At 62.6% G+C, this 56,579-nt stretch carries 57 protein-coding genes and 1 tRNA gene (1 of these 58 running past the window's edge); 46 read left to right on the top strand and 12 right to left on the bottom strand.

What is annotated here, in order from left to right; translation table 11 throughout:
• The 5 genes from purQ to ABSB13_RS04235 form a co-directional block, all read left to right on the top strand.
• Nucleotides 1-644: the 3' portion of a phosphoribosylformylglycinamidine synthase subunit PurQ gene (gene purQ, locus ABSB13_RS04255; protein WP_428105751.1), read on the top strand. 46 nt of this gene lie to the left of the window's left edge; the window shows 644 of its 690 coding nt (coding positions 47-690); the start codon falls outside the window, past its left edge; it ends in the stop codon at nucleotides 642-644.
• Complete coding sequence (gene purL / locus ABSB13_RS04250; RefSeq protein WP_428105749.1) at nucleotides 641-2,884, top strand: phosphoribosylformylglycinamidine synthase subunit PurL; 2,244 nt, start codon at nucleotides 641-643, stop codon at nucleotides 2,882-2,884. Before purQ ends, purL begins: the two co-directional genes overlap by 4 nt.
• Entirely contained in the window at nucleotides 2,877-4,346 is a 1,470-nt protein-coding gene (gene purF, locus ABSB13_RS04245) for an amidophosphoribosyltransferase (RefSeq protein ID WP_428105747.1), read from the top strand. The genes purL and purF overlap by 8 nt, the downstream gene beginning before the upstream one ends.
• Nucleotides 4,347-4,427: 81 nt before the next feature.
• Complete coding sequence (locus ABSB13_RS04240; RefSeq protein WP_428105746.1) at nucleotides 4,428-5,543, top strand: hypothetical protein; 1,116 nt, start codon at nucleotides 4,428-4,430, stop codon at nucleotides 5,541-5,543.
• A 141-nt stretch (nucleotides 5,544-5,684) separates the two neighbouring features.
• Complete coding sequence (locus ABSB13_RS04235) at nucleotides 5,685-6,995, top strand: DUF1329 domain-containing protein (RefSeq protein ID WP_428105745.1); 1,311 nt, start codon at nucleotides 5,685-5,687, stop codon at nucleotides 6,993-6,995.
• A gap of 16 nt (nucleotides 6,996-7,011) precedes the next feature.
• Here the strand turns inward: ABSB13_RS04235 and ABSB13_RS04230 are convergent, their stop codons facing one another.
• On the bottom strand, nucleotides 7,012-8,280 hold the full coding sequence (locus ABSB13_RS04230; RefSeq protein WP_428105743.1) for a cyclase family protein: 1,269 nt from the start codon (nucleotides 8,278-8,280) through the stop codon (nucleotides 7,012-7,014).
• A 220-nt stretch (nucleotides 8,281-8,500) separates the two neighbouring features.
• On the opposite strand from ABSB13_RS04230, the gene rpsF reads away from it, so the two are divergent.
• From rpsF to ABSB13_RS04200, 6 genes are read left to right on the top strand one after another with little or no spacing between them, the layout of a single operon-like run.
• Entirely contained in the window at nucleotides 8,501-8,992 is a 492-nt protein-coding gene (gene rpsF / locus ABSB13_RS04225; RefSeq protein WP_428105742.1) for a 30S ribosomal protein S6, read from the top strand.
• Complete coding sequence (locus ABSB13_RS04220; protein ID WP_428105741.1) at nucleotides 8,973-9,260, top strand: single-stranded DNA-binding protein; 288 nt, start codon at nucleotides 8,973-8,975, stop codon at nucleotides 9,258-9,260. The genes rpsF and ABSB13_RS04220 overlap by 20 nt, the downstream gene beginning before the upstream one ends.
• A 42-nt stretch (nucleotides 9,261-9,302) precedes the next feature.
• Nucleotides 9,303-9,668: a 30S ribosomal protein S18 gene (gene rpsR / locus ABSB13_RS04215; RefSeq protein WP_428105740.1), complete on the top strand. Its 366-nt coding sequence runs from the start codon at nucleotides 9,303-9,305 to the stop codon at nucleotides 9,666-9,668.
• A 14-nt stretch (nucleotides 9,669-9,682) separates the two neighbouring features.
• Nucleotides 9,683-10,639, top strand: coding sequence for a DUF2232 domain-containing protein (locus tag ABSB13_RS04210; RefSeq protein WP_428105738.1), 957 nt, complete (start codon nucleotides 9,683-9,685; stop codon nucleotides 10,637-10,639).
• Nucleotides 10,640-10,692: 53 nt separating this feature from the next.
• Nucleotides 10,693-11,142: a 50S ribosomal protein L9 gene (gene rplI, locus ABSB13_RS04205; RefSeq protein ID WP_428105759.1), complete on the top strand. Its 450-nt coding sequence runs from the start codon at nucleotides 10,693-10,695 to the stop codon at nucleotides 11,140-11,142.
• Nucleotides 11,143-11,155: 13 nt separating this feature from the next.
• A complete protein-coding gene (locus ABSB13_RS04200) occupies nucleotides 11,156-11,797 on the top strand; it encodes a glutathione S-transferase family protein (protein ID WP_428105736.1) in 642 nt (213 codons plus the stop codon).
• A gap of 130 nt (nucleotides 11,798-11,927) precedes the next feature.
• Here the strand turns inward: ABSB13_RS04200 and ABSB13_RS04195 are convergent, their stop codons facing one another.
• Complete coding sequence (locus tag ABSB13_RS04195; protein ID WP_428105735.1) at nucleotides 11,928-12,227, bottom strand: hypothetical protein; 300 nt, start codon at nucleotides 12,225-12,227, stop codon at nucleotides 11,928-11,930.
• A 383-nt stretch (nucleotides 12,228-12,610) separates the two neighbouring features.
• Between ABSB13_RS04195 and glgC the strand changes: the two genes are divergently transcribed.
• Both glgC and ABSB13_RS04185 read left to right on the top strand, forming a co-directional pair.
• Entirely contained in the window at nucleotides 12,611-13,846 is a 1,236-nt protein-coding gene (glgC, locus tag ABSB13_RS04190; RefSeq protein ID WP_424672162.1) for a glucose-1-phosphate adenylyltransferase, read from the top strand.
• A 24-nt stretch (nucleotides 13,847-13,870) separates the two neighbouring features.
• The gene (locus ABSB13_RS04185; RefSeq protein WP_428105733.1) at nucleotides 13,871-14,941 is read left to right on the top strand and encodes a lysophospholipid acyltransferase family protein; all 1,071 of its coding nucleotides are present in this window, start codon (nucleotides 13,871-13,873) and stop codon (nucleotides 14,939-14,941) included.
• Here the strand turns inward: ABSB13_RS04185 and ABSB13_RS04180 are convergent.
• Nucleotides 14,938-15,825 (bottom strand): CPBP family intramembrane glutamic endopeptidase, encoded by an 888-nt coding sequence (locus ABSB13_RS04180; protein ID WP_428105732.1) that lies wholly within the window; start codon nucleotides 15,823-15,825, stop codon nucleotides 14,938-14,940. The two genes, ABSB13_RS04185 and ABSB13_RS04180, sit on opposite strands and share 4 nt — an antisense overlap.
• Nucleotides 15,826-15,979: 154 nt before the next feature.
• The gene (locus ABSB13_RS04175; protein ID WP_428105730.1) at nucleotides 15,980-16,729 is read right to left on the bottom strand and encodes an SDR family oxidoreductase; all 750 of its coding nucleotides are present in this window, start codon (nucleotides 16,727-16,729) and stop codon (nucleotides 15,980-15,982) included.
• Nucleotides 16,730-16,791: 62 nt separating this feature from the next.
• On the opposite strand from ABSB13_RS04175, the gene ABSB13_RS04170 reads away from it, so the two are divergent.
• Together ABSB13_RS04170 and ABSB13_RS04165 are read left to right on the top strand one after the other, a co-directional pair.
• Nucleotides 16,792-18,147: a phosphomannomutase/phosphoglucomutase gene (locus ABSB13_RS04170; protein WP_428105729.1), complete on the top strand. Its 1,356-nt coding sequence runs from the start codon at nucleotides 16,792-16,794 to the stop codon at nucleotides 18,145-18,147.
• Between the two features lie 4 nt (nucleotides 18,148-18,151).
• Nucleotides 18,152-19,219 (top strand): mannose-1-phosphate guanylyltransferase, encoded by a 1,068-nt coding sequence (locus ABSB13_RS04165; RefSeq protein ID WP_428105728.1) that lies wholly within the window; start codon nucleotides 18,152-18,154, stop codon nucleotides 19,217-19,219.
• Here ABSB13_RS04165 and ABSB13_RS04160 read toward each other — a convergent pair whose 3' ends face one another.
• Nucleotides 19,220-19,687, bottom strand: coding sequence for a hypothetical protein (locus tag ABSB13_RS04160; RefSeq protein WP_428105727.1), 468 nt, complete (start codon nucleotides 19,685-19,687; stop codon nucleotides 19,220-19,222).
• Between the two features lie 125 nt (nucleotides 19,688-19,812).
• On the bottom strand, nucleotides 19,813-20,352 hold the full coding sequence (locus ABSB13_RS04155) for a hypothetical protein (RefSeq protein ID WP_428105725.1): 540 nt from the start codon (nucleotides 20,350-20,352) through the stop codon (nucleotides 19,813-19,815).
• A gap of 83 nt (nucleotides 20,353-20,435) precedes the next feature.
• Here ABSB13_RS04155 and ABSB13_RS04150 point away from each other — a divergent pair, with 83 nt between their 5' ends.
• The 3 genes from ABSB13_RS04150 (at nucleotide 20,436) to ABSB13_RS04140 (ending at nucleotide 25,174) form a co-directional block, all read left to right on the top strand.
• Nucleotides 20,436-20,918, top strand: coding sequence for an adenosine-specific kinase (locus ABSB13_RS04150; protein WP_428105723.1), 483 nt, complete (start codon nucleotides 20,436-20,438; stop codon nucleotides 20,916-20,918).
• Between the two features lie 58 nt (nucleotides 20,919-20,976).
• The gene (locus tag ABSB13_RS04145) at nucleotides 20,977-23,436 is read left to right on the top strand and encodes a PBP1A family penicillin-binding protein (protein WP_428105721.1); all 2,460 of its coding nucleotides are present in this window, start codon (nucleotides 20,977-20,979) and stop codon (nucleotides 23,434-23,436) included.
• A 313-nt stretch (nucleotides 23,437-23,749) separates the two neighbouring features.
• On the top strand, nucleotides 23,750-25,174 hold the full coding sequence (locus ABSB13_RS04140) for a Kelch repeat-containing protein (RefSeq protein ID WP_428105719.1): 1,425 nt from the start codon (nucleotides 23,750-23,752) through the stop codon (nucleotides 25,172-25,174).
• A 16-nt stretch (nucleotides 25,175-25,190) separates the two neighbouring features.
• On the opposite strand, the gene ABSB13_RS04135 is transcribed toward ABSB13_RS04140, so the two are convergent.
• Both ABSB13_RS04135 and ABSB13_RS04130 read right to left on the bottom strand, forming a co-directional pair.
• Complete coding sequence (locus ABSB13_RS04135) at nucleotides 25,191-26,222, bottom strand: molybdopterin-dependent oxidoreductase (protein WP_428105718.1); 1,032 nt, start codon at nucleotides 26,220-26,222, stop codon at nucleotides 25,191-25,193.
• 57 nt (nucleotides 26,223-26,279) lie between these two features.
• Complete coding sequence (locus tag ABSB13_RS04130) at nucleotides 26,280-27,155, bottom strand: tRNA (adenine-N1)-methyltransferase (protein ID WP_428105716.1); 876 nt, start codon at nucleotides 27,153-27,155, stop codon at nucleotides 26,280-26,282.
• Nucleotides 27,156-27,359: 204 nt separating this feature from the next.
• Between ABSB13_RS04130 and ABSB13_RS04125 the strand changes: the two genes are divergently transcribed.
• The 15 genes from ABSB13_RS04125 (at nucleotide 27,360) to ABSB13_RS04055 (ending at nucleotide 38,257) form a co-directional block, all read left to right on the top strand.
• Nucleotides 27,360-27,530: a hypothetical protein gene (locus ABSB13_RS04125; protein ID WP_424672147.1), complete on the top strand. Its 171-nt coding sequence runs from the start codon at nucleotides 27,360-27,362 to the stop codon at nucleotides 27,528-27,530.
• Nucleotides 27,531-27,548: 18 nt separating this feature from the next.
• Nucleotides 27,549-27,974, top strand: a complete 426-nt coding sequence (locus ABSB13_RS04120; RefSeq protein ID WP_428105714.1) for a hypothetical protein — start codon at nucleotides 27,549-27,551, stop codon at nucleotides 27,972-27,974.
• Between the two features lie 41 nt (nucleotides 27,975-28,015).
• A complete protein-coding gene (secF, locus tag ABSB13_RS04115; protein WP_428105713.1) occupies nucleotides 28,016-28,951 on the top strand; it encodes a protein translocase subunit SecF in 936 nt (311 codons plus the stop codon).
• Between the two features lie 123 nt (nucleotides 28,952-29,074).
• Nucleotides 29,075-29,395 carry a hypothetical protein gene (locus ABSB13_RS04110; RefSeq protein ID WP_428105712.1) on the top strand — a complete coding sequence of 107 codons (321 nt, stop codon included), beginning with the start codon at nucleotides 29,075-29,077 and terminating at the stop codon, nucleotides 29,393-29,395.
• Nucleotides 29,396-29,414: 19 nt separating this feature from the next.
• The gene (locus tag ABSB13_RS04105) at nucleotides 29,415-29,900 is read left to right on the top strand and encodes a GNAT family N-acetyltransferase (protein WP_428105710.1); all 486 of its coding nucleotides are present in this window, start codon (nucleotides 29,415-29,417) and stop codon (nucleotides 29,898-29,900) included.
• Nucleotides 29,901-30,126: 226 nt separating this feature from the next.
• A complete protein-coding gene (locus tag ABSB13_RS04100) occupies nucleotides 30,127-31,344 on the top strand; it encodes an IscS subfamily cysteine desulfurase (RefSeq protein WP_428105708.1) in 1,218 nt (405 codons plus the stop codon).
• Nucleotides 31,345-31,383: 39 nt separating this feature from the next.
• Nucleotides 31,384-31,812, top strand: a complete 429-nt coding sequence (gene iscU, locus ABSB13_RS04095; RefSeq protein ID WP_428105707.1) for a Fe-S cluster assembly scaffold IscU — start codon at nucleotides 31,384-31,386, stop codon at nucleotides 31,810-31,812.
• Between the two features lie 6 nt (nucleotides 31,813-31,818).
• Nucleotides 31,819-32,139 carry a HesB/IscA family protein gene (locus tag ABSB13_RS04090; RefSeq protein ID WP_333647985.1) on the top strand — a complete coding sequence of 107 codons (321 nt, stop codon included), beginning with the start codon at nucleotides 31,819-31,821 and terminating at the stop codon, nucleotides 32,137-32,139.
• Between the two features lie 30 nt (nucleotides 32,140-32,169).
• Nucleotides 32,170-32,811: a hypothetical protein gene (locus tag ABSB13_RS04085; RefSeq protein WP_428105706.1), complete on the top strand. Its 642-nt coding sequence runs from the start codon at nucleotides 32,170-32,172 to the stop codon at nucleotides 32,809-32,811.
• A gap of 28 nt (nucleotides 32,812-32,839) precedes the next feature.
• On the top strand, nucleotides 32,840-34,717 hold the full coding sequence (gene hscA, locus ABSB13_RS04080) for a Fe-S protein assembly chaperone HscA (RefSeq protein WP_428105704.1): 1,878 nt from the start codon (nucleotides 32,840-32,842) through the stop codon (nucleotides 34,715-34,717).
• Between the two features lie 43 nt (nucleotides 34,718-34,760).
• Entirely contained in the window at nucleotides 34,761-34,985 is a 225-nt protein-coding gene (gene iscX / locus ABSB13_RS04075; RefSeq protein ID WP_428105702.1) for a Fe-S cluster assembly protein IscX, read from the top strand.
• Between the two features lie 84 nt (nucleotides 34,986-35,069).
• Nucleotides 35,070-35,639: a hypothetical protein gene (locus tag ABSB13_RS04070; RefSeq protein ID WP_428105701.1), complete on the top strand. Its 570-nt coding sequence runs from the start codon at nucleotides 35,070-35,072 to the stop codon at nucleotides 35,637-35,639.
• Nucleotides 35,640-36,095: 456 nt separating this feature from the next.
• Nucleotides 36,096-36,374 (top strand): hypothetical protein, encoded by a 279-nt coding sequence (locus tag ABSB13_RS04065; protein WP_428105700.1) that lies wholly within the window; start codon nucleotides 36,096-36,098, stop codon nucleotides 36,372-36,374.
• 257 nt (nucleotides 36,375-36,631) lie between these two features.
• Nucleotides 36,632-37,183, top strand: a complete 552-nt coding sequence (locus ABSB13_RS04060; RefSeq protein WP_428105699.1) for a hypothetical protein — start codon at nucleotides 36,632-36,634, stop codon at nucleotides 37,181-37,183.
• A 369-nt stretch (nucleotides 37,184-37,552) separates the two neighbouring features.
• Complete coding sequence (locus ABSB13_RS04055) at nucleotides 37,553-38,257, top strand: hypothetical protein (protein WP_428105697.1); 705 nt, start codon at nucleotides 37,553-37,555, stop codon at nucleotides 38,255-38,257.
• A gap of 531 nt (nucleotides 38,258-38,788) precedes the next feature.
• On the opposite strand, the gene ABSB13_RS04050 is transcribed toward ABSB13_RS04055, so the two are convergent.
• The 3 genes from ABSB13_RS04050 to ccrA form a co-directional block, all read right to left on the bottom strand.
• Nucleotides 38,789-39,787, bottom strand: a complete 999-nt coding sequence (locus ABSB13_RS04050) for an LLM class F420-dependent oxidoreductase (RefSeq protein WP_428105695.1) — start codon at nucleotides 39,785-39,787, stop codon at nucleotides 38,789-38,791.
• A 70-nt stretch (nucleotides 39,788-39,857) separates the two neighbouring features.
• A complete protein-coding gene (locus ABSB13_RS04045) occupies nucleotides 39,858-42,725 on the bottom strand; it encodes an FAD-binding and (Fe-S)-binding domain-containing protein (RefSeq protein WP_428105694.1) in 2,868 nt (955 codons plus the stop codon).
• A gap of 61 nt (nucleotides 42,726-42,786) precedes the next feature.
• A complete protein-coding gene (gene ccrA / locus ABSB13_RS04040) occupies nucleotides 42,787-44,040 on the bottom strand; it encodes a crotonyl-CoA carboxylase/reductase (RefSeq protein ID WP_428105693.1) in 1,254 nt (417 codons plus the stop codon).
• A 279-nt stretch (nucleotides 44,041-44,319) separates the two neighbouring features.
• Here ccrA and ABSB13_RS04035 point away from each other — a divergent pair, with 279 nt between their 5' ends.
• The 4 genes from ABSB13_RS04035 to ABSB13_RS04020 all read left to right on the top strand — a co-directional run bounded on the left by ABSB13_RS04035 (nucleotide 44,320) and on the right by ABSB13_RS04020 (nucleotide 47,814).
• A complete protein-coding gene (locus ABSB13_RS04035; protein WP_428105691.1) occupies nucleotides 44,320-44,799 on the top strand; it encodes a MaoC family dehydratase in 480 nt (159 codons plus the stop codon).
• A gap of 286 nt (nucleotides 44,800-45,085) precedes the next feature.
• A complete protein-coding gene (locus tag ABSB13_RS04030; protein WP_428105690.1) occupies nucleotides 45,086-46,252 on the top strand; it encodes an acyl-CoA dehydrogenase family protein in 1,167 nt (388 codons plus the stop codon).
• A 4-nt stretch (nucleotides 46,253-46,256) separates the two neighbouring features.
• The gene (locus ABSB13_RS04025; protein WP_428105688.1) at nucleotides 46,257-46,739 is read left to right on the top strand and encodes a MaoC family dehydratase; all 483 of its coding nucleotides are present in this window, start codon (nucleotides 46,257-46,259) and stop codon (nucleotides 46,737-46,739) included.
• A 37-nt stretch (nucleotides 46,740-46,776) separates the two neighbouring features.
• A complete protein-coding gene (locus ABSB13_RS04020; RefSeq protein WP_428105687.1) occupies nucleotides 46,777-47,814 on the top strand; it encodes an HpcH/HpaI aldolase/citrate lyase family protein in 1,038 nt (345 codons plus the stop codon).
• Between the two features lie 461 nt (nucleotides 47,815-48,275).
• On the opposite strand, the gene ABSB13_RS04015 is transcribed toward ABSB13_RS04020, so the two are convergent.
• Nucleotides 48,276-48,629: a hypothetical protein gene (locus ABSB13_RS04015; RefSeq protein ID WP_428105686.1), complete on the bottom strand. Its 354-nt coding sequence runs from the start codon at nucleotides 48,627-48,629 to the stop codon at nucleotides 48,276-48,278.
• A gap of 100 nt (nucleotides 48,630-48,729) precedes the next feature.
• Here ABSB13_RS04015 and ABSB13_RS04010 point away from each other — a divergent pair.
• The 9 genes from ABSB13_RS04010 to ABSB13_RS03970 all read left to right on the top strand — a co-directional run.
• A tRNA-Asp gene (locus tag ABSB13_RS04010) sits at nucleotides 48,730-48,807 on the top strand.
• A 43-nt stretch (nucleotides 48,808-48,850) separates the two neighbouring features.
• Nucleotides 48,851-49,291 carry a 50S ribosomal protein L13 gene (gene rplM, locus ABSB13_RS04005; protein ID WP_428105757.1) on the top strand — a complete coding sequence of 147 codons (441 nt, stop codon included), beginning with the start codon at nucleotides 48,851-48,853 and terminating at the stop codon, nucleotides 49,289-49,291.
• Nucleotides 49,292-49,328: 37 nt separating this feature from the next.
• Nucleotides 49,329-49,727, top strand: coding sequence for a 30S ribosomal protein S9 (gene rpsI, locus ABSB13_RS04000; RefSeq protein WP_331964960.1), 399 nt, complete (start codon nucleotides 49,329-49,331; stop codon nucleotides 49,725-49,727).
• A gap of 180 nt (nucleotides 49,728-49,907) precedes the next feature.
• The gene (locus tag ABSB13_RS03995) at nucleotides 49,908-50,738 is read left to right on the top strand and encodes a FecR family protein (RefSeq protein ID WP_428105684.1); all 831 of its coding nucleotides are present in this window, start codon (nucleotides 49,908-49,910) and stop codon (nucleotides 50,736-50,738) included.
• 15 nt (nucleotides 50,739-50,753) lie between these two features.
• Nucleotides 50,754-51,524, top strand: a complete 771-nt coding sequence (locus tag ABSB13_RS03990; protein ID WP_428105683.1) for a hypothetical protein — start codon at nucleotides 50,754-50,756, stop codon at nucleotides 51,522-51,524.
• A gap of 124 nt (nucleotides 51,525-51,648) precedes the next feature.
• The gene (locus ABSB13_RS03985) at nucleotides 51,649-52,119 is read left to right on the top strand and encodes a hypothetical protein (protein ID WP_428105682.1); all 471 of its coding nucleotides are present in this window, start codon (nucleotides 51,649-51,651) and stop codon (nucleotides 52,117-52,119) included.
• A gap of 645 nt (nucleotides 52,120-52,764) precedes the next feature.
• Nucleotides 52,765-54,990, top strand: a complete 2,226-nt coding sequence (locus tag ABSB13_RS03980; RefSeq protein ID WP_428105680.1) for a CHASE2 domain-containing protein — start codon at nucleotides 52,765-52,767, stop codon at nucleotides 54,988-54,990.
• Between the two features lie 75 nt (nucleotides 54,991-55,065).
• Nucleotides 55,066-56,121: an N-acetyl-gamma-glutamyl-phosphate reductase gene (gene argC / locus ABSB13_RS03975; protein WP_428105679.1), complete on the top strand. Its 1,056-nt coding sequence runs from the start codon at nucleotides 55,066-55,068 to the stop codon at nucleotides 56,119-56,121.
• Between the two features lie 307 nt (nucleotides 56,122-56,428).
• Nucleotides 56,429-56,579: efflux RND transporter permease subunit (locus ABSB13_RS03970; protein WP_428105755.1), on the top strand; the 151-nt coding region annotated here is incomplete at its 3' end.

The raw sequence follows: 56,579 nt of genomic DNA, 5'->3' as shown, positions 1-56,579 counted from the left end.
ACTCGCTGTATGCGATCGCCGAGGTGATGGGCCAGGACGCGCGAATGCTCTGGCACAAGGACGAATCGCTCGGCGGCGTCGAGTGCGTGCTGCTGCCGGGCGGGTTCAGCTATGGCGATTATCTGCGCACCGGCGCCATCGCGCGCTTCTCGCCGATCATGAAGAGCGTGGCGAAGTTCGCCGCCGATGGCGGGCTGGTGATCGGCATCTGCAACGGTTTTCAGATTCTGTGCGAGGCGCATCTGCTGCCCGGTGCTCTCACGCGCAACCGCTCGCTTTCCTTCATATGCGAGCGCGTGTGGCTGCGCGTCGAGAACGCAAGCACGCCGTTCACGCGCGCGGCGAAGCAGGGCGATCTGCTCCGGCTTCCGATCAAGCACGGCGAGGGACTCTACGTCGCGCCCGAAGATGAAATCCGCCAGATGGAAGAACGCGGGCAGGTGATTTTGCGCTACGTCGATGCGAACGGTCGCGAGAACGACGACGCCAATCCCAACGGCTCGATGCGCGCGATCGCGGGCGTCGCCAATCAACGCTTCAACGTCTTCGGCCTGATGCCGCATCCGGAGCATGCGGTGGAAGCGATGCTCGGCGGCGTGGACGGGCTCAAGATATTTCAGTCGATAGCCGGGAGCGCGCGATGAGCGAGCGTCCCGTTTCTTTACCGGGCGAGCCGAAGGTCGATCTCGAGCAGGCCCGCGCGCACGGACTCGCGCCCGATGAGTACCGCAAGATCGAACAAATCATCGGCCGCACCCCGACTTACACCGAGCTTGGCGTGTTCTCCGTGATGTGGTCGGAGCACTGCTCGTACAAATCGTCGCGCCGTCATCTGAGAAAGCTGCCATCGAAGAGCGAACTCGTGGTGCAGGGGCCGGGCGAGAACGCCGGCGCAATCGACGTCGGCGACGGGTGGGCGGCGGTCTTCAAAATCGAAAGTCACAACCATCCTTCGTTCGTCGAACCGTACCAGGGCGCGGCGACCGGGGTCGGCGGAATCCTGCGCGATATTTTCACGATGGGTGCGCGGCCGGTGGCCAGCATGAACTCGCTCAAGTTCGGCTCCTTCGAGCATCCCCGCACGCGCTACCTGCTCGGCGGCGTGGTCGGCGGAATCGGCGGCTACGGTAACTGCGTGGGCGTGCCGACGGTCGCGGGCGAAGTGATGTTCGACGCGGCGTACAACGCCAACATCCTGGTCAACGCGTTCTGCCTGGGGTTGGTCCGCAAGGGCGAGATGATGAGCGCGAAGGCGCGCGGTCCGGGCAATCCGGTACTTTACGTCGGCTCTGCAACCGGACGCGACGGAATTCACGGAGCGTCGATGGCGTCGGCGGAGTTCGACAAGCAAAGCGAGGCCAAGCGCCCGGCGGTGCAGGTCGGAGATCCGTTCACCGAGAAACTATTGATCGAGGCGTGCCTGGAAGCGGGCAAGACCGGCGCGATCGTCGCGATCCAGGACATGGGCGCGGCGGGTCTCACGTCGTCGTCGAGCGAGATGCCCTCGCATGGCGGACTCGGGATCGAACTCGACCTCGACAAGGTTCCGCTGCGCGAAGCGGGACTGACGCCTTACGAAATTCTGCTCTCCGAATCGCAGGAGCGAATGCTGATCGTCGCGGAGCGCGGGCGCGAGGCGGAGTTGCAGGCGGTCTTCGAGAAATGGGACCTGCACGCGGTGGTGATCGGTCAGCTGACCGACGACCAGCGATGGCGTATCCGATGGCGCGGGCAGGTCGTGGCGGATATTCCAATCGGCGCGCTGGCCGATGACGCGCCGCTGTACGATCGTCCCGCGGCCGCGCCGAAGATTCAGCCGCCGGCCAGACCTTCCGCCGCTGGAAAGCATCCCGAGACGGCCAAAGCGCTTCGAGCGTTGCTCGACAGTCCCAACATCGCGTCGAAGAAGTGGGTCTATCGGCAATACGACTCGATCGTGCAGAGCAATACGGTGCTTGGGCCGGGCAGCGACGCCGCAGTGCTGCGAATCAAGAATTCGCGGCGCGCGATCGCGCTCAAAGTCGATTCGAATCCGCGCGCGTGCGCTCTCGATCCGTATCTCGGCGCAGTCGGGACGGTCTGCGAAGCGGCGCGCAACGTCGCATGCGCGGGGGCGCGCCCGGTCGGGATCACCAATTGCCTGAACTACGGCAATCCGGAGCGGCCCGAGGTGATGTGGCAGTTCATCCGCGGGGTCGAGGGACTGCGCGACGCGTCGCTCGCGTTCGGCGCGCCGGTGGTCAGCGGCAACGTGAGCTTTTACAACGAGACCGAAGGCCATTCGATTCCGCCGACGCCGACGATTGCGGTGCTGGGCGTGATGGCCGACGTCGCGAAGCATGTTACCCAGTTCTTCAAGGATCCCGGCGACGCGATAGTGCTGGTGCGCACGGCAAGGCCGTCGATTGCGGCGAGCGAGTACGCGGCAATCTTCGGAATCGACGGTGGGCGCCTTGGCGCGATCGACCTGGCGCGCGAAGCGGCGTTGATCGAGGGGCTGGTTGAAGGCGCCGAACAGGGGCTGATAAGATCAGCGCACGATGTCGCCGAGGGCGGCCTTGCGGTGGCATTGGCCGAAGCCTGTTTCAATCCGCGGTCGATTCTGGGAGCCGAAGTTGAACTCGGGCGCGCTGGGAACGCCGACGCGTTTTTTTTCGGTGAAGGTGCATCTACCGTCATTCTGTCGATTGCACCGGGCGACGCGGCCCGCGTCGAGAGTTTGTTTGCGGGGCGGGGATTGGAGTTTGCGGTCATCGGCCGCGTAATCGCCGATCCCAGGCTCAGGATTGCCGCGGCGGACAATCTCGGTCTCGATGAGGACGTTGCGGAACTGCGGCAAGTTTACGAAGACGCGATTCCACGGAGGCTCAGAGGCGGTGACTGAAACGCACTCGGTCATAGCAGTCGAAGAATCCAACCTCGACGTCTTTCACGAGGAATGCGGAGTATTCGGCGTGTATCGGCTCCCCGAGGCTGCCAACCTCGCGTACCTCGGCCTCTACGCGCAGCAGCATCGCGGGCAGGAGTCGGCGGGGATCGTGTCGTCCAACGGCAAGTCGCTGATCGCGCATCGCGGGATGGGGCTGGTCGCCGACGTCTTCAGCAACACGATCATCGCGAAGCTCGAAGGCACCAGCGCTATCGGGCATAACCGCTACTCGACGACCGGCTCGACGAGCATCAACAACTGTCAGCCGCTGGTGGTCGAGTATGCGCGCGGCGGACTGGCGCTGGCGCACAACGGCAACCTGGTCAACTTCCATGAACTGCGCGCACGGCTCGAGTCGACCGGATCGATCTTCCAGTCGTCGTCCGACAGCGAGGTGATGATTCATCTGATCGCCGCCTCGCACGCGCCAACGCTGCCGGAGCGGGTCACGGAGGCTCTGGCGCAAGTGCGCGGCGCGTACTCGCTGGTGGTGCTGACGGAAAACTCGATGATCGCGGTGCGCGATCCGCAGGGCTTCCGTCCGCTGGTGCTGGGCAGTCTCAACGGCGCGACGATCGTCGCGTCGGAAACCTGTGCGCTCGACCTGGTGCGCGCCGAATATGTTCGCGAGATCGAGCCCGGCGAGATGATCGTCGTCGACGACAGCGGGCTGCGCTCGCTCAGTCCGTTCGCGCATGCGCCGACCAAGCGATGCATCTTCGAGTACGTGTATTTCTCGCGGCCCGACAGCCAGGTTTACGGCCGCAACGTGTACCAGGTCCGCAAGCAGCAGGGGCGCGCGCTCGCGCGCGAAGCTCCGGCGGTCGCCGACATCGTGGTGCCGGTGCCCGATTCGGGCACCGCCGCCGCGCTTGGTTACGCCGAAGAATCGGGGATACCGTTCGAGATGGGTCTGGTGCGCAGCCATTACGTCGGACGCACGTTTATCGAGCCGCGCGCATCGATTCGGCATTTCGGCGTGAAGATCAAATTCAACCCGGTGGCCGAATTGCTGCGCGGCAAGCGAATCGTGCTGATCGAAGACTCGCTGGTGCGCGGCACCACGCTCAGGAAAGTAATCCCGATGCTGCGCCAGGCGGGCGCACGCGAAGTTCACATGCGCATCGCGGCGCCGCCCACCACCAATTCGTGTTTTTACGGCATCGACACGCCCACGCGCGAGGAGCTGCTGGCGTCTGCGCATTCGGTCGAGGAGATTCGCCGCTATATCACCGCCGACTCGCTCGCCTATCTGAGCTGGGACGGACTCTACTCGTTCAACGGTGGCAGCCGCGAGGGATTTTGCGACGCGTGCTTTACCGGCAATTATCCGGTCGAGATTCCGCGCGACACCGCACCCGCGCAGTTGCATCTGTTTCTCGCAAATGAAGACGGGATGAAGGCCGAGCGCCGCTAGCCGCCGCGCGCTCTTCGACGCGGATGATCTTCGGCCGCGCCGCGGCTATAAGACTCTTGAGCGCGCGATCCGGCTTGAAGCATGGCGGCAAATCCCAAACTAACCGGCGACACTATCAGCGTCGAACGGCCCACCAGCCCCGAACAATTCGATGAGTTCGCGCGCCTTCCATTTCAGGTTTACGGCGCGCGCGACGCATGGTGGCCGCCCGACGTGCACAACGAGATCGACCTGCTGTCACGCCGCAGCCTGCTCTCCGCGTACCTCGAAGTCACGCCCTTTTGCGCGCGTCGCGCGGGCCGGCTCGTCGCACGCGTCAGCGCGGTTATCAATCGCCGCTACATCGAACATTGGAACGAGCAGCTCGGCCAGCTGATTCATTTCGAGGCGCTCGAAGGCGAGGACATCGCCGTCGCCGCGATGCTCGAGCAGGCCGTGGAATCGATCCGCCAACGCGGCATGCGCGCCGTTCGCAGCGGCTTCGCGGCGTTTCTCGATTATCCCTACGCGATCGACAACTACGGCTCGTTGCCGTCGTTTCTGCTGCGCGGAAATCCTCCCGCATACCATCGCTACTTCAAGCAAGCCGGCTTCGTCACCGAAAAAGGGCAGCTCGATTACACCGCGGCGCTCACGCCCGAAATTCTGGCGCGCTATCGCCGGATGGCCGACGCGGCCGGATTGGCCGGCGTTACGATTCAAAGTTGGCGCGAGTTCGGATTTTTGGCCGCGATTGACGCGTGGACTGAGGTGACCAACTCGGCGTTCGATCGCCATTGGGGATGGAATCCAGTGACGCGAGCGGAGGTGCGTCCGATGCTCACGTCGCTGTGGGAAACTCCGGTCGCCGATCTCTCGATGCTTGCGGTGATCGACGGCGAGTGCGTCGGCGCCGTCTTCTCGGTGCCCGATTTCAGCACCGCGCTTGCCCGTGTACGCCGAGGCGCCCGGCTCGAGCCCGAGCGCGGCGGCGGTACGCGAGGCGCGCTGATAAATGTCGGCGTCGTTGCGCGCGCACGCGGACGCGGCGTGGCGCTTGCGATGGCGGCGCGATCGTTCCTGGCGATGGCGCAGCGCAAGATGCGCTTTGCCGGCTACACCCTGGTCCTCGACGACAACTGGGCCTCGCGCCGCACGGCGCTTGGCCTGGGCGCCGACGTCACCGGCAACTTCGTTACCTACCGCCGTGATTTGTAGGGCTGCGAGGGCGCGGGGATTTGGTGACGGCATCGCGATGTTGCTTGACAAGCTTCTCGCAGTGGGCATTTACTCGTTGCTCAACCCCGCAACGCAACCGTGCCGCCAGCTCGCGGTCGAGTTAAAGTGATACTTTAGAATATGAAAAAGCCGAGCGAACTCCGCGTCCCGACCCCGCTGGCAGTTATCGCATTTTTTTTCGCGCTGACGCTCTCAATCACCCCAGCTCATGCCCAGGCTCATGCCGAGGTCAAACCCGGCGACGTTATCACGCCGAAGAATGCGGCGCAGGTCCGGACGCTGGTAAGTCCGGGCACCTACGTCGCAGTCGCCGCGGGCATGCAGATGAACATCGTGGCGCCTAGCCACGTCGATTGGCCGCCGCCTTACCAGGATGCGACCGAAAAGTACTCGGGCCAGGTCCGCCTGGCTGCGAACCATCGCGACCTGCTCGGCTACGTTGCCGGGCAGCCGTTCCCCCTCCTCGATCAGAACGATCCCGACGTCGCGACCAAGATCATGTGGAACCAGTACTTCAGGCCGATCGCGACCGACGACTTCGATTTGCGCTACTTCGAATGCCAGGTGGCGAAGGAAAATCCCGGCGCACAGCAACAGCTGATGCTGATGACCGAGACCGGGCATCTGGCGGGCTATTCCGATATCGGGCGCACCGAAGTCGAGCCGATGCCGGCCGACCCGGATTTCAAGTCGAGCGGCGTCTGGATCCGCGTCGGGGCGTATCCCACCCTCGCGCCTGCCGAAGATCGCGGCAGCGGCGCAATCCGCTATCGCTACTGGGACGGGAACAAGGCCGACGACGCGTGGGCATTCCTGGCAGGATCGCGGCGGGTGCGCCGGGTGAACGAAGTGATGATGAGTTCCTCGCCGGGCCTTTCGACCTGGGACGCCGATCACGCCGGCGGGTTTGGAGCCAAGCCGCAGGAGTACAACTTCAAATTCCTGGGCGATCGCAGCATGCTCGCGTGCGCGCACGCAATTAACTCGCCCGCGCATCCATGCCCCACCGACGGCGGCGCTACGTCATGCCCCGACGATTGGGAGATGCGTCATCTCTACGTAGTCGAAGTCACGCCGCGTCCGGAAAGGATCCAGGGCGTCCTGCAGTCGAAGACGGTCGTGTACGTTGACGGCGAGGGATGGTTCAATCCGTACGTGGACAGCTACGATCAGAAGGGCGAGTTGTGGAAGACGCAGATTTATCTTTTCACCTATCGCGATCGCCCGGTGCCCGACGCCAGGGTTGCGGTCTATCCGTTCAAGCGGCTGTTCAATATCGCGGCCTCGAGCGTTGACGTGCAATCCGGCATCTCGACGACGTGCTACCTGCCCGGACCCGACACGCCCGAGCGCGAATGCTGGTACATCAACATGGGCGCGGTGGACAAGAGCTTCTTCACGACCGAAGCGCTATCCAAAGCCGGCCACTAGCAGGGGTGACCCCTGCCTACTTGATTGCGAGCGCGTTGGGCGGTGAGCCGATACCGCCGGGCACGTTGAGCGGCGCCGACGTGAGGAAGAAATCGTAGCGTCCGTCAGCGGCGCAATCTTCCGCCAGCGCCTCGAGATTCCACATCTCGCCTATCGGCATCCCGAAGAACGCCAGCATGCGGAAATGAAGAAACTCCGTTTCCTCGCCCGCCGGTTTCGGCAACGCCTCGAGCGCCGGCGAATCCGACGCGACCGCCGCCAGATGATTGTCCCACAGCCATCGCGCCGTGCGTTCACTGGCCTCGATTCCCGGCACTACCGTCTCCTTCGCCAGCTCCGCCTTAATCTCCTGGCTCGCCGACAGGTAGAACTTTGTCCATCCGATCCGAATCAGCAGGATGTCGCCGGTGCGCAGCGCGACGCCTTCTTCTTCGAGCGTGGCCTGCACGTCGTCGAGCGGAATCGACTTGTTCCTGGTGAAATCGATCGACTTGCCGACCCGATCGTAATACCGCGCCAGGTCGGCGAGCACTCCGCGCCCGGCGATTCCGCGGCGCGCCAGGTTGTCGATCCCCAGCCGCATCCCGCCGCGCCCGGTCATTTGATTGTCGGGAATTCCGTTGTATGCCCCGAAGATCGGATGCTTCACGTGCGCCAGCGCGTCCCATTGCGACGACGATTGCGGATAGAAGTTGTCGAGGTAGTCGTCGAGCACGAAATCCGCGGTGGCGAAAATCTTGATCGTGTGGGTATGTTTGCCGCGCGTGAACAGCGGCGGGTCGGGGATGTTGATCGGCAGATTCATTGCGAAGACTTTGCCCGAGCGAATCGACGCGGCGGCCGCAATCACGCGCTCCGGCGTCAGCAGGTTGATCGTTCCGACTTCGTCATCGTCGCCGAACACGCCCCACGCCGCGCCGGCCGGCGCGCCCGCCCGTACCGGCAGGTCATCGTAGGCGGGGATCTTCAGCGAATGCGCCACGGCCTTCACCATCGCGCGGGTCGCCTTGGCCGCTACTTCACCGACTTTTCGCACCGCTGCCCGTTGCATACGCCCTGCCGCACTCTCGATATCGACGGTTGCGCGAGTGGCGGCTGTCGCGATCTCGGCAGCGTGACTCCCGATAGGCCTGGCGGATTTCTTCGGGGCCTGCCCTTTCGCAGCCTTCACCGCAAGCGCGCGCTTGGCGCCTTTGGATGCGGCCTTCGTTCCTTTGGCCGCTTTGGGCGCGACTTTGCGGGCTTGCCGCGATGCTTTCTTCATTGTCTTCTTGGACTTGGCCACTGGACGGATCCTCCTGAATTGCTTGAGCGCGACCGCATCTTTTCTTAACAGACCGCCCGCCAATGGCAAGCATAGACTTCCTGCCCATTCCGGCCGCGGTTTACGATGATCGACAAATAACTGCCTGGCAGCCTTGAGAGCGAATCCGCGCGATGGTACTGTACGGGATTGCTCCTTGCTCCAACTTGGGGCTCAAATCCGTAAGGAGGACGTGCAGCGCATGCGGCGCTACGAAACTATTTTTATTCTCCGCCCTGATTCGGGCGACCCCCAAATCAAGGAAGCCATCAAACGCTACGAGGGTATCATCGCCGCCGGCGCCGGCGAGATGATCGAAACCGAAGAGTGGGGATCGCGCGAACTCGCTTACAAGATCAAGGGCGAGCGCCGCGGCTTCTACGTTCGTATGGACTATGTCTCGCCCGGCCCCGTGATGAACGAGGTCGAGCGCAACTTGCGAATCTCCGACGCCGTCCTGCGCTACCTGTCGGTGCTGGTCGACGACAACGCCGATGTGGCCAAGGCGCGCGAGGAACTCGAAGCGCGCAACCGCCGTATGGCCGAGGCCAAGGCTGCCCAGGAAGCGCGCGCAGCCGCCCTGATGGCCTCGCGCGAGGAGCGGGCTGAGGAAGCGCCCGACGCTCCCGAAGAAATAATGGAAGCGGCGGCAGAGGAAATCGCCGGGCCCGAAAGTGACAGGGAACCGGATTGAGCTCGAAGGCCGGCTGCTCAATCAGCCCGAAGTCCGCATCACCCCGGCAGGCACGCCCGTACTGCGCTTCACCGTCGATTGCGGCGCGCCCGGCGAGGAACTGAGACTCGGGATCGTGATGACCGGTGAATCCGCGATGGCGGCAAAACCGCTGCTGGCGCCAGGCCGCCAGGTCAAGGTGATCGGAACAATGAGAACACTGAAGGGCAGCTTGAAGACCGACAGCGGATTTGAAGTCGTAGCTGCGTCGATCGAGCGAAGTGAATAGATACTAAAACTTTCGTCAAGGGAATTTTACCAGGGAATCTAAATGGCTGACGAGGAAAGATCTGAAAGAGGCGGCGAAGGACGCGGACGCTACGGCGCGCCACGCCCCGAGGGCGACCGCGGCGAGGGCCGTGGCGGCGAGGGTCGCGGCGGTGAGGGCCGCGGCGGCGGCGGGATGCGTCGGGGGCGCCCCGGTGGACGGCGTAAGGTATGCCGCTTTTGCGCCGACAAGACGCTCAAGGTCGATTACAAAGACGTGCGCACGCTCGGCAGTTTCATCACCGAGGGCGGCAAGATAGTCCCCAGCCGAACCTCGGGTAATTGCGCCAAGCATCAGCGCCAACTTGCGGTGGCGATCAAGCGTGCGCGCGTGCTCGCGCTGCTGCCATTCACGACGCTCGGAGCCTAGCTCGGCTTAATCCAGTGACGCGCAAGGCTGTTATAGGGATGGTTCGCGCGGCCGCGTTGGCGGGGGCCTTCTTCCTCGCCGGCGGCGCGATACCGATGATCGGCGGGATTCTGATGATGCTCGCGCCTGCACCGATCATCCTCTATGCGGTCGGGCGTCCCAGTCCCAACCTCCGCGCGACTATCGCGGTCCTGCTCGCGACCGCATTCGTAGCGCTCCTGGCGGGATCGGTTGCCGGTCTGGGCTACTTCGTGTCGTTCGGCCTGGGCACCGGCATCGTATGCTACATGCTCGAGCGCGGCTCCTCGTTCGAGATGATCACCGCGGTTGGCGCGGGCGCGATGGTGGCCGCTTCGGTGGTGGCAGCGCTGGTGGTCATGGGCGGTCCCGACGCGCTCATCAAGACCGTTCACGACGAACTTGCGCAAGGGATGGCGCGCGGGCAGGAGTTGTACAAGCTGCTCGGGACTCCATCGACGATTTCGGCCGATACGCAAGCCAGCGTCATTTCGTTTACGATGCGTCTGTTGCCGGCGTTCGCGCTGCTGGTCGGTGCAAGCTCGGTACTGCTCAACCTGCGCGTGTTTTGGCGATGGGCCGGGCCGCAACGGCTGACCTACAGCTTGTTCGGCGATCTTTCGCGATGGTCGGCGAAGGAATGGCTGGTGTGGCTGTTGCTCGCCAGCGGCTTCGGGCTGTTCATTCCGGTCCCGGCGATGCGCGATATCGCGCTCAACGGCTTCATCTGTATTGCGGCGGTGTATTTTTGCCAGGGACTGGCGATCGTCGGATTTTATTTTCAGTCGCTCGCAGTTCCGTCGATCGTACGCGGCATAATTTATTTTGTCGTTTTCGCGCAGCCGTTTGTGGCTGCGCTGGTGTGTATCGCAGGCGTCTTCGATATGTGGATCGACTTCCGGCGGCTCAAGCCCCCCAGCCCGGAAGCGAACAATTTGGGCGATTTCTTCTAAGAGCGGGGCGGAAACACGGCGATCAAGATAACGAGGCGGCAAAGACGATGAACGTGCAAGTCATACTCAACGAGGATCTTCCCAACCTGGGAAGGACCGGCGACGTGGTCAAGGTCCGCGCCGGCTACGCGCGCAACTATCTGTTGCCGCGCAAGCTCGCGGTCGAGGCGGATCAAAAAAATCTCCGCGCCTTCGAGCATCAGAAGCGCACCGCAACCCGCCGGCGCGAGATCAAGCGCACCGACGCGCTCGCGGTCAAGGCCAGGATCGAAGCGCTTGCGATCACGCTCACCGCGCGCGCCGGCGAGGAGGGCAAGCTCTTCGGCTCGGTTACCAACATCGATCTCGAACGCGCGCTGCGCGAGAACGGTCTCGATATCGAGCGGCGCAAAATTCACCTGCCCGAGCCGATCAAGCAGCTCGGAGAATTCACGGTGCCGGTCAAGCTCGATTCCGAGGTTGAAGCCAGCTTGAAGATTACCATCGCGGCGCAAGCCGAATGAGGACTTGCCCGATATGATCAAACTCTACGACTTCCTGTCCTGCCCCTTCGGTCAAAAAGTCCGCATCGTCCTGGCCGAGAAGGCTCTGACCTACGAACTGGTCGCGGTCGATTTGAGCCAGCATGAAAATCGCAAGCCCGACTTCCTGCGGCTTAACCCGTTTGGACGCGTGCCCGTGCTCGTCGATGACGACACCACGATTTACGATTCGACGATCATCAACGAGTATCTCGAGGACGAGTATCCCGAGCCGCCGGTGCTGCCGCCGGTCGGTTCCAGCGCGATGCGCTCGCGGGCGCGGCTGTTCGAGGATTTCGCCGACACTTCGTTCACGCCGCCGGTCGGCCAGCTGATCGCCGAAATCTCCAAGCCCGAGGGCGAACGCGATCAAAATCGCGTTCAGCGGCTCCATCAGTCCGTCGAGCGCGTGCTCGACTACCTCAACCATGAACTGCAGGGCAACAATTTTCTCGCCGGTGAGTTCTCGGTCGCCGACATCGGCTTTGCGCCGCGGATGCTGGTGTTGAACGAAATCGGAATCGACGTGCTCGGCAACAACCGCGGCAACATCGATGCGTGGATCAAGCGCATGATGGAGCGGCCGAGTATCCGCAATCTGCAGGGCGTCGCTGCTGTGCCGGTCGCGGGCGGCTGATCGCTATCCTGGCCGGCCAGGCATCTGAAAAACGCGCGCGCCGTCCGGGTTCCCGGACGGCGCGCGACGTAATGATAGGACAACGGATCTAGTGACAGCCCATCTAGATTAGATGATCCGCGCGTCTAGGTTAATAGCGGGAATCCGCTCCCATTTCGTCCTCGTCGCCACGCGTCGGTCCAACCCCCGTGGGGCGGAACAGTAGTTTGGCGGCGAAAAGCTTATCGCTGATGCGCCCCTGGGATTTCAGTTGCCCGCCGTGCCGCTTGCAATGCGCACATGCCATCGTACCGCTGAGAAGGCTGGCGTTTTGAGGCGTTATTTTGAGATCGAATTTAAAACCGCAGCCGGGATTCTGGCAAATCGTGCGGTAAACTATCCCCGGGCTACCGGTCGTTTTCGATTCATTCCTGCTAACCGCGGTTTGCATTTTCTGTGTCCTCCTCTCATCGCGCTCCATCGCGAGAGGGCTCGCGCATCCGACTACCATAATCGATGTAGCAATTTAGACGTAAGAGCCCATAGAAAGTTTCAAGCAAATGACGTGCCTTGCGGCACAATTGGCGAAAACCTGCAAAATCGAGTAAAATCAAGCTAAATTCGTCGGCTGAGGCTTCTTTTGTATGACCGATTCATGCCACTATCCAAAGATCATTGCGGTATTTGCCACAATTCAGGCATTTTACGCATGAACCAAGCTGCATCTCAGTGCCCAATGGATAGGCTTCCGATGATACCGGGGACAATCTATACTCGGCGGGCTTATTTTGCCGAGGCGAGCCGCGCAATGACGATTCGAGTTCCTTCGCTCAAATGAGAACGCTGGCGTTAGTGATGGCAGGGGGGCAGGGCACCCGGCTTCATCCGCTGACCCGGGACCGCGCGAAACCTGCGGTTCCGTTCGGCGGCAAATACCGCATTATCGACTTCGTTCTCTCCAATTTCATCAATTCAGGCATCTACGCGATCTACGTGCTGGTCCAATGGCGCTCCCAATCGCTGATCGAGCATCTCAAGGACGGATGGCAATTCGGCGGGATGCTGCCCGATCACTTTGTCATTCCGGTTCCGGCCCAGATGCGGATGGGCGAGACCTGGTACCAGGGGACGGCAGATGCGATTTTTCAAAATCTCAATCTCATCGACGACACCAAGCCGGACCTGGTCGCGGTCTTTGGCGCCGACCACATCTACCGGATGGACATCCAGCAGATGATCGAGTTTCACATGGATCGCAAGGCGGCGGTCACGGTCGCGACTCTGCCGGTGGCGGTGGACGAGGCGGATCAGTTCGGCATCGTCCAGGTCGATTCGGGCCTGCGCGTTTCAGGCTTCGTGGAAAAGCCCGACAATCCGCCCCAGATGCCCGGTGCGCCGGGACGCTCGCTGGCCTCGATGGGCAACTACCTGTTCAATCCCCAGGTGCTGCGCGAGGCGCTGATCGAGGATTCGATCAAGGAAAACAGCAATCACGATTTCGGCCGCGACCTCATCCCGGCGTTGATCAATCGAGTACCGGTTTACGCGTACAACTTCATGACCAATCGCATCCGCGGCGACTCCGAGCTCAATCTCAGCTACTGGCGGGACGTGGGAACCCTCGACGCGTACTTCGAGGCCAACATGGACCTGCGTGACGCGCGCCCGCATCTGAACCTGTATAATCCGCTCTGGCCGCTGCGCACCGCGTACTTCGATCAGCCGCCGGCGAAATTCGTCTTCGACGAGAACGGGCGGCGCGGGCTGGCGCTTCATTCGGTGATCTCGGAGGGCTGTATCGTGTCGGGCGGCGCCATTCGCAATTCCGTGCTCGGGCGCTCGGTATTCGTCCATTCGTACAGCCTGGTCGAGGATTCGGTCATCATGGACTACGCGGAAATCGGGCGGCACGTGAAAATTCGCCGTGCGATCATCGACAAGAACGTCTATGTTCCCGAGGGCGAAGAGATAGGATATGACCTCGAGCGCGATCGGCAGCGATTCTTCGTCACCGATTCGGGCCTCGTCGTGATTCCCAAAGGCCCCAAACGCGAACGATCGGTATTATAGAGAGCATCGCACCCGATGGTATCAGTGCATTCTTCAGCAAGTCCCAGGCTCGATCGCCGCGAATCGCCCGATTCAGTGGGCGAGATGTTGAAGCGCGGCGCGGTTCCAGCCGGCGGCGGCATGAACGAACCGGACTTTCCGCTCGGCACTGGAATCCCCAACAGCATGCGCATTCAGCTGGGCCTCAAGGATCGGCTGATCTTCTGGCTGCTGGTTGGCGTGCTGCACACGCTCAGCCTCCTCCCCGACTTCATTCTCTACAAATTGGGAGAGGCAGGCGGCCTGATCGCCCATCGTCTTGACCGCCGTCACACGCGAATCGGAATCCGCAATCTCGAGATCGCGTTTCCCGAAAAGAGCGACGCCGAGCGCCGCCGCATCCTGCGCGCCTCGTACATCAACCTTGGCTGGACCGGCGCCGAATACGTTCGGCTGGGCGGATTCTTCTACCGCCGCCTGGCGCGCCGCGTCACCTACAATCGGCTCGACATCTGGAACAATCTCACGCCGCGGTACCCCGGCAAGGGCGCGCTGATCCTGACTGCGCACTTTGGAGATTTCGAGCTGCTGCCCGCGGGACATGCGCTGCACGGCTTCCAGATCACCGTGGTTCATCACACCCAGCGCTTTGCGGCCGGCGACGCACTGGTAACCTTCATCCGCCAGCGGGTGGGAGTGCGGACCATTCGCAAGCACACCGCGGCGCGCGAGATGCTGCGCTCGCTCAAGCGCGGCGAGATCATCGGCATCCCGCTCGATCAGAACGCCAAGCGCTCCGAGGCCATCTGGGTGCCGTTTTTCGGCGAGCTGGCCGCCACCCCGAGTGGATTCGATCGCCTCGCAATGATGGCGGGTGCGCCGGTGGTGCCCGTGTTTATCGTGCGCCAGCCGGACAGCCGCAGTCACGTGATTGAAATTTTCGAGGAAATCCCGCAGCAGCGGACTGGCGACCGCGAAGCCGATACCCTGGTGAACACCGCCCGCTATCAAAAGGCTATCGAAGAGATGGTCAGAAAGCATCCCGAGCAATGGCTCTGGACGCATCGCCGCTACCGCACCCGCCCCGTAAGCGGCTCCCCCTCGCTGTACGATTAGCCGTCAGGCGCCGTTTGGCGCGCGCCGGTGATTGGGCGCAGCATCGCGAGGATAACAATTGCGATTACCCAGGCGGCGGCGCCGCCGATTAACGGAATCGCGCCACCGCCTGCAATCCACCACGGAAGCGCGCCACGGCCGAGGATTATTTTCGGCCACAGCTTCGCTCCCAGCACGAAGCCGCTGTGCAAGCCGATAGAGAAATACACACTGCCCGTGAGGATATACGCTTCACCGAGAACGATCCCGAGCAGGAATAGGCCGATCAGGGTGGGAATCGCGATCGCGGGATTGGTGAATTGGTCGATACTGTGCGCGAGCGTGATCAAGCCGGCCGCGGGCTCGTAGCCGGTGACGTAGAAGCGCGCCGGAGATCGCACGAGATGCGCGACGGCGTAGATTGCGGCGCTTGCAATCAGCGCGACCCGGTTGCCGAAGTCGCCTTTCATGCCGCCGAGCAGAAACGCGCGGAAGAATCCTTCCTCGATGATCGCGATCGCGATCGCCGAAAGAAAATATTTTGGGATCAGCGCTGCGGCCGCTCCAAGATCGACGATTCCGCTGCCGCCGGCCGCCAGCGCCAGCGCGAATAGAATCGAAATCGCGCAGATCGCCACCACCAGACCGCGAATCGCGCGGACGATGCTCGGCGTTGCGGGATGCCTGAAGGCGCGGCTCAGCAGCGAGCCGAGATTCAAGTCGCGCGCAGCCCAAAGCATCGCGAGCAACAGCGTCGCCATCACGGTCCGATCGAAAATTCGGGGAAACGGGAAGCGCCATCCCGCAGCCGATAATCCGAGAACCGCCAGCGGTGCGAGAACGATCGCGCCGGCGACTCCCGCCGCCAGCACGAGCGCGAATCTCGCCGTGAATGATCGATGCACGCTAACCTAATCCCCTAACCCCTTCCCGCGCGGAAACGGGAACCAGCGCGGAAAGAGGCTGCGCGGCCTCCTTTGCATTAACCTCCCTAACAGGGACCCTACGAGTACTCAGGGCAAACTCCGCACGTCTCTTCTTAATCACTGGGTGCAGGGGTCACCCCTGCCGCTCCGGATCGAGCTGCGGTTCGAGCGTCACTTCGACCGGACATGCGCCCGCCGGAGAGTTCACGATCTGCATCACGGCCTGGGCGACGTCGGCCGTCGAAAGCATCGCCGCGCGGTCGAGCCGCTTGTTGTTCGGAATCAGCGCGGTATCGACCAGGCCCGGAACGATCACCGCGAGCTTGAGCCCGCTTTGGCGCAACTCGCCGAACGCCGCGCGCGTGAACGCGATCAGCGCGGCTTTGGTCGCGGCATAGACGGCCTCGCCGGCGGGAGCCTTGATGGCGGCCGACGATGCGACGTTGACGATCGCGCCGGCGCCTCGCGCGGCCATAGCTGCCGCGGCCATCCGGGTAAGCGCGATCGGCGCGCGCAGATTAACCGCGATCATGCGATCGAGATCGACGGTACGCAGCTTGAGCAGCGGCGTTCGCGGCGGAGCCCATCCGGCGTTGTTCACCAGCACGTCGATATGCCCGTAGCAATCGAGCGCGGCGCTAATCAAATTCTCGGGCGCTTCCTCAGCGGCCAGATCGACCAGGACAATCAACGCGCGCTCCGGCGGCAACCCGGTCTGCGAGCGGGTTTCTTCGAGCTCATCGCGCGAGCGAGCGGCGAGGCATAGCGAGTAGCCGGCGCGCGCGAGTTCGAGCGCAACCGCGCGTCCGATGCCGCGGCCGGCGCCGGTGACAATCGCGACGCGGGCCCGGTCACCCGCCGGCGATTTCCCGGCGGCGGTCATTGGTAACCATCGCGCAAGCAGCTATCTTGCACTGACGTAATAGGTCGCACAGACTGACGATAATGAATTCGCAGGTATTCCGCGAGTACGACATCCGCGGCATCGTCGCAAACGATTTCGACGACGACTTCGTGGTCGATCTCGGGCGCGGTTACGCCACCTTGTTGCATCGCGCGGGGAAAAAAACGATCACGCTCGGCCGCGATTGTCGGCTGTCATCGGATCGGTTGCGCGATCGGCTCGTCGAGGGTCTCCTTTCCGGCTGCATCAACGTGGTTGACATCGGCGTGGTGCCGACGCCGTTGCTTTATTTTTCGGTGCTGAGCTGGAAGATGGACGGCGGCGCGATGATTACCGGCAGTCACAACGCGGCCGAGTACAACGGCTTCAAGCTGGGCGTGGGTGCGACGACGATTTACGGCGCCGAGATTCAGCGGCTGCGCGATATAATCGAGCGCCAGGATTTTGTCACGACCGGCGCCACAGGCACGCTCTCCCACCGCCCGGTGATTCCCGACTACAACGACTTCATCATGTCGCAGTTCAAGCTCACGCCGGGACTCAAGGTCGTCGTGGACGGGGGCAACGGATGCGGCGGCGTGGTCGCGGCTCCGCTGATGAAGCGGCTCGGACTCGATACGATCGAGCTTTACACCGAGATGGACGGGCGCTTCCCCAACCATCATCCCGACCCTACGGTCGAGGAGAACATGCGCGATCTGATCGCGGCGGTGAAAAAAAACAAGGCTGCGATCGGCATCGCGTATGACGGCGACGCCGACCGCGTCGGTGCGGTGGACGAGAACGGAAGGATCGTATGGGGCGACGAGCTGATGGTCGCGTTCTCGCGGGCGTTGCTGCGCGAGCGTCCCGGCGCGACGATTATCGGCGACGTGAAATGCTCCAAGCGGATGTACGACGACATCGCGCGCCACGGCGGCAGGCCGATCATGTGGAAGACGGGCCATTCGCTCATCAAGAGCAAGTTGAAGGAGGAGCACGCGGCGCTGGCGGGCGAGATGAGCGGGCACATGTTTTTCGCCGACCGCTACTTCGGCTTCGATGACGCTATCTACGCCTCGTTCCGCATTCTTGAAATCTTGAGCCGCGAGGGGCGTGGCCTCGGCGCGATTCTCGCCGATCTTCCCCCCAGCCACTTCACGCCCGAGATTCGCGTTGACTGCCCCGACGATCGTAAATTCGAAGTGGTGCGGCAGGCGGCCGATTTTTTCCGCAAGCACTATGAGGTCATCGACATCGACGGCGTGCGCGTGAATTTTGCCGACGGATGGGGCCTGGTGCGCGCGTCGAATACCCAGCCCGCGCTGGTGACGCGCTTCGAAGCTACCAGCGAAAAGCGATTGGCCGAAATTCGCGCGCTGTTCGACGGCAAACTCCGCGAACTCGGCGCTATCTGACGCGATGGCTCCAGCTTCCACGCCGCAGCGCGCCTCGGTGCTGATTATCGCGGGCGGCCGCGGCACGCGCTTTTGGCCTGCGAGCCGCGAGGCAAGGCCCAAGCCGCTTTTTTCGATCGACGGCAAGACCAGCCTGCTCGCGGATACGATCGCGCGTCATGTGCCGCTGATCCCGCGCAAGCGAATTTTCGTGCTGGCGGCAGCGGCGCATCAGGCGCCGTTTCGGCGCGCGCTCCGCGGGCTGATTCCGGCGGATAACCTGATCGTTGAACCCGACGCGCGCGGCACCGCAGTGGCGATCGCTTACGGCGCCGCGATTATCCAGCGCCGGCTGGGCGACGGAATCATCGCTGCGGTCGCGGCGGATCACTACATCGCGACCGCCGCTCAATATCGCCGTACACTCGCCGAAGCAATCGGTCTCGCCGCGTCGAACGAATCGATCGTCGCGGTAGGGATTACTCCGACCCGGCCCGAAACCGGCTACGGCTATCAGAAGATCGGTCCGAAGGCCGGCGCCGGATTCAAGATCGAAAAGTTCGTCGAGAAACCCACGTTCGCAATTGCGCGGCGGATGGTGCGCAGCGGGCGTTACTTGTGGAATGCCTCGATGTTCGTGGCATCGACGCGGACGTTGGCGCGGGAATTCGCCGCGCATTGCCCGGCGCTCGGCAAGGCGGCGCAACGGCTCGCGCTGACTCCGCGGACGAAACTGGCGCGCGCCTACGGGAGGCTGCGGTTCGACTCGTTCGACCGCGTGATAATGGAGAAAAGCTCCAACATGCTCGGCGTGCGCGCGCGATTTTCATGGCATGACGTGGGATCGTGGGACGGGCTGTGGGATGCAATCGGCGAAGCGGGCGGCAACGTGCTTCGCGGCAACGCGATCGCACTGGAATCCGAGCGCGTGCTGGCGTACCCGGATTCGCGCCTGATGGTGTTGTTTGGCGTGCGCGATCTGATCGTCGTCGATACGGGGGATGCGATCCTGGTTGCGCACCGCGCGATGTCGCCGCATGTCCGCCGCGTCACCGAGGAACTCGAGCGCCGCGGGCTGCAGCGCTACTTGTAGTCAGTCCAGCGCGAGCGCGTCGCACTTGAGCGCGAGCTTGCGCAGCTCGCGTTCGCGATCGTCATCCTCGATAGCCAGTTGAAGCAGCTTTCCCGCGACGTCTTCGTCGACTGACTCCCACTTCAATGCATCGATACGCAGCTCGGCCGCAAGCGCGCCGAGTACCTCAAGGTCGCCGCTGAGGCGCGCCCAGTTGTTCGCGCCGTCATGCAGCGCGGCTTCCGGCAGCTTCGCCCATACGTTGTGATCGGCGAGAATCGATTGAATCACCTTGACGTGCGATTTTTCCTTTTCGGCGAGCGCCTCGACTCCGGTCTTGATATTCGGTGAGGTAAGCGCGGCGTGCCGCTTCAGGCGATCGATCAACCCCTGATTGCGGCCGGCGAGCACGGCCAGTTCTTCAAGCAACTCCGCCCGCGCCGAAACCGGCGAAAACAATCTCTGAATGAATCCCATACCAGTAGCCATCTCTCCTACCCGATGCGCGTCGTTGTAAACGGCGTTGTCATGTAGATGCGCTCCGCGCGCCGGCGCATACCGAGAATAGCTATCGGCGTCGAAGCGTCCGCTGTCAAGGGAAGCGGCGGACTCGGTCAAGAATTGAACAGGGCGCGCACCAGCGACGATTCGCGCTTGAAGAATCCCTGCGTGTGGTATGAATCCTCGAGCCGCAGCAGTGCGTAGTCCAGATAGTGCCCGACTTCATGCATCAGCGTTCGCACGAACGTCTTCGGCTTGACGACGTCGTGGCGCTGCGCCGTGCGCATCCAGAGCACGATGTACGGCGGCCGGCGCATCCGCGGGTCGTATGGATAGAATAGCCCGTGCAGCTCGCCGCGCTGATTGCGAGGGCGCACGCCGCGAACCTCGACGCTGACCGGCGCGGTCGCCAGCCCCCGGCATATTTCCGCGGCCAACGCGCGCGCGCAGGTGGTGCATCCCGCGAGGTTGCCGGTCTCGAGCACGCGCATCAGGGCGTCGAGCGAGTTGCGCGCCGCATCGTTGGGGACATAGTCGTAGCGCTTGACGGTGTCGCTCCTCAGCCAGGTGCGCTGCGCGCGCGAGGAGAGCCGGTAAAAAAACGCCGGCAGCCGCGTCTCGGAATTCGTGCGAAGGGTCAGGCCGGTAGCCACCACGCCTCCATTGCCGGATACTCACTTCCGGCGCCGCATCCACGCGATTATCATCACCGCAATAGTCACAAGGGGCAAGCACTATGCAACTGAGTATCGTCGAAATCTCGAAGCCAGCGGACTCCAACGTGATCGTCGGGCAGGCGCACTTCATCAAAACCGTCGAGGACGTTTACGAGGCTCTCGTGCAGGCGGTCCCGGGAATCAAGTTCGGGCTGGCGTTCTGCGAGGCCTCGGGCCCATGCCTGATTCGGCGCACCGGCACCGACCCCGCGCTGGAACAGTCGGCGGTCGAAGCCTCGGCGGCAATCGGGGCAGGGCACGTGTTCGTGGTGATTCTTGGCAACGCATTCCCGGTCAACGTGCTCAATCAGATCAAATCGGTGAGCGAAGTATGCACGGTGTTTTGCGCGACGGCGAATCCGGTGCGCGTGATCGTGGCGGAGGACGGAGGCGGACGCGGCGTGATTGGCGTGATCGACGGCAGTTCGCCCAAGGGCGTCGAGAGCGCCGGCGATCAGGCCGAGCGGCACGCGATGCTGCGACGCTTCGGCTACAAACAATGAGGGTCGATGGATCAGGCGGCGGGACGCGGTTAACCTTGTAGCTGAGGGATTAACAGCGATGGGTGGCGGACGGCGGGCGCCGGTGAAAGCGAATCCGGGCAAAAAGAAACGCCGTGAGTGGCGAATCCGCGGATGGCGCGTGCGAAATCTCGCCGCCGGCGGATTCCTGCTCGTTTTCTTCGCGCTCGGATTCTATCTCGCACAACTCTACAGCGAGATCTCCGCGCTGATCGAGAATCGTCGCGCCGCGCTCAGCTCCGCGATCTTCTCCGCGCCGTTTCCGATCCGCCCCGGCGACGACCTCGAGCGGGCCGGACTGCTGGACCGGCTGGCGCAGTTGAGCTACTCGCAAGTGCCCGCGGCTAATGCTCCGGGGGAGTACACCCGCGCGCCGAATGCGATCGCGATTTACTTGCGATCGTTTCACGACGGCGCGAAGGAGTATCCCGCCGAAATGGTGCGCGTGAGCCTCGACGGCGCGCGTATCGCGGGCGTTGCCGATTCGTTCGGCGTGGCCAAGTCCGACGCGATGCTCGAGCCTGAGGTGATCGGCCGGCTGCTGCCCGGCGCGCCCGCCGAACGCGTCGAGGTCCAACTCGACCAGCTGAAGCCCTACCTGGTCAAAGGACTGCTCGCCAACGAAGACCGCTTCTTCTACTACCATCCGGGAATCGATCCGATCCGTATCGTCGAGGCCGCCGTTTCCGATTTGCGCGCCCGCCGCCTCGTTCAGGGCGCCAGCACGCTCACCCAGCAACTGGCGCGGACCTTCATGGAGCGCCACGAGCGCAGCTTCAGCCGCAAGTTCCGCGAGCTTGCAGTCGCCGCGGTGCTCGAATTCCGGCTCAGCAAGAATGAGATCCTCGAGCGCTACATCAACGACGTGCCGATGGGCGAGTACGAGGGCACCCCGATCGACGGGATGCCGCAGGCGGCGCGATATTTCTTCGCCAAGGACCTGGCCGAGGTGACGCCCGCCGAGGCCGCGACGCTGATCGGAATGATTCAGGCGCCGACGCTGTACGATCCGCGCCGTCATCCCGACGCATGCCGCAAGCGGCGCGACGTGGTGCTCGGCGTGATGAAGCGCGCCGGCGTGATCGACGACGCCACCTACGCGGCCGCCGTTGCCGCGCCGATTCAAATCACCAAGCCGCCGGGACTGCGCCGCGCGCCGTATTTCACCGACTATGTGACCGCGTTCGTGGCCAGGATTCCCGGCTTCAACGGCCATCTCGAGGGACTCAAGGTCTATACGACGCTCGACACTGAACTTCAGAGCGACGCCGTCGACGCGGTCACGGAAAATATCGCGCAGCTCGAAAAGAACCATCGCCGCCTGCGCCGCACGAAGATCGACGGCAAGCTGCAGACCTCGATGGTCGCGCTGGACGCCGACAGCGGCGCGATTCGCGCGATGGTTGGCGGGCGCGACTACTCTGAGAGCCAGTTTAATCGCACCGCCAACGCCGAGCGCCAGCCCGGGTCGGCATTCAAGCCGATCGTGTATCTGGCCGCGCTCGATCCCGACCGCGCGCCGTTCTCGCCGCCGCTGACGCTGGCGTCCACGCTGCCCGACGAGCCGATGACGTTCAACGGATGGACGCCCGCGAACTACGAGCGCACCTATCAACCGCAGGTGACTGTTGCGCAGGCGCTGTTCGAATCGCTCAACGTGCCGACGGCGTACGTCGGCAGCCGGCTTGGCGCCGCGACGATCGTTCGCACCGCGCACGAAATGGGCATCCACGAGGATCTTCCCGCGGTGCTGCCGATTTCGATCGGCGCCGACGAGACTACGCTGCTCGAACTCACCTCCGCGTACCAGGTGTTTGCGAGCGAGGGCCTGCAGTCGCCACCGTACGCCGTCGAGTCGGTGGTCGATGCCAAGGGCCATCTGATCTACCAGCACGCGGACGTGGAGAATCGCGTGATTCGTCCCGCCGTCGCGTATTTGATCACAGGCGCTCTCAAAGCCGTACTGCGCTATGGAACCGGCGCGAGCGCGGGCCGGATGGGGCTGGATTTTCCGGCGGCGGGCAAGACCGGCACAACGCAGGATTACAAGGACGCGTACTTCATCGGTTACACGCCGGCGATAGTTTGCGGCGTTTGGGTCGGCTTCGACGAACCCGAGAGCCTGGGATTGACGGGAGCGCAGGCCGCGCTGCCGGCGTGGGTTCAGTTCATGCAGGATGCGGCGCCGGCGGATCCGGAAGATTTCCCCGAGCCGTCGGGAATTACGATGGCTACGATCGATCCCGAATCCGGCGGTCTTGCGACCTCGGCTTGCCCGCGTCAAGTCTCGCTGCCGTTTCTGATCGGCACCGAGCCGACGCAGATGTGCCCTCTGCACGGCGGAATGTTTGCGAGCGCGCCTGGGTCTGCGCCAGCGTCGGCGACGATGCCACCGGCGCCGGGATTCGCGCCGCCCGCGCCGGTCGCGTCGGCGAGTCCATCTTCATCGGATGTTTTTGGCGCGGTGGGAAAGTTCTTCAGGGGAATTTTCTCGCATTGATTTGCCCGCCCGCACCGCGTGGGGAAGGGGAAATCAGTTTATTTAGTGCGGAACCCACCGTGGGTTCCGCACCTCCTTGGGCAGGGGTGACCCCTGCACCCAATGTTAAGGCCGCGCTCCGTTGTCGCGCGCGGACCCTGCCACCGGCTTAATACTGCGCTGCCGCCGCCATCGGCAGGCGGCCAGGATCCGGATGAATCCTGATTTGAAACTATTTTGCCTAAGATTCGTCTAACTGGCGCGCATCTATGCCCATTTGATGCCCGCGAATGCGGCAACTTCGAGTGGGTGAATCCCGAGTTCTCAGAGTCGAGTGCGTTTGCAAAAGCATCTGCATACCAGCCCCCGATGGGCGCGAAGTGCGCTCGCAGCGCTCAGTCTGGTCGGACTGATCGGCCTGGTCGCGGCGAGCGGGTGCATCAACGGCGAGAGTATCGAATCGCCGTCCCACGACGGAGCCGTGGCAGACGATTCAGGCGCGGGCGGCGCGGCCTCAAGCGCCCATCACGCCGCAATTCACAACCTCAAGGCCGCGATTCCCGTGGCGGGCGACGTGCTGATCGCGGGCGGTGCGGACGCGTCGAATCGAAGCCTCGCGACTGCGGAGTTCTTCGATCCGTCGGCGGGGCAGTTCGTCGTGACCGGCGGCGCGGCGTCGAGTCGCGCGGGCGCATCGGCGGTGGCGCTATCGGCGACCCAGGTGATGCTCGACGGCGGCTTCAGCGGGGTCGCCGCGATCAAGAATTTTTCGCTCAATCTCGAAGGCAGCGTGCTCAGCGGCGCGGAGATTTTCGACGAGGCGACCGGCGCGTTCTCGCCGGCCGGCAGGATGGCCGCGGCGCGGATGGGCTTTACCGCGACGACATTGACCAACGGCAACGTCCTGGTCGTCGGAGGCCAGGACAATCTGGGCAACGTGCTCGATACCGCCGAGCTGTACGATCCTGCCGGCGGCAAGTTCATCGCGGTCAACAACCCGATGAGCGATAGGCGGATGTTTCACACCGCGACGCTGTTGCTCAGCGGCAAAGTGCTGGTGGTGGGAGGCGCGACCAATCTATCCGGCGACACGACCAGCTCCGCCGACATTTACGATCCCGCGTCGAACTCGTTTACCCCGGCGACCTTCCCGATGGACCATCAGCGCGCGGCGCATACCGCGACGCTGTTTACCAGCGGCCCGCTGGCCGGCAAGGTCCTGATAGCGGGCGGAGTCGGCGGCTCGAGCTTTTATTTCAAGGACAGCAGCGCCGAGATCTACGATCCCGCCACGCAGGAATTCCTGTTGCTCTCGAGCTTCATGAACGAGCCGCGCTCGCTCCACACGGCCACGCTGCTCGACGACGGGAGCGTGCTGCTCGCGGGAGGATTCAACGGCTCGGTGGCAGTCTCGGGCGGCGTGCTGTCGGGAGCGTCGGGACTGATCAGCAATTCGGCCGAGACGTTCGATCCGAACACCGGGGATTTCACTTGCGTCGGTGGATTCAACACCGAAACGACCCGCTGCAATCAATCGATGAGCGTTGCGCGCGCGGGGCATACCGCAACCTTGCTCGCGACCGGGCCGACCCCGCATCGCGTGCTGATCGCCGGCGGGATAGGGGCCGCCGATCCGGCTGCTCACGGCGCGGCGCTCAGCAGCGCGGAGCTGTTCAATCCCGCGGCGGGCGGCAGCTTTAGCGCGACCGGCGCGATGTCCACGGCGCGCGCACTTCACACCGCTACGTTACTCCGCTAGTTTTCGCGGATCGTTTTCAGACGCTGGTCACTTGGAGCGCGAGCCGCGCCTGCCCGCTCATGCCGCTGCCTGTCTGCGGATCGGCCGGGGGCTGAGCGACGCCGCCGCCGTCGGTCGCGCGCACGCGAATCATGAAATCGCCGGCGGCCTGGGGCGCGAAGCGATACTTCCACACCGTCCACACGTACGGTGAGCTGTTCTCGACCAGTTGCGCGTTGTGCCACGTGACGCCGTCGTCCGGCGACAGCTCAACGCGCTTGATGCCCGACGGTCCCGCCAACGCCCATCCATAGATATCCACGGGAGCCGTCACTTTGGCCTTTCGATCGAAGATCGACATCAGCCCCCCTTCGACGCGCGGCGAGAAAAAGCCCGAGTTGACCTTGCGCCAGCAGATATCGCTCCATCCGCGAACCTCCCAGTAGCCGGGGATTTCGTGGTCGGCGAATTCGATCTCGGTGATCCACTTCGGCTGTTTCATCCCGTACTTTCCCGGGATGAAAATTCTGAGCGGATAGCCGTGCCTGGCGGGCAGCGGCTCGCCATTCATGAGGTACGGCAGAAAATTTTCCTCGCGCATCAGTTCGTCGACGGGCAGCACCGTGTGATAGCCGTCCGCCCCGCGCATCGCGACGAACCTCGCTCCCCGCTTGACGCGCGCGCGCTCCAGGAGCGGACGCAGTCGCACGCCGGTCCAGTTGGCGTTGCTGATCGCGGTGCCGTCGGGCGGGTTCGAGATGCATTCGAGCGTCAGCATCTCCTCTATCTTCGGCAGCTTGCGAAGATCCGCGTAGGAAAATTGCAGCGGATTTTCCACCAGGCCCTTGATGCTGAACCGCCACGAATTGAGGTCCACCGCCGGCGTCCCGGCGGACGACGTCACGTAAAAATTCGAGTTCGGCGTCGGCCCGCCGAATTTCGATGCCGGCGCGGCCGCGCGCGCGATTCGCCTGCCCAGCGGGATGCCTGCCAGCGCGATCGCGGCGCCTGACGCGATCAGGAATTTCCTGCGGCCCAGTGGCGACCGCGGTTTCGAGCGGTCATCCATCGCTTACTTCAACTGCGCCCGGATTGGGCGAGTTCCCAAATCGCTTCAGTGGACGAGTCAGTCGAGCGGCTCGTCAGCATCGACGCCGTCGGATTCGCCTTCGCCCGAGTCGGCGGCGGGAATCGGTTCTTGCTGATGCTCGTGCGGATTCGAGGAGGCGGCGACCAGCTTGCGCGACACGATGATAAACGCGGAATGCGCGATCATCCTGAAGTGCGGCCGCACGCTCATCCCCTTTACCTGCCAATGACGCAGCAGCGTCTCGAAGCTTTCGATCTCGCCAAAATCGCTCCGCGCCTGAATCGCCTCGACCGTGTCCTTGAGCTGGATCGCGGTCGGCACGTAGCAGACCAGCACGGCGCCGGGCCGCAGCGCCGACGCCGCGACCCCAAGCGCGCGCCCCGGCTCCGCCAGATCGAGGAACATCCGATCGACGCCGGTTTCATCGAAGCCCGCGTAGAGATCGCGCACCTTGATCGTCCAGTTGGGCGCGTCGCCGAAAAATGCGGCGACGTTTTTGCGTGCGGCGTCGGCGAAATCCTCACGCAGTTCGTAGGAGATCACGCGCCCCGCCGGCCCCACCGCTCTGAGCAGCGCAATCGTCAGCGCACCCGCGCCCGTGCCGCCTTCTATAACCGTCGCGCCCGGAAACACGTCGCCCCAAATCAGCAGCGGCCCGGTGTCCTTGGGATAAATCACCTGCGACGCGCGCGGCAGATGCGGGATCAGGTCGGCGTAGGTCGGCCGCAACACCAGGAATGCCTCGCCGGTCGAGAACTTGACGCGCGATCCTTCCTCGACGCCGAACAAATCGTCGGCGCGCAGCTCGCCGCGGATGAGCAGCTTCTTGCCCGCCCGCAGCATCTTTAGGTAGCGGCGCCCCTTGCGATCGATAAATATTACGGCGTCGTTTTCTTGCAGGTGCGAGTCCAAGATGATTCACGCTTGCACGGCTGGCGCGCGCGGGCAACTATCCGGGCGCGCCGGGCTATTGACTACACGGCGTCGCGACCTTACCTTTGAGGATGCACCTGGCCAGATGGAAGCGTCCAATGGCCGGGTCGTTTTGCGTAAACGTTGATCTGATTTCCAAGTTCAAATCGGGGCCGTTAATCCAAGTCGAGAGCATTTCACGTCATGGCAGAGAAAAAGGCAAAGACCGCTGAGAAAAACGCCGGCCTCCAGCAGAAACACATCTGTCCCGGGTGCGGCGCCGAGAGCAAGGTGACCAAGTTCGCCGGCTTCGGCCGCAAGGGCTTCTACCTGGTCTGCGAAAAGAACTGCGGCTACGTCGGACGCACGCGCTAAGCGGCAGGGAGATTCGCGATGGGCAGAGCGCGCAAGAGCAAGACTTCCAAGCGCGACAAGTACGCCTCCTTCGGCGACATGGCGGACGAGGCGGACGAAGATGCCGACCTTCCCAAGGACGAAGCCGGCCGGCGAAAAATCAAGCGCCAGTATGGCGAGCTGCTCGGCATCCGGATCGAGAAACTGCGCGGAAGAATTCTCAACCGCGAACGAATCAACAAGACCATCGAGGGCATCTACTTCATCTGCGCCGCATGCCTGAAAGTGTGCCACTCGCTCGACGACGGGTTCAGCGAAGATCCCGCCAATCTGAACAACCTGTGCGGCGCATGCGCCAAGGCCCAGGCTGCCGCCACCAGCGCAGCCGCCGCGGCGGCCAAGGAAAGCGGCGGACCGTCGCGCCGGCCAACCCGATCGACGCGCAAGCGCGCGGCCGCGAGCTGAGCGTACTTGTGCGCGTGACCACGAAAAGATAAACAGGGCCGATGTCATTACAGCTCATCCGTCCCGACATCAATCTCGATTTCGTCGGGAAGCGTTTTTTCTTCATCGCGCTTTCAACCGTGATTAACATCGCGGCGATCGTGCTGCTCTTCACCCGCGGGCTCAACTACGGCGTCGATTTTGCCGGCGGCAGCGTCGCGCAAATCGAGTTCTCCGCCCGCACCAACGGCGATGCGATTCGCAAGGCGCTCGCGCCACTGGATCTTGGCGAAGTCACCGTCCAGGATTTCGGCAAGGCCGGCCAGTCTTTTCTCGCGCGCTTCCAGGCGATCAAGAACATCGGCAGCATCGGACCCCGGCTCGAGACCGCGCTCGACAAAGCCTACGGCCCGGGCATCGCGAAGGTAGTGCGAGTGGAGAGCGTCGGCGCCAAAGTCGGCAGCGATTTGCGCCGCAAGGGCTTTGCCGCGGTTATCATCGCGACCATGTTCATGGGCGTGTACATCGCGATCCAGTTCCGCCACGTGAGCTGGAGTTTCGGCGCGGGCGCTGTGATTGCGCTCATCCACGACGTGCTGGTCGTGATGTGCGCGCTGGTGATCTCCCAGTACCAGTTCGATTTGACCACGCTCGCCGCGGTGCTGACCGTTATTGGTTACTCGGTCCACGACACCATCATCGTCTCGGACCGCATCCGCGAGGATTCAACCAAGCGCCGGCGCGAGCCGATCGCCTCGATCATGAATCGCGCGATCAACGAGACTCTTTCGCGCACCATCCTGACTTCGGGCACCGCAATCACCGTGCTGATCTCGCTGCTCGCGTTCGGCGGCCCGATCCTGCGCCCGTCGGCGTTCACCCTGCTGATCGGCTTCATCACCGGCACTTATTCCTCGATCTATATCGCCGGCCCGGTGGTGCTGTTCTGGGAGGGCGGTTCCGGCCGCACTCGGACCGCCTCCTCGCGCGCGGCCTGATCATTTTCTTGTGTCATTCTGAGCGAAGGTTGCCGTGATTGAGCCGAAGCCCTGAGTGCTGCCGAAGGGGAAGAATCTCGACGGGCGCTTTTGCGGTCGGCGTCTATTTGGACGGCGTTCAGCTTGCCAACAACCTTGAAAACCGGCCGCGGCATCTACGCGATCGCGAGCGCCGCGCCGATCGCGCGCGCCGCCGGCTCGGTCGTGTTGACGCTCGGCCTCGAGCGTGGCGACGGAATCGAGAAGTTCGCGCTCAGATGCCGCATCGCGGCCGGCTTGATCGGCAACGTGGACTCGGACTCTCCTGAAAAATTGATCGAGCAGCTCGCGCCGTGGCTCGAGCGCGAATTCGAGCAAACGCGCGAGGCCGCGCTGAAGTCGATTCGCACCGAGCGCCACTTGCTCGAGATTTCGTTCGACGAAACAATTCGCGGCCCCTTCTGACTCACGGAGGAACCCTGCGATGGCTGTTCAGATTCGCCGCGCCACCCAGTCCGATATCCCGGAGCTTTCGCGGCTGATCGCCGCGCTGGCGGCGTGGGAGGAAGCGCTCGATCCGCGCGCGCGCTTCGATTGGGACGGAATTCGCGATGCGCCCAACTGGCTGAAACTGGTGCTCAATCGCGAGTATCACGCGATTTGGGTCGCAAGCACCGACGCGCGCCTCGTCGGCCATCTGTGGGTTCGCCTCAAGCGCCAGAGCGACGGCGACATTCCTCAATCCATCGGCTATATCAGCCAGGCTTTTATGGAAGAGAGCTTTCGAGCAAACGGCCTAATGAAGCCGATGCTGGAACAAGCCTACCAATGGTTCCGCGATGCCGGTATCACGGTCGTCACGTTGAGCGTATTGCATCGCAACTGGATCGGCGCGACCGCATGGCATCGCCTGGGCTTCAGCGATTGGCGTGAGGAGCGGCGGATGGAGCTGAAACCGCGCCCGAAATAGCTCGATCGCCATTGTTTTTGACCGCTCGGTAAGGCTCATATTACCCTTGACAAACGGGCGCATTCGCCTTACTAGGCTAAGCAGGTCCAGTATTCTGTTGGGCGACCGACGGGGGATGGATTCCGTTTGACTACGGCCGCAAAAGGCCTATACTATACCTAACAGGTCCACTATTAAGGATTGGAGCGTTTCTGACGGAACGAACCGAAAGAGACCGAGAGAGAAGATGCTGAAGAAGCCCGTTTACATGGACAATCATGCGACCACGCGCGTCGATTCTCGCGTGCTCGATGCGATGCTTCCGTATTTCACCGAGAAGTTCGGCAACGCCGCCAGCCGCAACCATAGCTTCGGCTGGGAGGCCGAAGAGGCCGTCAGTCACTCGCGCAACCAGATCGCGGCGCTGATCGGCGCCAAGCCCAAGGAAATCATTTTTACCAGCGGCGCCACCGAATCCGACAACCTGGCGATCAAGGGCGTCGTCGAGTTTTACAAGGACAAGGGCAACCACATCATCAGCTGCGTCACCGAGCACAAGGCCGTGCTCGACAGTTGCCGCGCGCTGGAGAGGGCGGGCAGGGCCACGGTCACGTACCTGCCGGTTGACAAGTACGGGATGGTCGATCCCGACGCGGTGCGCCGCGCGATCACCGACAAGACCGTGCTGATCACGATCATGTGGGCCAACAACGAGATCGGCACGATTCATCCGATCGCGGAGATCGGCAGGATCGCCAAGGAAAAGGGCATCATCTTTCATAGCGATGCGGTTCAGGCGATTGGCAAGGTGCCGGTCGATTTCGAAAAGGCGGGCGTCGATCTCGCGTCGATAACCGCGCACAAGATTTATGGGCCCAAGGGAATCGGCGCGATCTATGTTCGCTCCAAGGGACCGCGCGTGCGGCTGACTCCGATGATGGACGGTGGCGGCCATGAGCGCGGGATGCGCTCGGGGACGCTCAACGTGCCGGGAATCGTCGGCCTGGGCGCGGCGTGCGAAATCGCGGGAATGGAAATGTCCGAGGAAGCGCGGCGCCTGATTCAGTTGCGCAGTCAGCTGCAGGCGGGGCTGTTCGAGCGCCTCGACGAAATTTATCTCAACGGTCATCCCACCGAGCGTCTCCCCGGCAATCTGAACGTGAGCTTCGCCTACGTCGAAGGCGAGTCGCTGCTGATGGGTATCAACGATATCGCGGTCAGCTCGGGCTCCGCGTGCACGTCGGCGACGCTCGAGCCGTCGTACGTGATCCGCGCGCTCGGCATCGACGACGAACTGGCCCACAGTTCGATTCGTTTCGGGCTGGGCCGCTTCAACACGCTGGAAGAAGTCGACTACGTGACGGACCGGGTCAGCAAGGAAGTGAAGCGGCTGCGCGAAATGTCGCCGCTGTACGAGATGGCGAAGGAAGGAATCGATCTCAAGTCGGTCAATTGGAAGTCATAACACAACGTCATATCGACGCGCCGCTTCAGGGAAAAAATCATGGCTTATTCGGATAAGGTTATCGAGCACTACAACAATCCGCGCAACGTCGGCAGCTTCGCCAAGGACGAGCCCAACGTCGGCACCGGCGTCGTCGGCGCGCCGGAATGCGGCGACGTGATGAAGCTGCAGTTGAAGATCGGCGACGACGGCGTGATCGAGGATGCGCGCTTCAAGACCTTCGGATGCGGCAGCGCGATCGCAAGTTCGAGCTACGTCACCGAACTCGTCAAGGGCAAGCATATCGACGAGGCGATAACCATCAAGAACACCGTCATCGTCAAGGAACTCAACCTGCCGCCGGTCAAGATTCACTGCTCCGTGCTCGCCGAGGACGCGATCAAGGCCGCGATCGCCGATTGGCGCAAGCGCAAGGGCGACCATCCCGCTTCAACCGAGGAGCAGCCGCCCAAGTCGAAGGAGGCGTAGTCTTACGTGGTGATTTCGCTTTCCGAGGGCGCCGTCCAGAAGATCAAGCAACTCGTCGCCGACAAGGGCGAAGGCGCCGGCTTGCGCGTGAAGGTCGTTGGCGGCGGATGCTCGGGCTTGCAATACCGGATGGAAATCGACGCCGCCAAAGAACGCGACAAGGTCTTCGAGCGCGACGGCGCGCGTCTCATCGTGGACAAGAAAAGTTTTCTCTATCTCAACGGCTCCGAGCTCGACTACGGCGAAGAACTGATGTCGTCGGGCTTCAAGGTCGTCAATCCAAACGCCAAGCGCAGTTGCGGATGTGGAGAATCGTTCGTCGTATGAACGAGTGGACGTGGGGACTGCTGTCTCAAGATGATCGAATGCCCTTCATGCGGACGGCCGCAACAGCCGCTGCTGATTTGCCCTGATTGCGGGTCGCCGCTGGCGGCACCGCTCGATTGTTTCGCCGCGCTGGGGATGCCCCGCACGCTGACGATCGATCTCGGCGCGCTCGAGCGCCGCTACCACGCGCTGAGCCGCAAGCTTCATCCCGACCGCTTCGCCTCCAGCGCCGCCCGGGTGCGCGACGCGAGTCTGCGCGCCACCGCGACTCTCACCCGCAGCTACCGCACGATCCGCGATCCCGTCGCCCGCGGTCTTTACTGGCTCGAACTAATCGGTGAAAAGCTCTCCGAGAACAACAAGCGCGTTCCGCCCGAGCTCGCCGAGCTGGTCTTCGAGGTGCAGGAGCAACTCGCCGGGATGCACGATGCGCCCGCTGACTCGGACGCCGCGCGCGAGCTCGCAGCCCAGGTCGCCCAGCGCCGCGCCCAGCTTCAAGCCACGATGGATGCCAGCCTGGCGGAGCTCGAGCGAAATTTCCTGAAATGGGATCAGCGCTCGGATGAAAAGATGCTTACATTTGAACTGAAGGCGATTCTTTCGAGCATCGCCTACCTGCGCACCCTGATTCGCGACGTCGATCGCGCGCTCGAGAACTCAAAGGCTGCCTGACCAACCAACCTGGCAAAGTTAAGTTAAGATGTCCCGAATTTTTGGCATAGACCTCGGCACCACCAACAGCCTGATTGCCGCCATGGAAGACGGCGCGCCCCGCGTTATCGCGATCGGCGGCAACCAGCGGGCCCTGCTGCCGAGCGTCGTTGCGATTGCGCCCGACGGCGCCATCACCGTCGGCGAACGAGCCATCGAGATGGAGCCGCATCTGACCGTCGAGCGCGACGGCCGCGTCAGCGCGGTCGGTTTTGCCGGCGGCGAGTACGGCGCTGTCATTCGATCCGTCAAGCGCTACATGGGATTGGGCGGCGACGAGATCGCGCCCGAAGATCGCGCGCGCTATACGTTTGCCGATCTGAGCGGCCCGGTGGTGCGCTTTCAAATTGGCAAGCGCGTCTTCACTCCCTCGCAAATCTCCGCCGAGATTCTGCGCGCCCTCAAGGACGGCGCCGAACGCGCTCTGCGTGCCGCCGGCAAGGACGAAAAAGTCGAGCGCGTCGTCATCACCGTTCCCGCTTATTTCAACGACGGCCAGCGCCAGGCCACCAAGGATGCCGGCCGTCTCGCCGGCCTCGAGGTCGTGCGCCTGGTCAACGAGCCCACCGCCGCGTCGCTCGCCTACGGCTTGAACACCCGCGCGGCCGGCAATGTCGCCGTGTTCGATTTCGGCGGCGGCACTTTCGACATCTCGATTCTCAGCATCAAGGAGGGAATCTTCGAGGTGCTGGCGACCAACGGCGATACCCATCTCGGTGGCGACGACATCGACCGCGTCATCGTCGAATGGCTGCTCGCTGAAATCCCCGACGCCCTCAAGCTCGATCGCCACGTCTGGAACAGCGCTCGCATGGCCGCCGAGAACGCCAAGCAACGCCTCACCGACGTTGCCGAGACTCCCGTCGTCGTCGATCTCCCCGGCCACTCGATTCGCAAGCATTTGACCCGCGGTGCCCTCGAGCGCATGGCCGAGCCTTTCCTCGCCCGCACGCTCAAGCGATGCGAGCTGGCCGTTGCCGACGCCAAGCTCACCCCCGCCGACATCGACGCTGTCGTTCTGGTCGGCGGCTCGACCCGGATGCCGCTGGTCCGCCAGCGGGTCGCCGCGATGTTCCATAGGGAACCCCTGTGCTCGATTGACCCCGACCAGATCGTCGCTCTGGGAGCCGCTGTGCAGGCTTCTGTGCTAATGGGCATGCAGGGCGACATGCTCCTGCTCGACGTCGTCCCCCTCTCGCTGGGTATCGAAACGATGGGTGGCGTGATGGAACGTCTTATACATCGTAATACCACTATTCCGACCAGCGTAGCTGAAGGCTTTACCACCGCTGTGGATAATCAAACCCATGTTGATATCCATGTTTTGCAAGGAGAGCGCGAGCTTGCTAAGGATTGCCGTAGCTTGGCGCGCTTCAAGCTGGGGCCGATTCAGTCCCAGCCGGCGGGGGTCCCGCGCATCGAGGTCACTTTCCTCATCGATGCAAACGGGATACTTAATGTCAATGCGCGCGATGAGCGCACGGGCCGCGAGCATTCAGTCGACGTCAAGCCGAGCTATGGACTGACGGATGACGAGATCGAGCGAATGCTCGAAGAGGCTGTTGATCTCGGGGAGCAGGATCTCGAGGAGCGCCTGCTGATTTCGTACCGCAACGACGCCGAGCAAATCCTGGGCGCGCTGCGTAAGCAGCTCGGCGAATTCGGGGCCCTGGTCGACAATCGGGAGCGTGCCCGCATGGACGAGGTGGTGGAGCGGCTGGAGGCGGCCCGAATCGGAACCGATCGCGAGCTAATCGCAAAACTCGTCGAGGAGTTGAACGAGGTTACCACTCCGTTCGCGGAGCGCATTATGGACGCCGCTATCAAGCTGGCGCTCGAGAAGAAATCAGTGGAGGACCTTTCCTAGCAGGGTAACTTGCAACCGAGGCCCGGCGAAGGACGTATTCAAGATGGGGTTTAAGTGGGATCAGGCCGAGGAAATTGCCGAAGTGCTCGCGGAGAATCATCCGGGATTGGACCCGCTCGCCGCGCGCTTCACTGATCTGCGTCAATGGATTATCGACCTCGACGAATTCGATGACAATCGCGACGGCTCTACCGAGGCGAAATTGGAAGCCATCCAGATGGCATGGCACGAAATATTTAAGGAACAGAACGAGGACGACTCTGAATAGGCGCAGGCGTGGCTGCGTCATAACTATGAGGAGGGTGGGGCGGTGGATACACGCATGACATTGAAAGCGGGTAACGGAGAAAAGATGCAGGAAAAGGAAACACTGGACGAAAGATTGCCGGGGCTGTTCGAGCCCGACACCCTTTTGCCCGTTCAATACTTCGAGGCGATGCGCAAGAAGCATCTGCTCGAGGGTGAAAAGCGGCTCATCCTGAGCGTGCTCGAGGACGCGATCGAATGCTTCATGAAATGCATCGACGCCTCCACCAGCAAAGGCCAGCGATTGTTCCGCGATGCTGACGAATGGATCGCGCACGAAGACAAGCGCTGGGTCTTTTCCTTCGACAACGTCTGCGACATGCTCGACATCAATGCCGAGTACATGCGGATGGGTCTGCGCAAGTGGAAGGACAAGCGCCTCGACGCGATCGCGCGCCGGCGCGCCACGCTCGCCCTCGAGGCCGAGCGCGCTGCCGCCGAGGCTGCGATACAGCCTGCGGCGGCCCCAGTCGCGTCCCCGGCAGCGCCCGCGCCGGCGGTCGCAATTCAAAAGCCCACCAAAGTGGCAGCCAAGCGCGCACGCGTCAAGCGGCGCCCCGAGCGTGTGCGGATAGCCAAGCGCTCGGCCGGCAAACTGCGCAAAGCGCGCGCATAACACAGCTTAGAAGAGACGACGGCCGCGGCCGCGGCCGTCGTCTTCCTTATTTGTGTCATTCTAGAGCGGAGTCTGCGTAGCGAAGAATCCCGGATCCGGGTTCCTTCGCTACGCTCAGGATGACTCAAAAAAAGTTCTAACAGGCCGGCAGGGGTGACCCCTGCACCCAGTATTAAGGCCGCCTGCCGTTGGCGGGCGCGGACCCTGCCTACTGCTTAATACTGCGCTGCCGCCGCGACGGCCAGGGCTCACCCCTGCGGTGCAGGCGTCATCTCTAGCCGTTGGCTCAGCCCTTTTATCGCGTAGTCGCGAAAAGATGCGCTGCGCAGATTTTCGCGTCCTCTCACTGGGTGCAGGGGTCACCCCTGCCGCCCACCGCGCAGGTGATTGCCCCTGCCTTGCCAATCGCGGCCGTACCTCGTAGCCTCTCACCGCAACCGCCGGTCCTGCTCTGCGATGCCGCTGCGAACGAAAATCGAATGCCCCAGTTGCGAGGCTGACGTAGTCGTCAAGCGGGGCGGCGTATGCCCCAAATGCGGCGCGTCCATCACCGAGCATGTCGCCCGGGTCCGCGCGCGCGAGCGGCGCATCGAGCAGGTCGTCGCCGTCATCGGCACCGTGCTCGTCGTGGGCCTGGTCGTCGTCACCAGCGGCGCGACCCTGCTCGAAGGAATCGCGGTGTACGCGGTCGTCGGCGCCGCCGTGTTCTACCTCGCGCGGCGCACCTTCGTCTGATTTTTCGTTTTTTCGTTTTCCACTTTTTGACTGGCTCGGGTCTGAACGTTTGTTTATTTTCCCGGCCGCTCGAACCTGAAGATGCGTTAAGCTATTCTCTCCGTTGACGTTTTGCGTTCCTTTATTCAGAATTGGTGCAACCCGAATTTGCCCATGGCGTACTTATAGCTGTGAAGATCAAGTGCGATACGGGAAGTTTTCCGAAACGAATCGATGGCATCGTTAATGCTCCCTCAGTGAGGTAGAGGTAACCGACAATGAAATCCAAACGAAGTCTGATGGTTGTGCTGGCTGGTCTGGCGATCCTTGCGGCGCCGATTACGGCGGCTGCGTTTGACAACGACAACCACGCCCCGAACGATTCGCGTCCGGCGCATGCGGCACATTCTGAAAATATGCCGGCGCACAATGGCCGTCCGGCTGACGTGAATGGCCATGAGTTCCACAACAACGCGGTGCCGGCTAATCGTGACTGGCACGACAATCACAACGAAGCGGCCCACGGCTATGGCGAACCCGGCTACCGTGGCCGTGGCTGGGGCGAACCCGGCTACCGTGGCCCCGGCTACGGCCCCGGCTACCGCGGCCCCGGCTACGGCCCCGGCTATGCGGAAGGCTATTGGACTCGTGGTTATCCTGTAGGGTCCCCCTATTATGGCGCGCCGATTTACACCATGGTGTCATCGAGGTGCAGGGCAGCGCAGAGCGTCGTGAACAACTATTATCGCGACCGGAACACCGGCCATCCCGCGGCCGCCGCTGATTTGCTCGCACGGAATCAATGGGCGTTCCATAGCGGATGCCGCTGATTGAGCGATTCGTCCGGCAACTGTGCATCTGATTCGGTCCTGACGACCAGCGCGCCCCGTCCCCTCCCGGCGGGGCGCGCCTTCGTCTGATTCTTCACTTTTCACTTTTCACTTTTAACTTTTCCACTGTTTCACGGGCTCGCGTCTGAACGTTTGTTTATTTCCCGGCGGCTCGAACCTGAACATGCGTTAAGCTGTTCTCTCCGTTGACGTTTTGCGTTTTTTATTTTCGAAATAGTGCAACCCTAATTTGCCGGCGGCGTACTTATAGCTGTGAAGACCAGGTGCGATACGGGAAATTTTCCGAAACGAATCGATGGCATCCTTGGCATCCTTAATGCTCCCTCAATCAGGTAGAGGTAACCGGCAATGAAATCCAAACGAAGTCTGATGGCTGTGATGGCTGGTCTCGCGATCCTTGCGGCGCCGATTACGGCGGCTGCCTTTGACAACCACGGCCATCACGATTCGCATGCGGCGGCGCATGCGTCACGTTCTTCAAATGCGCCGGCGCGCTCCTTCGCTCCAGCGCACAACAACGTGGCCCCGGCTGTGACTCGCCGTGAGTTCCGCGACAACGCGGTGGCTGCCAATCGTGACTGGCGCGCAAACCGCGCCTGGGCCGACGCTAACGCTTATCGCAACTATGGCCGCAACTACGGCAACCGCGGCTACTATGCGGCTCCTGGTTATGCTGCAGGGCCCGGATATTATGGCGCGCCGGGTTACGCGGGCGGATCTTCGGGGTGCGGACAAGCGCAGAGCGTCGTGAACAACTATTATCGCGACCGGAACACCGGCCATCCGGCGGCCGCCGCTGAGCTGCTGGCGCGGAATCAATGGGCGTTCCATAGCGGCTGTGCAGGCGCGGCGCCTTACGCCGGCGGGATGTTCCGTGGACTCGGTGGATACGGTGGAGCGCCCGCATACAACAACAACGGCGGCTACAACCGCGCCTACAACGGCGGATACAACGGCGGCGGATACAACGGCGGCGGATACAACGGCGGATACGGCCAGCCTTACGGCTCAGGCTCGGGGCTCGCGCCGCTGCTTCAGCAATTCATCCGGTAACTGTGCATCTGAATCGATTCTGACGACCAGCGCGCCCCGTCGCCTCCCGGCGGGGCGCGATTTTTTTCGCAGTGTCCATCAAACCGGGGCAAGTCCAGCCCGTGTCATTCTGAGCGAAACTTGCTGTGATTGAGCCGAAGCCCTGAGTGCCGCCGAAGGGGAAGAATCCCGGTTCCTTCCTTTTCTGTCATTCTAGAGCGGAGTCTGCGAAGCGAAGAATCCCGGATCCGGGTTCCTTCGCTACGCTCAGGATGACTCAAAAAAAGTCCTAACAGGCCGGCAGGGGTGACCCCTGCACCCAGTATTAAGGCCGCCCGCCGTTGGCGGGCGCGGACCCTGCCTACGGCTTAATACTGCGCTGCCGTCGCCACGGCCAGGGCTCAGCCCTGCCCATCGTGTAGTCGCGAAAAGATGCGTTGCGCAGATTTTCGCGTCTTCTCACTGGGTGCAGGGGTCAGCCCCTGCCGCCCACCGCGCAGGTGATTCTTCCTTCATGCCGCGCGCCTATGACGCAGGTGCTTTCCGCCGGCCCTAGACCGACGCCAGACGCTCCATCGCATGCAGTATCCGTGCGCGGCGCTCTTCCGGCGTCTTCGCGAACGACGCAAATTGCAGCGCCGTTGTCGTGATTCCCGCCCGCGCGTAGTCATCCAGCCGCCGCCGGCATTTCTCCGCCGTGCCGAACACGAAAATCTTCTCGACCATCTCGTCGGAAACCGCCTCCAGCGCTTTGCCCCGATCGCCGGCGTTCCACGCATCGATCGCAATCGTCGCTTCCTTGTCGTAGCCGATCTCGCGAAAGAACTTGTTGTACTGCGGCACCGTCACGTAGGCCGTCAGCGACCGCCGGAACAGGTTTCGCACGACGTCTTCGTCCTCATCCACCGCGGCGATTATTCTGCACACCACGTCCAGCCGCGCGGGATCTTTGCCCGCCGCGCGCATCCCCTCGCGCGTGTTTTCCAGCATCGGCCCGACCGTCTCGGGCGTGATGAAGTTGACGATCACGCCGTCGCCCAGCTCGCCCGCCAGCCGCAGCATCTTGGCGCCCTGCGCCCCGATATAGATTTTCGGCGGATTCGTAATCGGCAGATCGAGCCGGAAACCGTTTATCTTGACCATCTTGCCCGCCATCGTGACCTTCTCGCCGCGAAAAATTGCGCGCAACGCTTCCACCGTCTCGCGCATCATCGTAACCGGCTTGCGAAACGGCACGCCCATCCACTGCTCGACGATATTCGGCGTCGAGATTCCCAGCCCCAGGATAAAGCGGCCGCCCGCCAGCTCGTTGACTGTAACCGCCGACATCGCGATCAGCGGTGCCGGCCGCGTGAACACCGGGATGATCGCGCATCCCAAGCGAATCTGATGGCTTAGCATCGCCGCCGCCGCAATCGGCGCAAACCCGTCGCTCGAAAACGATTCATACGACCACGCGTCGGTGTAGCCGCATCGATCCGCGGTGCGCACCAGCTCGGGGAAATGCGCACCTCGAAACGGATCGAACGGAATGGTGATTCCCAGCCTCATCTTTCTGAACTCCTTAATCGCGCCAGACTATCGCAGCCGCCGGCATTTCGCCTACCGGCGCTTTCCCCTCTCATCCGCCGGCCGCCAGGTTCAGCACCTCCGCCAGATGCATCGGGCGCCGCGACGGACAGAAATGCCGAATCTGCGAGCGGCACGAGAACCCGTCGGCCACGATGATCGCCTCGGGTGGCGCCTTGTCGATCGCCGGAATCAAAACTCGCGCGCCGATCGCTTTCGATACCTCGAAATGCTCGCGGTCGTAGCCGAACGCTCCCGCCATCCCGCAACATCCCGCGTCGAGCACCTCTAGATGCGCGCCGGCCGCGCGTGACAGCAGCGCGACCTCGTCGCCGATTCCCGCGATGGCCTTCTGATGGCAATGCCCCTGCACGATTGTGCGCCTGCGCAGCTCCGGCGGCGCGAAATTATCCCCCTCGCGGACGAGCAGCTCGTCGAGCAGCAATGAATTCGCCGCCAGCGCGACGGCCCGCGCGTCGTCGGGGAACAACGACGGCAACTCGTCGCGAAAAGTCAGGATACAACTCGGCTCCAGCCCGACGATCGGAATACCCACCGCGACGAATGGATCGAGCGCTTCCATCACCTCTCTGAGGCGCGCCTTCGCCTGCTCCAGCATCCCCTGATCGTAGAGCGGGCGGCCGCAGCATAGCTGATGGCGCGGAACGATCACGCGAAATCCGGCCCGCTCCAGGACTTCCACCGCGGCGATCGCGACGTGCGGCTCGAAAAAGTTGTTGAAGGTGTCGGGAAACAGCACGACTTCGCGCCCGCCTGCTCTGGGAGCCGTCCTACGCTCGAACCATGAGCGGAAGGTCCGCCGCGCAAAACGCGGCAATTCACGCTCCGGATGAATCGCGAGCGCTTTTTTCATGACGCCGCCCACCATCGGCGCGTGCGCAAGGGCGTTGGCGATCGACGGCGCGTACGACGCAAGCCGCGCGACCTGGTTCAGCTTGCCGAGCAACGCCGACGCAAGCGGACGCCGGTGGCTCCGATAATAGTTGAAGAAAAATTCCGCGCGGTATGCCGCCATATCCACCGACGACGGACACTCGCTCTTGCATCCTTTGCACGACAGGCACAAATCCAGCGCGTCGCGCAGCGCCGGATCGGAGAAACCCTCGGGCAACAGCTCGGTGGTCAAAGCCTCGAACAGGATCCGCGCGCGTCCGCGCGTCGAATGGATTTCCTCGCGCGTCGCCATGTACGACGGGCACATCGTGCCCGCCTCGGTCTTCCGGCATTTCCCGATCCCGACGCATCTGAGCGCCGCGCCCGCCAGCCCGCCTTCGGCTCTGAAGTTGAAGTGCGTGGCGATTTCGCGCGGCTGATAGTTCGCACCCAGCTTCAGGTGCGAGTCGAGCGGATGCGGATCGACGATCACGCCCGGATTCATCATCGAATCGGGATCGAAGATTCGCTTGAAATCGCGGAACGCGTCGATCAGCTCGGGCCGAAACATCATCGGCAGCAACTCGGAGCGCGCCAGCCCGTCACCGTGCTCGCCCGAGAGCGAACCGCCCAGGCTCGCAACCAGTTCGCCGAGCGCGATCATCGTTGCACGGAACGTCGCGATTCCGGGCGCGCTGGCGAAATCGAAATTGACGCGCGCGTGAACGCATCCTTCGCCGAAATGTCCGTAGTAGGTTGCCACCCTGAGGCTGTGGCGGGTGAGGATGCGGTCGAAGCCGCGCAGAAACGCGCCGAGCCTGGCGGGAGGCACGGCAGAGTCTTCGGCGCCCGGCCAAGTGCGCGGGCGGCCCGGGATGAACGCGCTCGAGCCAAGCCCCGACTCGCGAATCTGCCAGACCGCGGCCTGCTCCCGCGCGTCGGCAAGGTAAGCGGCGCCGGTGCATTCGCGCACCCCGCGCGCTTGGGCGATCACGCGATCCGCGCGCTCGCGCGCTTCGTCCCGCGACGCGCCGCCCAGCTCGACGAGCAGAAAAGCGCGCCCGGCGGGCAGAAATCGCACGCCCGGCATCGCCTTGATGCGCGCGAACTCGGGAAGATTCTCATCGAAGCCTTCCAGCGCTTCGGGGCGATGCTCGAGCAGCCACGGCGTTTGATCCGCCGCGGTGAATACGTCGTCGAAGCCGAGCACGACCAGCCCAAGTTCGTTCGGGCGCGGCACGGCTCGTACCGTCGCGCGGATGACTGCGGCGAGCGTGCCCTCCGAGCCAACGATTGCGCGGGCAAGGTTGAAGCTCCGCTCCGGCATCAGCTCGTCGAGGTTGTAGCCCGAGACGCGGCGCGGAAGCTTGGGGAAATGAGTGCGCACGGAATCGGCGGATTGGTCGCGAAGCTCGCGGATGCGCGAGTAAAGCTCGCCTTCGCGGCCGCCGCGCGCGATTGCCGCGCCAATTTCCGCGTCGGTAATCGAACCTGTCAACGAGAGTTGCGTTCCGTCGTAGAGGACGACTTCCAGCGCCTCGACGTTATCGACGGTTTTGCCGTATGCTGCCGAATGCGCGCCGCATGAGTTGTTGCCAATCATCCCGCCGATGGTGCATCGATCTTTCGTCGATGGATCGGGCGCGAAGAACAGGCCGTGCGGCGCCAGCGCGGCGTTGAGATGGCTCTGGATCACGCCGGGTTCGACCCGTGCTACGCGCGCGCCGGGCTCAATGGCGATGACTCGATTCATGTACTTGGAGAAATCGAGCACGAGCGCGGCGTTGCACGCCTGGCCGGCGAGGCTGGTGCCGCCGCCGCGCGCGAGAATCGGCATCGAGTTTTCGCGTGCGATCGAAAGCGCCGCAATCACGTCGCCTTCGTGGCGCACAATCACCACGCCCACCGGCACCTGGCGATAGTTCGATGCGTCGGTCGCGTAGGCGGCGCGAGTGCCGGCGTCGAAGCGGACTTCGCCTTCGACCTGGCGGGCGAGTTCGAGCTTTAGCGAATCGAGCGAAACCATCGTCGTGGCCCGATTGTAGTCGAGGATCGGACGCGCGGAATAGCGCTCCGGTGAGTTTGCGTCAGTGCGGGAGATCTTTCAGGCCGGCGCTCGGTGCGCCGACCAGCGCCACCATCTTGCCCTCGGGCGCGCGATTTTCATGCATCGCCTGGTGGCATTCCGGAATCTCTTCGAAGCGGAAGGTCTTGGCGACGCACGGATCGATCTTGCCGTCGAGCACGAGCTGATTGAAGGCGTAGGCCTGCTCGTCGTTGGCGAAATGCGAGCCCTGCACGCGCTTCTGGCGCATCCACAAGTAGCGCAGGTCAATCACGGCGTTGTAGCCGGTGGTGCCGGCGCAGATCACGACCATTCCGCCGGTGTCGCAGACGAACACGGAAGTTGAAATGGTGTCTTCGCCGGGATGCTCGAATACGATGCGCGGATTTTTGCGCTCGCCGACGATGTCCCAGATGGCTTTGCCAAACCCGCGGCATTCCGCGGCCCACTTGTTGTACGCCGCGGTATCCTTCCAGTGCGGCATCATGCCCCAATGCAGGTGTTTTTTCCGATTGATGCAGCCCCTGGCGCCGAGCCTGACGCAGAAATCAATTTTGCGATCGTCGCTGACGATGCCGACCGGAATTCCGCCTTCGGCCTTGACGATCTGAATCGCCATGCATCCCAGGCCGCCCGACGCGCCCCAAATGAGGACCACGTCGCCGCGGCGCACGACGTGCGGCGGCCATCCCATCAGCATCCGGTACGCGGTTGCGCCCACCAGGGTCGGCCCAGCGGCTTCTTCCCAGGTGAGATGCGTGGCCTTGGGCATGCACTGATGCGCCTGCACGCGGGCGAACTGTGCGAAGCTTCCCCAGTTGGTTTCGTAACCCCAAATCTTGAACGACGGGTCGTACATCGGATCGTCGCCGTTGCGCGCCGCGGGCGAGTCGCGATCCCAGACGCCGCAATGCATCACGACGCGGTCGCCGACCTTGACGTTGTGCACGTCGTGGCCGACGGCATAGACGATTCCCGAGGCGTCGCTGCCGCCGATATGAAAATCCGAATGATCGTACTTGGCTTTCTGACGCGCGGCGATGACGTTCAGCGGCGAGCCCAGCGCAGCCCACACATTGTTGAAGTTCACACCCGCCGCCATCACGTAAACCAGCACTTCGTCGGCGCGGATTTCCGGCACGGCGATCTTCTCGACCTTGAATGCGTGCCTGGGGTCGCCGAATCGCTCCGCGCGGATTACCTGCGCGTACATCTGTTTGGGCACGTGCCCGATGGGGGGCACCTCGCCGATCTCGTAAATTTCCTTACGGCTCATTTCAATTTTTCGTTGTTTACCACCGGGGCGCTACCGCGCGACGGGCGGCGGCACCGGCCGGCTTGCCAAGTCCTGATTCGAGGTTTCGTTCAAAAACGGGCGCCGGAATTAGCTACCGGTTTCCCTCAGATAAGACAATACTTATCCTTCACGGGTTAGGGAACGGAGCGATCGCGCCGGAGGTTGGTTGACGCACAACCATTAATTCCATAAAAAACTGACTCGGCTTCAGAACATTTCGCGATTCAACGATCACAGGAAGAAGGCATCCTGACTCACATGGCAGTGCGCAGAATCGAGCGTGGTCACTACTTCGAGGACTTCGAGGTCGGCCATCTTTTCAAGCATCATTGGGGACGCACGATCACCGAGGGCGACAACAGTTTCTTCTCGAGCGTCACGATGAACTTCAACCCGAGCTACTTCAATCGCGAGTACGCGCAGAGCCTGGGCTACAAGAACGTGGTCGTAAATCACATGCTGGTGATGAACGTGGTGTTCGGGCTTTCGGTCGAGGACCTGAGCGAGCGCGCGATAGCCCATCTCGGCTACGAGAAAATGAAGTGGCACGAGACGGTCTATCCCGGCGACACGATTACCTCCGAGTCGATCGTGCTCTCCAAGCGCGACACTTCGCGGCCCGATCGCGGCGTGGTCAAGTTCCGGACCACCGGCTACAACCAACGCGGCGAAAAGGTGCTCGAGTACGAGCGGCCGGTGCTGATTCGCAAACGCCTTTTCGGGGGCCGCGACGCTTGAGATGCTTTTTCAGGGGCCGCGACGCTTGAGATGGATGAGCCGGGGTGCTCGGCCACGTGACGCGTTTCAGGATGCTTGAGATGTTACCTGGGTACTCGGTGACGTGATGCTTTTGCCATTTGCGGGACACGATGCCTTTTCAGGGGCCGCGACGCTTGAGATGGATGAGCCGGGGTGCTCGGCCACGTGACGCGTTTTCAGGATGCTTGAGATGTATGAGCCAGGGTACTCGGTGACGTGACGCTTTTGCTATTTGCGGGACACGACACCAGGAGCAAAGCACAAGATGCCTCTGATCACGCCTGAGCATGAATTTATCCGGCGCTCGGTCCGCGAGTTCGTCGAGGCCGAGATCAAGCCCATCGCCAACGACCTCGATCGTCAGAACAAGGAAATCCCCGAGCACATCCTCAAGCAGATGGCCGAGCTGGGCTACTTCGGGGTGATCTTTCCCGCCGAAGAAGGCGGCATGGGGCTGGATTACATCTCGATGGCGATCGTCACCGAGGAGTTGTCGCGCGGATGGCTCAGCGTGGGCTCGGTGATGACGCGCAACATCATCACCGGCACTCTGATCAGCGCCCACGGCACGCCCGAGCAGAAAAAGAAATTCCTGCCGGCGATCGCGCGCGGCGAGCTTATGACCGCGGCCGCATTCACCGAACCCGATTCGGGCAGCGACACGGCGTCGTTCAAAACGCGGGCGGTCAAACAGGGCGACGGCTATCTGATCAATGGCGCGAAGATGTGGTGCACGTTCGCCAATCGCGCGCAGATGCTGACCGTGATGACGCGCACCGACCCCGACATGTCGAAGCGGCACAAGGGACTGTCGCTGATCCTGTTCGAGAAGCAGCCGGGCGACGACTTCATGCCGCCGACATTGACCGGCTCGCCGATTCCCACCGTCGGCTACCACGGGATGCGCAGTTACTCGCTGCAGTTCGAGGACGCATACGCACCCGCCGCGAATCTGATCGGCGGGCAGGAAGGGCGCGGATTCTACCAATTGATGGCGAGTTACGAGGCGGCGCGAATCCAGACTGCGGCGCGCGGCGTCGGCGTGGCGCAGGCGGCGTTCGAATGCGCGGTCAAGTATGCGAAGGACCGCAAGCAGTTCGGCCAGCCGATCGGCGACTTCCAGGTGATCAGGCATAAGCTGGCGCACATGGCGGTCGAGATCGAAGCCGCGCGGCAGCTTTGCTACTTCGCCGCCGGCGAAAAAGACACCGGCAAGCGATGCGACTACGAGGCCGGACTGGCCAAGGCGTTTGCCGCCGAGATGGCCGAGCGGGTCACGCGCGAGGCGATGCAGGTGCATGGCGGCTACGGATACTCGATGGAGTTCGAGGCGCAGCGCTTCTGGCGCGACGCGCGGGTGCTGTCGATCTTCGAGGGCACCAGCGAGATCCAGTACGAGGTCATCGGCCGGCGTATCATGGAGCAGAACTGACGCAATGAGCATCACCAACGACGGCAGCTACTTCGAGGATTTTACGGTCGGCGACACGCTGGTCCATCAGCGCGGCCGCACGATCACGGAGGCCGACAATCACATCTTCACCTCGCTGGTGATGAACACGGCCGAGCTGCACTTCAACCAGGACCTGATCGACAGGAATCCGGGCGCCTACGTCGGCGGCAAGCTGCTGGTGTACGGCGGGGTGGTGCTGGCGTTCACGGTCGGGCTGGCGTCGGAGGACACCAGCGAGAACGCGATCGCCGAAGTCGAGATGGACAACGGCAAGCATACCAACCCGGTGTTTCACGGCGACACGATTTACGCCGAATCGACGGTGCTGGAGAAGCGCGATGCGGACCGGTCCGACGCGGGACTGGTGAAGTTCAAACTGATTGGCAAGAAACCCGACGGCACCGTGGTCGTCGAAATCGAGCGCACGGTTCTTATCAAGCGCAAGCTGCACTACCTTCAGCCCTGAGCGGGCGAAGTGAAATTCTCCAGGAGAGAATCAATCGATGTACGTATTGGATAAAGGCGCACGTTTCGTAATTCCGCGCACCGAGCTGACCTATCCGGGTCACAACATGAAGCTGCACGTCACGGCCGCCGACGCGGTGAAAGCGCCGGTCGACCACGTGATGGCGGACTTCGAAGACGCGTGCCCATATGAGTTCAAGGGCGACAAGAGCCGCAAAGTGATGGTCGAGGCGTTCAACACGCTCGACTTCGGCAAGAAGGTCGTCACGGTGCGGCCCAACAATATCCATTCGAAGTTCTTCAAGGGCGACATGGAGGCCATCGTGCTCGGCGCGCCCAATCGCTTCCACGGCATCATGCTGCCGAAGACGCGCGGGCCCGAGGAAATTCGCGAGGTGTCGAAGCTGCTCGACGATCTCGAAAAGCGCGGCGGATGGAACTACCGGCTTCAGATCGAGTCGCTGATCGAGACGCCGCACGCGCTGATCAAGGCGTACGAAATCGCGACCGCGTCGGATCGGATGTGCGGGCTGGTGTTCGGCATCGCCGACTTCGCCGCAAATCTCGGCATCCGCGAGATCGTCGAGAATCAGAATCAGAATTTTCACTACTCGAAGCAGGCGGTGGTGGTCGCGGCCAAGGCCGCCGGGCTGCACGCGATCGACAACGTCTATCTGCGGCTGTGGCGCAACACGGATTCGCCCGAGCGCGTCAAGGAACTGCAGGCGGCCTTGCGCGAGAAGAACGTCGGCGCCGCGAACCTCGGGATGGATGGCACCTGGGTGATACATCCGCAGCAGGCGGAGATCGCCAACGCGTGCTATACGCCGAGCGTCGATCAGGTCGAGGAGGCGCGCCGCGTGATCAAGCTCTACCACGAGAAGGGGGGAGGCTCGATGGCCGATCCGAAATCGGGCGAGATGATCGACGAGGCGACGATCAAAATCGGCCTGATGGACCTCGCCAAGGGTGCGCAGGCCGGGATGGTGTCGGACGCGGAGCTTCGGGATTGGTCGGCGAAGAGCCGCGAGATCACCGGCTACGACATCCTGGAGTTGATGCGCCGGGTCGCGTAGGCGTCGCGGCGGCGGAGAATGCCGGGATTTCGTCTTTCTGGTCTGCTGTTTCCTGCGCAATTCCGCAGGTTCAATTTGGCTGGAAAGCGCAATTTATACCATTAGTTGTGGTCTGGTGACGGATATACCACAAGGGCTAGCTTTGTTCCGTCAGAATTAACTTTCGCGGAAGGGGACGCTGCCAGATGTCGAGTCGTGCGGAGAACTGCGTGCGGGGATCTCGCCTGAGTGTTGACCATAGCGATTGCCTAGCACACCGCGGGCAGCGCGGGCAGGCTGAATAGTTCATCCCTGAACAGGGGTGACCCCTGTACCCAGTATTAAGGCCGCGCTCCGTTGTCGCGCGCGCGTTGCGACGCCCCTTGGCAAGGGAGGGCGGAACCGGTACCGGCTTCGCTGGCGCGAAGCTGTCCGAGATCCTTCGCTGCGCTCGCGTTGCTCGCTTCGCTCAGGATGACAGACTAGGCGGTCGCGTTGCTCGCTTCGTTCAGGATGACAGACTTGGCGATCGCGTTGCTCGTTTCGTTCAGGATGACAGACTTGGCGATCGCGTTGCTCGTTTCGTTCAGGATGACGGCCGCGATGGCGGCTGGCGTGAGCAATCGGGTATGGTCGGTCGAGGAGTTAATCGGAACCGCGCTTTCTTGAGCGCCTCGACAATGATGAACCTCCACCCGATAGATTTCAGTCACGACTTTCTTTTTTTGGCGCTGGTCTTGCTCGTACCGGCGTCTGCGGAGTTTTTGAGATATGAGGGGTGGACTAAGCTGGCGACGATGCTGTACTTCGGATTTGGCGCAGCGTTGATTTGGCAAATAGTTGCAATTTTTCGGCGGCGTTCAAATTAGGGCACTGCGCGCGGGCGACGCGTTGTTGCTACGCGGGCTGGAAAATGTAACAACAGATGGTTCGGGCGGGGTCGTAGTTCAGCCCGGTTAGAACGCCGGCCTGTCACGTCGGAAGTCGTGGGTTCAAATCCCATCGGCCCCGCCAAAATTAACGTTTTTTCTTTTTTACCAGGTGTACGAACTTGAAGCTGACTGAACAAACCCGAAGCATCTCGCGCGAGAATGGGCTGCGCGATCGCAACTGGGTGGTGATCGATGCAAGCGAGCGGGCGCTGGGACGAGTGGCGTCGCGCGCGGCAAGCCTGCTGACCGGCAAGACCCGGCCCGATTACACTCCCAACCAGGATACCGGCGATTTCGTCGTTATCATCAACGCCGCCAAGGTTCGCCTGACGGGATCGAAATCGCTGAGCAAGCTGTACCATCGCCATACGGAATGGCCGGGCGGAATCCGCACGACGTCGGCGGGCAAGATGCTCGAAGCCAAGCCCGAGCGGCTGCTCGAGATTGCGGTGAAGGGGATGCTGCCGAAGAATCGACTCGGCCATCAGATTTTCAATAAGCTCAAGGTTTATCGCGGCGCCGAGCATCCGCACGCCGCGCAGAAGCCCAAAACCGTGAGCGTCTAAACAGGTCCGTGAGCGTCTAACAAGGCACGATTGTCAAATGGCAGAAAAGAAAAACATCATCTGGACTACGGGGCGGCGCAAGACCGCGGTGGCGCGCGTCAGAATGCTGCCCGGCAGCGGCACGATCACGATTAACGAGCGCACGCTCGAGGACTACTTCCCGCGCCCGACGTCGCGAATGCGGATTCTGGAGCCGTTCGAGGCCACCGAGACCGTGGGGCAGTACGATGTGCTGGTGAACGTCGAGGGCGGCGGAATCGCGGCGCAGGCCGACGCGGTCCGTCACGGGATTTCGCGCGCGCTGGTCAGCGCGACCGAGACGCTGCGGCCGACGCTGCGCAAGGGCGGGATGCTGACGCGCGATCCACGCGAGGTCGAGCGCAAGAAGTACGGGCGTCACAAGGCGCGCAAGCGGCCGCAATACTCCAAACGTTAGGGACCGTCGAGCCGAATCCGCGGGCAGGCGCCCAGGATTCAGCTTGAGATGACCGGGGCGTGAGCGATGCTCGCGCCCTATTCATTTGCGCTGATGTGAAAAATACTTACGTGGAGCGGTTGACTTACCATTGCAAGGACAAATACAAAAGGAGCGCTAGCGGTAAAGGAGCGCGATTAGATGCGTCGAAACCGAAATCATTATAGCGCCGTGTTGAGTGCCGAGCTTTTGCTCATAAGCGCGCTGGTGCTTGTGGTATCCGGACCGGCGCTGGCGCAGACGGCAGCGGGTTCCTTCTCTTCGGTGAGCGGTCAAGTGCAGATTCAGCGCACCGGGGCCACAATCGGAGCTGCGTCAGGAGTTGGGGTCGATGTGGGCGATCGAATCGTGACCGGCGCCAGCGGGCACGCGGTTATCGTGCTCAACGATCAGAGCCGGCTCGAGCTGGGACCCGCCAGCAGCATCACGCTCGACGAGTTCACGATTACCGGCGGAACCACTTCGACCCGCGTGGGGTTGGTTTCGGGAGTCCTGCGGTCGCTGGTAAACGCCTCATCGGGCGGTGCACCGGCAAATTACCAGGTGCATACTCCCAACGCGGTTGCGGCAGTGCGAGGCACAAGGTTCGATACCGCATACAGCGAAAATGTAATCAGGCCCGGCTATAAGGGATGCGATCGATATACTGACGTCTCCGTCTATCAAGGGACCGTCAACCTGGCGTCCTTGGCGGCTCCCAACGCGGGCCAGAATATCGGCTCGGGCTACGAGGCGACGGTGCCGTGCAACCAAACTCCGACGACTGCCGGACCGCTTTCGATGACCGGGGCAGTGTCGCTCGACAGCGCGAACGCGGGTGGCACTGGCGGCGGTGGCGTCGGGTTCACGGGAACCTCGCCGGGATCGAGCGGTGCACCGGCGCCGGCATGTCCGCCGGTGACCTGTTTCGCATGTGCGATTTCAGTGGGTCATCCGCCACCGCCGACGGGCGTAGGCCTGGGAGCTCGATAGAGGAGGAGGTCAGACGTGGCGAAGAATCGGATTTCCCGCGTTAGCATGATGGTCGCGTTCGCAGTGGTATTGAGCGCGCTCACGATCGCGCCGGCAGCGCATGCGCAATGGTTTGACGACACGTATCCGGGGTTCTTTTCCCTGCAGACGCCCGGACTGGTCCAGGCGACCGCCTTTGGCGGCGGCTACGTCAGCGACAAATATGCCGTCCTTCAGGAGGGCACGCAGGTCGAGCAAAGCGTCACGCCGTACATCGGGGTCTTCGGCCGCGCGACCGGCTACCAACTGTGGATCGGCGGCGGCTTCGAGAGTCCGCTTGCGCCGTCCAGCGGCAGTTATCCGCGCCTCAACTTCGGACGCTTTCAGGGCGGCCTCGATTTCACGCTGTTCCCCGGTACGCATCTTTACGTCTCGGGCGGCCACGACGTTGCGGATAGCGACGCCTTCGTGGTCGAGGGCGATTTCTCCAGCTGGATATGTCTGCACAGTCAGCATCCGCTCAACGCATCTTTCAGCTCGATGCATGATTTCCAGAATGGCGTGACCAGCACCGAATTCGATCTGCAGGCAATCCTGCTCTCGACCGAAAAGTACATGGTCCTGGGCGGCGTCGGCGGCGCGATGTACAACGGCGGCTTCCTGGCCGCCTCGCAGGGCCAGGGTGGACCGGATGTCGGCTTCTATTACCGGCCGTGGAAGTTTGGCGTGAGCGCGCAGGTCGGCTATGGCAACGCTCATCAATACGGCCAGATCAGCATGTACAAGCAGCTCAGCTGGTTAGAGTAAGCGATTATTCAGCCAGTCGATCTCGTTAAGCGGTGAATTCAGCCTTTGCGCCCGCGTCTAAGGCGCGTCTTTCGGAGGGTTCATGAAGGCGAGAGTGATCAGGAAGGCGAGAGTTATCAGTCTGATGGCGACCGCTTCCATGCTGCTGGTCCTATTGGGACGCGGGAGCCCGCAAATCGCCGGCGCGGCCGCCGGCCCGACTTGCCCGAGTCCTGCGCCGAGCTGTACCACGAGCGGTACGCTGTCGAATTTTTATTCCGGCACTTACGGTTGCACCCTGATTACGACCAATTCGACTGGCGGGGTCCAGGTACAGTTACTCACGATCACCTCCGACGGCGCCGGCAACATCTCAGGGCAGGCGGCGGTCAACAACAACAACCCTTCAGGGACCACGTTTTCCGGGTTCACCGCCTTGACTACAGGCGCAACTTACTGCCTGAACACCGACAATACCGGCTATATTTTTCTGGCTGGCGGCGGATGCCCATTGGCGCTGGTGATCGATTATTATAGTGAGGAAGTCCGCCTCATCGATACAACCGAAAATCAGGCCGGCGCCATGACCTGCCGCACCCAATCGGGGGGCGGTTAGCGCAACGAGCACTATCAAGTGATGCGCGCAATCATCGCCGGATTCGTCGCCGGTTGCGCGGTGCTGGCGCTGAGGCTTGTGTTCATTTCGTGCGACGGTGTCTGACGTGCAGGGGCGTCCTTTAGCTGTAGGAAGATATCCGGGAAGAGCCTGACTGAGATGCGCCAGAGTGCGACCTTAACCGCAATTTGCATACTTGGTGCGCTTTTTTCTTTGCTTATCCAGGCGTGCGATCCCTGCGCTAGCTGCGGCCCGGCGACACACAAACACACTCCAACCGCGACCGCGACGCCAACCACCTCTGCATCCCCAACTCGAACGGCGACGGCTACCCAAACCGCGACTCCAACAGCCACTGCGACTGCCACGCAGACCCCGACCCCGACCGCGACCGCAACCCGTACGGCGACACCGACACCGACCCCGACTGCAACCGCGACGGCAACCGCGACCTCGACGCCGACCGCGACCGCGACTGCCACAGCGACACCGACCGCGACACCGACCGCAACCGCTACCCCGCGAGCCAATCTTATCGACTACATGCCCGTCCTTGAGTAGGTCAAACCACGCCGCGGGAGGCGGCGTGGGCAAGCGCGGTTAGCGGCGCCCGCGCCGTCGAGCTAAACTCGAATATCGGCAACGATGGCGAGCGCAAAACCGTCACACACGGCTCTCAGGTTCTCGTGGCGCACTTTCCTGTTCGGGATCGTGCTGCTGGGGTTGATGTTCGCCGCCCACTACCGCTTCCATGGCGCATTCGAGCGGATGGATCTGATCGCGTACGACCTTCGAATCAATACCATCGCTCCGCATCCGTCCTCGGGCGCAATCGCGATCGCCGCGGTCGATGACCGGAGTATCGCGCAGCTTGGGCAATGGCCGTGGCCGCGATTCGTGCTCGCCCGGCTGGTCGATGCGCTCAAGGACTACAAGGTCAACGTAATAGGATTCGACGCGATCTTCAGCGAACCCGACAAGAGCGATGTAACGCGCGGCGAAATAGGCGAAAAGCTGGCGGGACTTGGCCTCAAGCACGATGCGATTGGCGAGGTTCTGGGTCCCGGCAACGACCAGGCATTTGCCACCGCGATGAAATCTCACGGCCTGACCGTGTTTGGCTACCCGTTCGAGAGCCACCAGTTCCAAGGTCATTCGGGAAGCGTCAAAACGGCTGGGTTCCTCGACAAGATTCGACCGCCCGGGCCGCTCGGTTACGGAATCGTGCGGCAGGCTCCGGGCAAATCGCCGAATTTGATCGAGGCTTATGGGTATTCGCCGCCAATTCCGCTGCTTAACGATGCCGCCCATTCGATCGGATACTTTGACGTTGACGCGGACGCCGACGGTGAAATTCGCGGCGAGATGACGGTAATCCAATTCGACGGCCGCTACTGTGCGCCGTTGTTTATCGCCGTCGCCGACGCGTATGCGGGCGGCGCGTCAATGGTATTGGGACTCGATCCCAACGGCGTGTCGGCAGTCTCGGTGGCCGGTGTGCAAATACCGGTCGATGACACCGGCCGGATGCTGGTGAATTTCCGGCGCGGCGCCCATCCATTCCCGCACTACTCCATCTCGGACATCATCAATCACAGGATTGCGCCTGACAAACTGGCGGGAAAGATTGTCCTGGTTGGCGCAACCGCTCACGGACTGGGCGATCGCGGTGTAACTCCCGTCGATGGCGACATGGCACGCGTCGAGATCCACGCCAACGCGATCGACAACATGATTCAGGGCGACTTCATTCGCCGCCCGATCGAGGCTCAGGAAATAGCTCTTGTCGCCACGCTCCTGATCGGCATTCTGATGTCGGTTGGCGTCGCGTGGCTGTCCGCGCTGTCGTCGGCGGCGTTGGGCGTGATTTTGCTGGTCGGCTACTACGCTTACGCTCAGATGCGGCTGTTGCACGACGGCCTGGTCATCGGGGTCGTTTTCCCCCTGCTCACCGCGGTTCTCATGTACATGGTTCTGGCCGGATATCGGTACATCACCGAAGGACGCGAAAAACGCCACTTGCGCGTCGCCTTCGAGCATTACTTGAACCCCGACGTGATCACGTCGGTGCTGGATTCGCCCCAGGGTTTGAAACTCGGCGGTGAGCGGCGTCATCTCGCGATTCTCTTCGCCGATATCGTCAGCTTCACCAAACGCGCCGAGCGCACCGAGCCCGAAGATCTGGTCGCGCTGCTGAACACCTACATGACCTCGATGATCGACGTAATCTTCAAGACCGGCGGAGTCGTGGACAAGTTGATGGGCGACGGAATCATGGCGTTCTGGGGCGCGCCCAACGACCTGGAGAATCCCTCGCGCTCAGCGATCGATTGCGCGCTCAAGATGCTCGAGAATCTCCGCGGGCTCCAGAAAAACGATCCGCGCTTCGTTGACCTCGACATCGGCATCGGCATTTCGACCGGCGACGTCGTGGTCGGCAACTTTGGCGGCGAAAACCGCTTCGACTATTCCGTCATCGGCGACACGGTCAACTTTGCCTCGCGGCTGGAGGGACTGACCCGTCATTTCAAGGTGCACCTGCTGGTCAGCCGCGTGACCTACACCGAAGCCGGCGCCGGTTTCATCGGGCGCGAGCTCGGACTGGTGAAGGTCAAGGGAAAAGAGCTGCTGGTGCCGATCGTCGACGTAGCCGGGCGTGACAACGACAGCGTCGATCCTTCGTTTTATAGCCACTTTGGCGACGCGCTGACGATGATTCGCGCGGGCGATATATTGTCCGCGCGGGCGGAACTCGAGCGGCTTGGCGAGGCGCGCCCGGATGACACTCCGGTGCGGATTTACCTGGACAAACTCGCGGCCGACCCCGAACATCCGCCCGCCGACATGGTCTTCGAGTTCGAAACCAAGTAACTGGCTCGGCGTGAGCAATCATGCTAGGTGAGTGGCTTCGACGGCAATTCGCAAAGGAGCACTGAGATTCGCCAAGTGGTTACGCACGACAAGGTCAAGGTGGCCGTGGTCGGCGCCTCGGGATACTCGGGTATCGAGGCGGTCCGCATCCTCGCCAGCCATCCGTTCGTCGAGCTGAGCGTGCTCACTTCCGAGCATTACGCCGGGCGCGAGGTCGCCGACGTTTACCGGCACATGGCCGGCGTCGACTTGCCGCCGTTTGAGGAATTGCGCCCCGACCTGGTCCAGGACCGCGCCGAGGTCGTGCTCTCGTGCCTGCCCGAGACGGTTGGCACCGCGCATACCGCTGAACTGATCAAGGCCGGCCTCAAGGTAGTGGACCTGTCGGCGGATTTCCGATTCAAGGATGCGGCGCAGTTCCGCGCCACTTACGGCATCGAACATCCCGCGCCGCAACTTCTCGCGGAGGCGGTTTACGGGCTAAGCGAATTCCATCGGCATGAGCTTCGCGAGGCGCGCCTGGTCGCGACGCCCGGATGCTTTCCGACCGGCGCGCTGCTCGCGCTGCTGCCGCTTATCAGGCGCGACTTGATCGAGCCGTCGTCGATAATCATCGACGCGAAGTCGGGCACCACCGGCGCGCGCCGGGCTGCGTCCATCGAGCAGCTGTTCGCCGAAGTCAACGAGAATTTCCGCGCCTACAAGGTTGGCAACCATCGCCACGTCCCCGAGATGGAGCAGGAAATCTCCGCCGCGCTCGGCCGCGACATCGCGCTGCTGTTCGTGCCGCATCTGCTGCCGATCACCCGTGGTCTGCTCAGCTCGATCTTTATGCGCCCGCGCTCCGGCACGACCGAGAGCGACGTTCACGCCGCCTTTGAGGCCAGCTTTGCCAAGTCGCGGTTCGTGCGAATCCTCAAACCGGGAGAACTTCCCGAGCTGCGCAACGTGCGCGCCACCAATTTCTGCGAGTTGGCGTTCATCCTCGATCGACGCAGCGAAACCCTGCTCGTGATAACCGCGATCGACAACCTCGGCAAAGGCGCCTCGGGTCAGGCGATCCAGAACATGAACCTGATGCTCGGCTACGACGAGGCTGCCGGCCTGCTCGCCGCCGCCCCCGTCCCCTAAAGCGCGCCCCGTCCACGCGATTGTTTCCCCCCTTACCCTTCTAACAGAGCGAAGGCCATATCTTTCTCTTAACATTGGGTGCAGGGGTCAGCCCTGGCCGTGGCGACGGCAGCGCAGTATTAAGCCGTTGGCAGGGGTCGCGCCCGCCAACGGCGGGCGGCCTTAATACCGGGTGCAGGGGTCACCTCTGCAAACTTGCCTTGCTGGCCCCCGTCTCATATTTTGAAAACCGCACTCGCTGATTATGTGTTATCATTGCCGTTTGCCACGACCGCGAACTTAGCTACGGTCTCCGGCACACCTTATTATGTGGATCGTCCGCCTTGCGCTTCGCCGGCCGCTTTCCGTCGCGGTGATGGCGCTGCTGATGCTCGTCCTCGGCGTGCTCAGCTTCGGCCTCATGAACGTGGACATCTTCCCGTCGATCGATCTGCCGGTCGTCATGGTGGTCTGGAATT

Origin of the sequence: Binatus sp. (SeqCode) (genome assembly GCF_050013435.1) — a bacterium.
Lineage (GTDB): Bacteria > Desulfobacterota > Binatia > Binatales > Binataceae > Binatus.
The sequence above is the reverse complement of the archived record's forward strand: the minus strand, read 5'-3'. Positions and strand labels throughout refer to the sequence as shown.

Bases quoted from the DNA above. Each gene is read 5' to 3' on its own strand.
- purL (WP_428105749.1), top strand. From the start codon at position 641: ATGAGCGAGCGTCCCGTTTCTTTACCGGGCGAGCCGAAGGTCGATCTC.
- ABSB13_RS04240 (WP_428105746.1), top strand. From the start codon at position 4,428: ATGGCGGCAAATCCCAAACTAACCGGCGACACTATCAGCGTCGAACGG.
- ABSB13_RS04235 (WP_428105745.1), top strand. From the start codon at position 5,685: ATGAAAAAGCCGAGCGAACTCCGCGTCCCGACCCCGCTGGCAGTTATC.
- rpsF (WP_428105742.1), top strand. From the start codon at position 8,501: ATGCGGCGCTACGAAACTATTTTTATTCTCCGCCCTGATTCGGGCGAC.
- rpsR (WP_428105740.1), top strand. From the start codon at position 9,303: ATGGCTGACGAGGAAAGATCTGAAAGAGGCGGCGAAGGACGCGGACGC.
- ABSB13_RS04200 (WP_428105736.1), top strand. From the start codon at position 11,156: ATGATCAAACTCTACGACTTCCTGTCCTGCCCCTTCGGTCAAAAAGTC.
- ABSB13_RS04195 (WP_428105735.1), bottom strand. From the start codon at position 12,227: ATGCAAACCGCGGTTAGCAGGAATGAATCGAAAACGACCGGTAGCCCG.
- glgC (WP_424672162.1), top strand. From the start codon at position 12,611: ATGAGAACGCTGGCGTTAGTGATGGCAGGGGGGCAGGGCACCCGGCTT.
- ABSB13_RS04175 (WP_428105730.1), bottom strand. From the start codon at position 16,729: ATGACCGCCGCCGGGAAATCGCCGGCGGGTGACCGGGCCCGCGTCGCG.
- ABSB13_RS04170 (WP_428105729.1), top strand. From the start codon at position 16,792: ATGAATTCGCAGGTATTCCGCGAGTACGACATCCGCGGCATCGTCGCA.
- ABSB13_RS04165 (WP_428105728.1), top strand. From the start codon at position 18,152: ATGGCTCCAGCTTCCACGCCGCAGCGCGCCTCGGTGCTGATTATCGCG.
- ABSB13_RS04160 (WP_428105727.1), bottom strand. From the start codon at position 19,687: ATGGCTACTGGTATGGGATTCATTCAGAGATTGTTTTCGCCGGTTTCG.
- ABSB13_RS04150 (WP_428105723.1), top strand. From the start codon at position 20,436: ATGCAACTGAGTATCGTCGAAATCTCGAAGCCAGCGGACTCCAACGTG.
- ABSB13_RS04145 (WP_428105721.1), top strand. From the start codon at position 20,977: ATGGGTGGCGGACGGCGGGCGCCGGTGAAAGCGAATCCGGGCAAAAAG.
- ABSB13_RS04135 (WP_428105718.1), bottom strand. From the start codon at position 26,222: ATGGATGACCGCTCGAAACCGCGGTCGCCACTGGGCCGCAGGAAATTC.
- ABSB13_RS04125 (WP_424672147.1), top strand. From the start codon at position 27,360: ATGGCAGAGAAAAAGGCAAAGACCGCTGAGAAAAACGCCGGCCTCCAG.
- ABSB13_RS04120 (WP_428105714.1), top strand. From the start codon at position 27,549: ATGGGCAGAGCGCGCAAGAGCAAGACTTCCAAGCGCGACAAGTACGCC.
- secF (WP_428105713.1), top strand. From the start codon at position 28,016: ATGTCATTACAGCTCATCCGTCCCGACATCAATCTCGATTTCGTCGGG.
- ABSB13_RS04105 (WP_428105710.1), top strand. From the start codon at position 29,415: ATGGCTGTTCAGATTCGCCGCGCCACCCAGTCCGATATCCCGGAGCTT.
- ABSB13_RS04100 (WP_428105708.1), top strand. From the start codon at position 30,127: ATGCTGAAGAAGCCCGTTTACATGGACAATCATGCGACCACGCGCGTC.
- iscU (WP_428105707.1), top strand. From the start codon at position 31,384: ATGGCTTATTCGGATAAGGTTATCGAGCACTACAACAATCCGCGCAAC.
- ABSB13_RS04085 (WP_428105706.1), top strand. From the start codon at position 32,170: ATGATCGAATGCCCTTCATGCGGACGGCCGCAACAGCCGCTGCTGATT.
- hscA (WP_428105704.1), top strand. From the start codon at position 32,840: ATGTCCCGAATTTTTGGCATAGACCTCGGCACCACCAACAGCCTGATT.
- iscX (WP_428105702.1), top strand. From the start codon at position 34,761: ATGGGGTTTAAGTGGGATCAGGCCGAGGAAATTGCCGAAGTGCTCGCG.
- ABSB13_RS04070 (WP_428105701.1), top strand. From the start codon at position 35,070: ATGCAGGAAAAGGAAACACTGGACGAAAGATTGCCGGGGCTGTTCGAG.
- ABSB13_RS04065 (WP_428105700.1), top strand. From the start codon at position 36,096: ATGCCGCTGCGAACGAAAATCGAATGCCCCAGTTGCGAGGCTGACGTA.
- ABSB13_RS04060 (WP_428105699.1), top strand. From the start codon at position 36,632: ATGAAATCCAAACGAAGTCTGATGGTTGTGCTGGCTGGTCTGGCGATC.
- ABSB13_RS04055 (WP_428105697.1), top strand. From the start codon at position 37,553: ATGAAATCCAAACGAAGTCTGATGGCTGTGATGGCTGGTCTCGCGATC.
- ABSB13_RS04050 (WP_428105695.1), bottom strand. From the start codon at position 39,787: ATGAGGCTGGGAATCACCATTCCGTTCGATCCGTTTCGAGGTGCGCAT.
- ABSB13_RS04045 (WP_428105694.1), bottom strand. From the start codon at position 42,725: ATGGTTTCGCTCGATTCGCTAAAGCTCGAACTCGCCCGCCAGGTCGAA.
- ccrA (WP_428105693.1), bottom strand. From the start codon at position 44,040: ATGAGCCGTAAGGAAATTTACGAGATCGGCGAGGTGCCCCCCATCGGG.
- ABSB13_RS04035 (WP_428105691.1), top strand. From the start codon at position 44,320: ATGGCAGTGCGCAGAATCGAGCGTGGTCACTACTTCGAGGACTTCGAG.
- ABSB13_RS04030 (WP_428105690.1), top strand. From the start codon at position 45,086: ATGCCTCTGATCACGCCTGAGCATGAATTTATCCGGCGCTCGGTCCGC.
- ABSB13_RS04025 (WP_428105688.1), top strand. From the start codon at position 46,257: ATGAGCATCACCAACGACGGCAGCTACTTCGAGGATTTTACGGTCGGC.
- ABSB13_RS04020 (WP_428105687.1), top strand. From the start codon at position 46,777: ATGTACGTATTGGATAAAGGCGCACGTTTCGTAATTCCGCGCACCGAG.
- rpsI (WP_331964960.1), top strand. From the start codon at position 49,329: ATGGCAGAAAAGAAAAACATCATCTGGACTACGGGGCGGCGCAAGACC.
- ABSB13_RS03995 (WP_428105684.1), top strand. From the start codon at position 49,908: ATGCGTCGAAACCGAAATCATTATAGCGCCGTGTTGAGTGCCGAGCTT.
- ABSB13_RS03985 (WP_428105682.1), top strand. From the start codon at position 51,649: ATGGCGACCGCTTCCATGCTGCTGGTCCTATTGGGACGCGGGAGCCCG.
- ABSB13_RS03980 (WP_428105680.1), top strand. From the start codon at position 52,765: ATGGCGAGCGCAAAACCGTCACACACGGCTCTCAGGTTCTCGTGGCGC.